The 57,167-nt window shown below is 68.4% G+C and carries 53 protein-coding genes, 1 tRNA gene and 2 pseudogenes (2 of these 56 cut by a window edge); 22 read left to right on the forward strand and 34 right to left on the reverse strand.

The genetic code is table 11. The features are described 5' to 3' along the window. From PGH47_RS15020 to PGH47_RS15045, 6 genes are all read left to right on the forward strand, one after another. Positions 1-567, forward strand: the 3' portion of a protein-coding gene (locus PGH47_RS15020; RefSeq protein ID WP_271663856.1) for a carbohydrate ABC transporter permease. It extends 324 nt beyond the left edge of the window; the window shows 567 of its 891 coding nt (coding positions 325-891); its start codon lies off the left edge, out of view; its stop codon occupies positions 565-567. A gap of 7 nt (positions 568-574) precedes the next feature. After that, complete coding sequence (locus PGH47_RS15025; protein WP_271663857.1) at positions 575-1,840, forward strand: 6-phospho-beta-glucosidase; 1,266 nt, start codon at positions 575-577, stop codon at positions 1,838-1,840. Beyond that, entirely contained in the window at positions 1,831-2,802 is a 972-nt protein-coding gene (locus PGH47_RS15030; RefSeq protein ID WP_271663858.1) for an N-acetylglucosamine kinase, read from the forward strand. Before PGH47_RS15025 ends, PGH47_RS15030 begins: the two co-directional genes overlap by 10 nt. Positions 2,803-3,146: 344 nt before the next feature. Beyond that, the gene (locus tag PGH47_RS15035; protein WP_443048493.1) at positions 3,147-4,628 is read left to right on the forward strand and encodes a hypothetical protein; all 1,482 of its coding nucleotides are present in this window, start codon (positions 3,147-3,149) and stop codon (positions 4,626-4,628) included. Between the two features lie 14 nt (positions 4,629-4,642). Next, positions 4,643-5,734, forward strand: a complete 1,092-nt coding sequence (locus PGH47_RS15040; protein ID WP_443048494.1) for a glutamate ABC transporter substrate-binding protein — start codon at positions 4,643-4,645, stop codon at positions 5,732-5,734. A 54-nt stretch (positions 5,735-5,788) separates the two neighbouring features. Next, positions 5,789-7,114 carry a hypothetical protein gene (locus tag PGH47_RS15045; protein WP_271663860.1) on the forward strand — a complete coding sequence of 442 codons (1,326 nt, stop codon included), beginning with the start codon at positions 5,789-5,791 and terminating at the stop codon, positions 7,112-7,114. Between the two features lie 39 nt (positions 7,115-7,153). Here the strand turns inward: PGH47_RS15045 and PGH47_RS43245 are convergent, their stop codons facing one another. Then, positions 7,154-7,462 (reverse strand): hypothetical protein, encoded by a 309-nt coding sequence (locus PGH47_RS43245; protein WP_443048495.1) that lies wholly within the window; start codon positions 7,460-7,462, stop codon positions 7,154-7,156. Between PGH47_RS43245 and PGH47_RS15050 the strand changes: the two genes are divergently transcribed. From PGH47_RS15050 to PGH47_RS15065, 4 genes are all read left to right on the forward strand, one after another. Continuing rightward, positions 7,434-9,659: a tetratricopeptide repeat protein gene (locus PGH47_RS15050; protein ID WP_443048496.1), complete on the forward strand. Its 2,226-nt coding sequence runs from the start codon at positions 7,434-7,436 to the stop codon at positions 9,657-9,659. The two genes, PGH47_RS43245 and PGH47_RS15050, sit on opposite strands and share 29 nt — an antisense overlap. A gap of 3 nt (positions 9,660-9,662) precedes the next feature. Beyond that, positions 9,663-11,141 carry a PP2C family serine/threonine-protein phosphatase gene (locus PGH47_RS15055; RefSeq protein WP_271663862.1) on the forward strand — a complete coding sequence of 493 codons (1,479 nt, stop codon included), beginning with the start codon at positions 9,663-9,665 and terminating at the stop codon, positions 11,139-11,141. Positions 11,142-11,237: 96 nt separating this feature from the next. After that, on the forward strand, positions 11,238-12,584 hold the full coding sequence (locus PGH47_RS15060) for a vWA domain-containing protein (protein ID WP_271663863.1): 1,347 nt from the start codon (positions 11,238-11,240) through the stop codon (positions 12,582-12,584). Positions 12,585-12,676: 92 nt separating this feature from the next. Next, positions 12,677-14,161 (forward strand): FHA domain-containing protein, encoded by a 1,485-nt coding sequence (locus PGH47_RS15065; protein ID WP_271663864.1) that lies wholly within the window; start codon positions 12,677-12,679, stop codon positions 14,159-14,161. Positions 14,162-14,229: 68 nt separating this feature from the next. On the opposite strand, the gene PGH47_RS15070 is transcribed toward PGH47_RS15065, so the two are convergent. Further along, entirely contained in the window at positions 14,230-15,216 is a 987-nt protein-coding gene (locus PGH47_RS15070) for a methyltransferase domain-containing protein (RefSeq protein ID WP_271663865.1), read from the reverse strand. A 180-nt stretch (positions 15,217-15,396) separates the two neighbouring features. Here PGH47_RS15070 and PGH47_RS15075 point away from each other — a divergent pair, with 180 nt between their 5' ends. Continuing rightward, positions 15,397-15,810 carry a globin gene (locus PGH47_RS15075; RefSeq protein ID WP_030959324.1) on the forward strand — a complete coding sequence of 138 codons (414 nt, stop codon included), beginning with the start codon at positions 15,397-15,399 and terminating at the stop codon, positions 15,808-15,810. Positions 15,811-16,032: 222 nt separating this feature from the next. Here the strand turns inward: PGH47_RS15075 and PGH47_RS15080 are convergent, their stop codons facing one another. From PGH47_RS15080 to PGH47_RS15095, 4 genes are all read right to left on the reverse strand, one after another. Next, positions 16,033-16,701 (reverse strand): hypothetical protein, encoded by a 669-nt coding sequence (locus tag PGH47_RS15080; RefSeq protein ID WP_271663866.1) that lies wholly within the window; start codon positions 16,699-16,701, stop codon positions 16,033-16,035. Next, positions 16,698-17,144: an acyl-CoA thioesterase gene (locus tag PGH47_RS15085; RefSeq protein ID WP_271663867.1), complete on the reverse strand. Its 447-nt coding sequence runs from the start codon at positions 17,142-17,144 to the stop codon at positions 16,698-16,700. Before PGH47_RS15085 ends, PGH47_RS15080 begins: the two co-directional genes overlap by 4 nt. A 6-nt stretch (positions 17,145-17,150) precedes the next feature. Beyond that, the gene (gene ettA, locus PGH47_RS15090; protein ID WP_269644595.1) at positions 17,151-18,815 is read right to left on the reverse strand and encodes an energy-dependent translational throttle protein EttA; all 1,665 of its coding nucleotides are present in this window, start codon (positions 18,813-18,815) and stop codon (positions 17,151-17,153) included. A gap of 205 nt (positions 18,816-19,020) precedes the next feature. Further along, the gene (locus tag PGH47_RS15095; protein WP_271663868.1) at positions 19,021-19,335 is read right to left on the reverse strand and encodes a hypothetical protein; all 315 of its coding nucleotides are present in this window, start codon (positions 19,333-19,335) and stop codon (positions 19,021-19,023) included. A 156-nt stretch (positions 19,336-19,491) separates the two neighbouring features. Between PGH47_RS15095 and PGH47_RS15100 the strand changes: the two genes are divergently transcribed. From PGH47_RS15100 to PGH47_RS15115, 4 genes and pseudogenes are all read left to right on the forward strand, one after another. Then, a complete protein-coding gene (locus PGH47_RS15100) occupies positions 19,492-20,070 on the forward strand; it encodes a hypothetical protein (protein WP_271663869.1) in 579 nt (192 codons plus the stop codon). 333 nt (positions 20,071-20,403) lie between these two features. After that, entirely contained in the window at positions 20,404-21,636 is a 1,233-nt protein-coding gene (locus PGH47_RS15105) for a CAP domain-containing protein (RefSeq protein ID WP_271663870.1), read from the forward strand. A gap of 614 nt (positions 21,637-22,250) precedes the next feature. Further along, positions 22,251-22,718, forward strand: a pseudogene (locus tag PGH47_RS15110) (tyrosine-type recombinase/integrase); the annotation flags it as partial. 1,098 nt (positions 22,719-23,816) lie between these two features. Further along, complete coding sequence (locus PGH47_RS15115) at positions 23,817-24,110, forward strand: hypothetical protein (RefSeq protein ID WP_126901540.1); 294 nt, start codon at positions 23,817-23,819, stop codon at positions 24,108-24,110. Between the two features lie 249 nt (positions 24,111-24,359). Here the strand turns inward: PGH47_RS15115 and PGH47_RS15120 are convergent, their stop codons facing one another. From PGH47_RS15120 to PGH47_RS15135, 4 genes are all read right to left on the reverse strand, one after another. Continuing rightward, positions 24,360-25,781 (reverse strand): Cys-Gln thioester bond-forming surface protein, encoded by a 1,422-nt coding sequence (locus PGH47_RS15120; protein ID WP_271663871.1) that lies wholly within the window; start codon positions 25,779-25,781, stop codon positions 24,360-24,362. 259 nt (positions 25,782-26,040) lie between these two features. Beyond that, positions 26,041-26,508, reverse strand: a complete 468-nt coding sequence (locus PGH47_RS15125; RefSeq protein ID WP_271663872.1) for a single-stranded DNA-binding protein — start codon at positions 26,506-26,508, stop codon at positions 26,041-26,043. Between the two features lie 270 nt (positions 26,509-26,778). Continuing rightward, positions 26,779-29,118 carry a GTPase gene (locus PGH47_RS15130; protein WP_271663873.1) on the reverse strand — a complete coding sequence of 780 codons (2,340 nt, stop codon included), beginning with the start codon at positions 29,116-29,118 and terminating at the stop codon, positions 26,779-26,781. Positions 29,119-29,121: 3 nt separating this feature from the next. Further along, entirely contained in the window at positions 29,122-30,729 is a 1,608-nt protein-coding gene (locus tag PGH47_RS15135; RefSeq protein WP_271663874.1) for a dynamin family protein, read from the reverse strand. A 321-nt stretch (positions 30,730-31,050) separates the two neighbouring features. Between PGH47_RS15135 and PGH47_RS15140 the strand changes: the two genes are divergently transcribed. Further along, positions 31,051-31,123, forward strand: a tRNA-Arg gene (locus PGH47_RS15140). A gap of 177 nt (positions 31,124-31,300) precedes the next feature. Here PGH47_RS15140 and PGH47_RS15145 read toward each other — a convergent pair. From PGH47_RS15145 to PGH47_RS15220, 15 genes are all read right to left on the reverse strand, one after another. Beyond that, a complete protein-coding gene (locus PGH47_RS15145; RefSeq protein WP_271663875.1) occupies positions 31,301-32,695 on the reverse strand; it encodes a tyrosine-type recombinase/integrase in 1,395 nt (464 codons plus the stop codon). Beyond that, positions 32,695-32,892, reverse strand: coding sequence for a helix-turn-helix transcriptional regulator (locus PGH47_RS15150; protein ID WP_126901546.1), 198 nt, complete (start codon positions 32,890-32,892; stop codon positions 32,695-32,697). The genes PGH47_RS15145 and PGH47_RS15150 overlap by 1 nt, the downstream gene beginning before the upstream one ends. Beyond that, entirely contained in the window at positions 32,889-34,268 is a 1,380-nt protein-coding gene (gene repSA / locus PGH47_RS15155; RefSeq protein WP_333938036.1) for a replication initiator protein RepSA, read from the reverse strand. The genes PGH47_RS15150 and repSA overlap by 4 nt, the downstream gene beginning before the upstream one ends. Beyond that, a complete protein-coding gene (locus PGH47_RS15160; protein ID WP_333938037.1) occupies positions 34,265-35,773 on the reverse strand; it encodes a DNA cytosine methyltransferase in 1,509 nt (502 codons plus the stop codon). The genes repSA and PGH47_RS15160 overlap by 4 nt, the downstream gene beginning before the upstream one ends. Beyond that, positions 35,773-36,009 carry a hypothetical protein gene (locus PGH47_RS15170; RefSeq protein WP_271663876.1) on the reverse strand — a complete coding sequence of 79 codons (237 nt, stop codon included), beginning with the start codon at positions 36,007-36,009 and terminating at the stop codon, positions 35,773-35,775. The genes PGH47_RS15160 and PGH47_RS15170 overlap by 1 nt, the downstream gene beginning before the upstream one ends. After that, complete coding sequence (locus PGH47_RS15175; protein ID WP_271663877.1) at positions 36,006-36,197, reverse strand: hypothetical protein; 192 nt, start codon at positions 36,195-36,197, stop codon at positions 36,006-36,008. Before PGH47_RS15175 ends, PGH47_RS15170 begins: the two co-directional genes overlap by 4 nt. Before the next feature lie 93 nt (positions 36,198-36,290). After that, positions 36,291-36,608, reverse strand: a complete 318-nt coding sequence (locus tag PGH47_RS15180; RefSeq protein ID WP_271663878.1) for a SpdD-like protein — start codon at positions 36,606-36,608, stop codon at positions 36,291-36,293. 24 nt (positions 36,609-36,632) lie between these two features. Next, positions 36,633-36,788: a hypothetical protein gene (locus tag PGH47_RS15185; RefSeq protein WP_250093016.1), complete on the reverse strand. Its 156-nt coding sequence runs from the start codon at positions 36,786-36,788 to the stop codon at positions 36,633-36,635. A gap of 5 nt (positions 36,789-36,793) precedes the next feature. After that, positions 36,794-37,003, reverse strand: a complete 210-nt coding sequence (locus PGH47_RS15190; RefSeq protein ID WP_271663879.1) for a mobile element transfer protein — start codon at positions 37,001-37,003, stop codon at positions 36,794-36,796. Between the two features lie 21 nt (positions 37,004-37,024). Continuing rightward, a complete protein-coding gene (locus PGH47_RS15195) occupies positions 37,025-37,687 on the reverse strand; it encodes a DUF2637 domain-containing protein (RefSeq protein WP_271663880.1) in 663 nt (220 codons plus the stop codon). A 73-nt stretch (positions 37,688-37,760) separates the two neighbouring features. Beyond that, positions 37,761-37,946 (reverse strand): hypothetical protein, encoded by a 186-nt coding sequence (locus PGH47_RS15200; RefSeq protein WP_271663881.1) that lies wholly within the window; start codon positions 37,944-37,946, stop codon positions 37,761-37,763. Positions 37,947-37,948: 2 nt separating this feature from the next. Next, positions 37,949-38,155, reverse strand: a complete 207-nt coding sequence (locus PGH47_RS15205) for a hypothetical protein (protein ID WP_271663882.1) — start codon at positions 38,153-38,155, stop codon at positions 37,949-37,951. Between the two features lie 13 nt (positions 38,156-38,168). Continuing rightward, entirely contained in the window at positions 38,169-38,357 is a 189-nt protein-coding gene (locus PGH47_RS15210) for a hypothetical protein (RefSeq protein WP_271663883.1), read from the reverse strand. Between the two features lie 77 nt (positions 38,358-38,434). Further along, positions 38,435-39,781 (reverse strand): FtsK/SpoIIIE domain-containing protein, encoded by a 1,347-nt coding sequence (locus PGH47_RS15215; RefSeq protein ID WP_271668064.1) that lies wholly within the window; start codon positions 39,779-39,781, stop codon positions 38,435-38,437. A gap of 14 nt (positions 39,782-39,795) precedes the next feature. Next, a complete protein-coding gene (locus tag PGH47_RS15220; protein ID WP_271663884.1) occupies positions 39,796-40,155 on the reverse strand; it encodes an SCO3933 family regulatory protein in 360 nt (119 codons plus the stop codon). Between the two features lie 191 nt (positions 40,156-40,346). On the opposite strand from PGH47_RS15220, the gene PGH47_RS15225 reads away from it, so the two are divergent. Together PGH47_RS15225 and PGH47_RS15230 are read left to right on the forward strand one after the other, a co-directional pair. Next, entirely contained in the window at positions 40,347-40,667 is a 321-nt protein-coding gene (locus PGH47_RS15225; RefSeq protein ID WP_271663885.1) for a putative quinol monooxygenase, read from the forward strand. Beyond that, on the forward strand, positions 40,664-41,902 hold the full coding sequence (locus tag PGH47_RS15230; protein WP_271663886.1) for a helix-turn-helix domain-containing protein: 1,239 nt from the start codon (positions 40,664-40,666) through the stop codon (positions 41,900-41,902). The genes PGH47_RS15225 and PGH47_RS15230 overlap by 4 nt, the downstream gene beginning before the upstream one ends. A gap of 259 nt (positions 41,903-42,161) precedes the next feature. Here the strand turns inward: PGH47_RS15230 and PGH47_RS15235 are convergent, their stop codons facing one another. Further along, the gene (locus PGH47_RS15235; RefSeq protein ID WP_271663887.1) at positions 42,162-42,680 is read right to left on the reverse strand and encodes a cupin domain-containing protein; all 519 of its coding nucleotides are present in this window, start codon (positions 42,678-42,680) and stop codon (positions 42,162-42,164) included. 1,051 nt (positions 42,681-43,731) lie between these two features. Between PGH47_RS15235 and PGH47_RS15240 the strand changes: the two genes are divergently transcribed. The 3 genes from PGH47_RS15240 to PGH47_RS15250 all read left to right on the forward strand — a co-directional run bounded on the left by PGH47_RS15240 (position 43,732) and on the right by PGH47_RS15250 (position 48,080). Further along, a complete protein-coding gene (locus PGH47_RS15240) occupies positions 43,732-44,037 on the forward strand; it encodes a hypothetical protein (protein ID WP_271663888.1) in 306 nt (101 codons plus the stop codon). Positions 44,038-44,615: 578 nt separating this feature from the next. Further along, complete coding sequence (locus tag PGH47_RS15245) at positions 44,616-47,255, forward strand: tetratricopeptide repeat protein (protein WP_271663889.1); 2,640 nt, start codon at positions 44,616-44,618, stop codon at positions 47,253-47,255. 483 nt (positions 47,256-47,738) lie between these two features. Further along, the gene (locus PGH47_RS15250; RefSeq protein WP_271663890.1) at positions 47,739-48,080 is read left to right on the forward strand and encodes a hypothetical protein; all 342 of its coding nucleotides are present in this window, start codon (positions 47,739-47,741) and stop codon (positions 48,078-48,080) included. Between the two features lie 6 nt (positions 48,081-48,086). Here the strand turns inward: PGH47_RS15250 and PGH47_RS15255 are convergent, their stop codons facing one another. The 3 genes and pseudogenes from PGH47_RS15255 to PGH47_RS43250 all read right to left on the reverse strand — a co-directional run. Beyond that, positions 48,087-51,392, reverse strand: a complete 3,306-nt coding sequence (locus PGH47_RS15255) for a type ISP restriction/modification enzyme (RefSeq protein ID WP_271663891.1) — start codon at positions 51,390-51,392, stop codon at positions 48,087-48,089. A gap of 233 nt (positions 51,393-51,625) precedes the next feature. Beyond that, positions 51,626-52,318, reverse strand: a complete 693-nt coding sequence (locus PGH47_RS15260; protein WP_271663892.1) for a hypothetical protein — start codon at positions 52,316-52,318, stop codon at positions 51,626-51,628. 39 nt (positions 52,319-52,357) lie between these two features. Beyond that, a pseudogene (locus PGH47_RS43250) lies at positions 52,358-52,597 on the reverse strand (competence protein CoiA family protein); the annotation flags it as partial. 609 nt (positions 52,598-53,206) lie between these two features. On the opposite strand from PGH47_RS43250, the gene PGH47_RS15265 reads away from it, so the two are divergent. Continuing rightward, a complete protein-coding gene (locus PGH47_RS15265) occupies positions 53,207-54,031 on the forward strand; it encodes a hypothetical protein (protein ID WP_271663893.1) in 825 nt (274 codons plus the stop codon). On the opposite strand, the gene metF is transcribed toward PGH47_RS15265, so the two are convergent. The 5 genes from metF to PGH47_RS15290 form a co-directional block, all read right to left on the reverse strand. Then, the gene (metF, locus tag PGH47_RS15270; protein WP_271663894.1) at positions 53,949-54,884 is read right to left on the reverse strand and encodes a methylenetetrahydrofolate reductase [NAD(P)H]; all 936 of its coding nucleotides are present in this window, start codon (positions 54,882-54,884) and stop codon (positions 53,949-53,951) included. The genes PGH47_RS15265 and metF overlap by 83 nt on opposite strands. A 97-nt stretch (positions 54,885-54,981) precedes the next feature. Next, a complete protein-coding gene (locus tag PGH47_RS15275; protein WP_107905463.1) occupies positions 54,982-55,332 on the reverse strand; it encodes a DoxX family protein in 351 nt (116 codons plus the stop codon). A 96-nt stretch (positions 55,333-55,428) separates the two neighbouring features. Then, complete coding sequence (locus PGH47_RS15280; RefSeq protein ID WP_107906211.1) at positions 55,429-56,034, reverse strand: NADPH-dependent FMN reductase; 606 nt, start codon at positions 56,032-56,034, stop codon at positions 55,429-55,431. A gap of 117 nt (positions 56,035-56,151) precedes the next feature. Further along, positions 56,152-57,069, reverse strand: a complete 918-nt coding sequence (locus PGH47_RS15285; RefSeq protein WP_271663895.1) for an aldo/keto reductase — start codon at positions 57,067-57,069, stop codon at positions 56,152-56,154. Between the two features lie 5 nt (positions 57,070-57,074). Continuing rightward, positions 57,075-57,167 carry the final stretch of an MFS transporter gene (locus PGH47_RS15290; protein WP_271663896.1) on the reverse strand. It continues 1,419 nt past the right edge of the window, so only the last 93 of its 1,512 coding nucleotides appear in the window; its start codon lies off the right edge, out of view; it ends in the stop codon at positions 57,075-57,077.

Raw genomic sequence — 57,167 nt, forward strand, 5'->3', positions numbered from 1 at the left:
CCGGTGGCCTACGCGCTCGCCAAGTTCCGCTTCCGCGGCCGCAACACAGCCCTCATGCTGGTCATCTCGATGATGATGCTGCCGCCCCAGGTGGTCATCATCCCGATGTACCTGTTCTGGGCGAAGCAGCTGGACCTGTCGGGAACCCTGTGGCCCCTGATCATCCCGATGGCGTTCGGGGACGCGTTCTCGATCTTCCTCCTGCGCCAGTTCCTGATGACGATCCCGAACGAGTACCTGGACGCGGCGAAGGTGGACGGCTGCGGCGAACTGCGCACGCTCCTTCGGGTGGTCCTCCCCATGGCGAAGCCGGGCATAGCCGCGGTGGCCCTCTTCCAGTTCTTCTACGCGTGGAACGACTACTTCGGGCCCCAGATCTACGCCTCCGAGAACCCCGGCGCCTGGACGCTCTCCTACGGCCTGGAGTCGTTCAAGGGCGCCCACCACACCGACTGGAACCTGACCATGGCCGCGACCGTGCTGGTCATGGCCCCCGTGATCCTCGTGTTCTTCTTCGCCCAGAAGGCGTTCGTAGAGGGCGTCACGCTCACCGGAGTAAAGGGTTGATGCACGCATGAAACTCACCGTGGTCGGCGGAGGTTCGACCTACACCCCCGAACTCATCGACGGCTTCGCCCGCCTCCGGGACACCCTCCCCATAGAGGAACTGGTCCTGATGGACCCGGCGCAGGACCGCCTGGAACTGGTCGGCGGCCTGGCCCGCCGCATCTTCACCCGCCAGGCCCACAACGGCACGATCACCACCACCACGGACCTGGACAAGGCGGTGGACGGCGCCGACGCGGTCCTCCTCCAGCTCCGTGTGGGCGGCCAGGCGGCCCGCGAGCAGGACGAGACCTGGCCGCTGGAATGCGGCTGCGTGGGCCAGGAGACAACCGGAGCCGGCGGCCTGGCGAAGGCCCTGCGCACGGTCCCGATCGTCCTCGACATCGCGGAGCGCGTCCGCCGCGCCAACCCCACCGCCTGGATCATCGACTTCACCAACCCGGTCGGCATCGTGACCCGGGCCCTGCTCCAGGAGGGCCACAAGGCGGTCGGCCTGTGCAACGTGGCGATCGGCTTCCAGCGCAAGTTCGCGGCGATGCTGGGCGTGTCCGCCTCCGACGTCCACCTCGACCACGTGGGCCTCAACCACCTCACCTGGGAGACCGGGGTGCGCCTGGGCGGCCCCGAGGGCGAGAACGTCCTGCCGAAGCTGCTCACCGACCACACCGAGGCGATCGCCGCGGACCTGCGCCTCCCCCGGGCCGTACTGGACCGCCTGGGCGTAGTCCCCTCCTACTACCTGCGTTACTACTACGCGCACGACGAGGTGGTCCGCGAGCTGCGCACCAAACCGTCCCGTGCCGCCGAAGTGGCCGAAATGGAAAGAAAGTTGCTGGCTCTCTACGCCGACCCGGCTCTCGACGAGAAGCCGGAGCTGCTCGCCAAGCGGGGCGGGGCGTACTACTCCGAGGCGGCGGTCGACCTGGCGGCGGCGCTGCTGAACGGTGCGGGCAGCCCGTACCAGGTGGTGAACGCCCACAACAACGGGACGCTGCCGTTCCTCCCCGACGACGCGGTGATCGAGGTGCAGGCGGCGGTCGGCAGACAGGGCGCGACCCCGCTCCCCGTCTCCCACGTCGACCCCCTGTACGCGGGTCTGATGGCCCAGGTGACGGCGTACGAGGACCTGGCCCTCGACGCGGCCCTGCACGGCGGCCGCACCCGCGTCTTCAAGGCGCTGCTGTCGCACCCCCTCGTCGGCCAGTACGAGTACGCGGAACGACTCACCGACGAACTCATCGCACACAACCGGGAGCACCTCGCGTGGGCATGACCGCACGTGTCCTCGCCGTCGACGCGGGCAACAGCAAGACCGACGTGGCGGTGGTGGCGGCCGACGGAAGCGTCCTCGCCACCGCCCGCTCGGGCGGCTTCCGGCCACCGGCCGTGGGCGTGGAGCAGGCGATGGACACACTCGCCGAGGCGGTGGACGAGGCATTCACCGCCGCGGGCGTGACCGCCGTCGACCACGTCTCGGCCTGCCTGGCGAACGCCGACTTCCCGGTGGAGGAAGAAACCCTGGCGACGGCGCTGCACGCACGCGGGTGGGGCACAACAGTGGAGGTACGCAACGACACCTTCGCGATCCTCCGCGCCGGGGTGACCGAACCCCGTGGCGTGGCCGTCGTGTGCGGCGCCGGCATCAACTGCGTGGGCATGCGCCCCGACGGCCGCACGGCCCGCTTCCCCGCACTGGGCCGTATCTCCGGTGACTGGGGCGGCGGCTGGGGCCTGGCGGAGGAGGCCATGTGGCACGCGGCCAGGGCGGAGGACGGCCGAGGCGCCCCCACGGACCTGGCACACACCCTCCCCTCCCACTTCGGCCTGCCCACCATGTACGCCCTGATCGAGTCCCTGCACCTGGAACGCATCGAGGACATCCGCCGCCACGAGCTGACACCGGTCCTCTTCGCGACGGCGGCATCCGGCGACCCGATCGCCCGCTCTGTGGTCGACCGCCTGGCCGACGAGGTGGTCGCGATGGCCACGGTCGCCCTGACCCGCCTGGACCTGCTGGAGGAGGAGACCCCGGTCCTGCTGGGCGGCGGAGTCCTGGCCGCCCGCCACCCCCAACTGATCGACACCATCCGAGACTTGCTGGCATCCCGGGCCCCCAAGGCAGTCCCGAACGTGGTCACGGCAAGCCCGGTACTGGGAGCGGCCCTGCTGGGCCTGGACGCCGTAGAAGCACCGCCGGAGGTACACACCCGCCTGCGCAGCCACTTCGAGCGGTAGCGACGGCGACTGCGGGTCCGTCGTGGCTGGTCGCGCAGTTCCCCGCGCCCCTGAAAGAGGGGCGTTGCAGCCCAGCCGCGTACGGCCCCGACCCACCCCCACCCGCAGGCGCTACCCACACCCCCACCCGCCGCAGGCAAAAGACGCACACCCCCCGAACCCGGATCCTGGAACCGAACAGATTCCCACGGCGTTTTCATGGGCAGGGGGTGGTGCGGGGCGTGTGTCGAGGTGCCGACGCGGCACCCACGCTGCGATCCGATCAAGATCCAGCGAAGGCCGGTGCGGATGTCAGTCCCGGCAGCGATACTTGCCGCGACGGATGACCACGGGGGAGGTCAGCAGTGACACAGACGCCGAACAGCAGCGCACCACCGGAAAACACCCCGGCACAGGGCGCACCCACCATGCCGTCCGTCCCCCCACAGTCACCCGACAACACCTCACACGCCCCCACATCCACAACACCCACAACACCCACAACACCCGCAGCACCCGCAGAACCCCGCCGCACAGCCTTCGCCGAGGGCTTCGACCAACTCCGCACCGCCGCCACCACCGAACCCGGCCGCCTCCGCATCATCGGCGCCTTCCTCGCCCTCCTCGTGGTCGCCTTCGGCTCCATCGCCGCCTGGCAGATGACAGAACGCGCGGCCGCAGCCGACGACGTCCTCAACCGCAGCCAGCCCCTCACCTCCGACGCGGCCGACATCTACCGCTCCCTGGCGGACGCCAACACCGCCGCGGCCAGCGGCTACCTCGCCGGCCTCCAGGAGAAGCCGGCCATGCGCGAGGGCTACGAGCGGGACATCCGCACGGCCGCCGCCAAGCTCGTCACCGCCGCCGCCAACTCCGAGTCGGGCTCCACCTCGGCGAACACGATCGCCGAACTCAGCAGACTCCTCCCGGAGTACAAGGGTCTCGTCGAGACGGCACGGGCCAACAACCGCCAGGGCTACCCCGTCGGCGGCGCCTACCTGCGCGCCGCGAACGAGATGATGCAGCAGCGGATGCTCCCGGCGGCCCAGAAGCTCCACGAGACGGAGAACGAACGCCTGCGCGCCGACTACGCGGACGCGAAGTCGTTCCCGTGGGCGGCCGCCGGACTCGGCGTCCTCGTCCTGGCCGCCCTCGTCTGGGCCCAGCGCCGCAACTACCGGCGCACCAACAGGGTCCTGAACCACGGCCTGGTCACCGCCACGGCCGCCGCCACGGTCGTCCTGCTGTGGCTCGCCGTGGGACAGGTCGTCGCGCGCGCCGGCCTCAACGACTCCTACGACCACGGCGTGCGCTCCCTGAACGTGCTGCACGAGGCCCGCATCGCCTCCCTCACCGCCCGCAGCGACGAGAACCTCACTCTCGTCCGCCGCGGCGCGGACACCAGGACGCTGGCAGACGACACGGTCGTCGACGCGTACGAGTGGGGCTACGACAAGGAGATCGACGACCTCGCCAAGGCGCTCACCCGGGCCGCGGACCTCGCCGACGACACGGCGGGCAAGAAGCCCGTGCAGGACGCGAACGGCTTCATGAAGATCTGGAAGGACCGCCACGACCTGGCCCGCGACGACAACGACTCGGGCAACTACCAGGCCGCCCGCGACCGTGTCATCGGCGCCGCGAAGGAGCCCACGAGCGTGTGCTTCGACAACGTCGACAAGGCCCTGGCGACGGCGCTCACCCACGAGCAGAACGAGTTCAGGCAGGCGGCGGGCGACGGCCGTGACTCGCTGACCGGCCTGCCGACCGGCGCCGCGGTCCTCGCGGTCCTGGGCGCGGCCGGCGCGGTCCTCGGCATCGGCCGCAGGCTGTCGGAGTACCGGTGAGAGGGGGCACGACGATGAACGCACGCGGCACGAGCAACGAGGGCGACACCCCGGTCCGCCTCCGGGGCGCGGCCCGCGCATGGCGCCGGCTGCGGGCCGGCGTGCGCGGCTGGGGCGGGGTGGGCGCGATGGCCGTCGTCTGCGCCCTGGCGCTGGCCTTCGCGCTGCTGCTGCCGCTGTCCCAGGAGGGCGACCCCGGGGACGCCTCCGGCGCGGGCCGGGGTCTCGCCCACGGCAGCCAGGTGCGGGCCGAGGAGTGCGAGAACCCCGAGGACCAGTCCCTGTCGCCGTCCGGCGGCGACGGCGGGACGCCGACGCTGGACGCGATCAAGGGCCGCAAGGACCGGCGTCTGATCGTCGGCGTCGACACCAACAGCTACCGCTGGGGCTACCTCGACCCGAACAACCCCTCCGGCGAGCTGGAGGGGTTCGACATCGACCTGGTCCACCGGATCGCCGAGGACATCCTCGGTGACCGTGACGACGTGCAGTTCAAGGCGATCCCGACCAGCCGCCGGATCGAGGCGATCCAGAAGGGCGAGGTCGACATGGTGGTGCGCACCATGACGATCAACTGCGACCGCATCGGACAAGTCGCCTTCTCCGCGCCGTACTTCGTCACCGGCCAGCAGGTCCTGGCTCCCAAGACCTCGACGATCACCGGGTTCGACAAGACCCTGGCCGGCCGCAAGGTGTGCTCGGCGGAGGGCTCCACCGCGTACGACAACCTCGAGGCGGGCAGGAAGAACGGCGACCTTCCGGCCTCCACCGACATCAGCACCACCGTCCCCAACCAGCTCGACTGCCTGGTGAAGTTGCAGCTCGGAGACGTCGACGCGGTCGTCACGGACGGCGCGCTCGCGGCGAGTCAGGCGGCGCAGGATCCGACCGTGGAACTCAAGGGCAGCCTGTTCACGGACGAGTACTACGGCGTGGCGATGAAACTGGGCTCCGACGATCTGGTACGCCAGGTCAACCGCACCCTGGAGAACTACGTCAAGGACGGTGGCTGGGAGGCGTCGTACGAGAAGTGGCTCCACCCGACCATGGATCAGGGCGACAAGAAGTCGGCGTCGGCGACCCCTCCCGAGGCCGACTACAAGTAGCCGGCCGTCAACTGACGGACGACTGACGGAACTCAACGCAGCGAGAGGTGATCGATGGGCGTCACGGACCCCGCCGGGCCGGTGATGGACCGGGACGAGGTGGACCGTGCGCTGGCGCGGCTCGGCGCGGAGCAAGAGGCGATCGAGACCTCGCTGCTCGCCCTTCAGGACCACGCGGGCCGCAGACTTCTCGAAGGCGCCGAACTGACGGGCGTCACCAGGGAACGCTGGACGGCCGCGGATGCGTCGATCACGCTGCTGTGGGCGTACTTCGACGCGTACACCGACGCGTTGCGCTCCGCCCGCGAGATCCGGTCACGTCGCCGCTGGTCCAGCCGGGACGACCTGGTGGAGCTGACGGAGCTGCTGCGGGGCGAGTCGGTGACCGTCGCGGGTTCGGCGACGGCGACCGCGGCCGCCCCGACGCTCCAGGGGTCCGCGAGCAAGCTCAGCGAGCAGTTCTCGCTGGTCACGCTGGTGGACCGGATGAACGAGCTGTACGCGACCTCGCTGGACATGGTGGTCGCGGCGGACGCGGTGTGGTCGGCGCTGCCGGCCCGTATCGATTTACTCGCCGCGGAGCTCCAGCGCACCCGTCGGCTCGCCCACTCCGTGGGGGTGCGCCCGGGCGAGCACCCGGCGGGGGACGACCTGGAGCGCATCACGCGCACACTGACCAATCTGCGCGCGCAGGTGGTGTCCGACCCGCTCGCGTACTGGATCCGGAAGCAGGGCAGTTCGGCGCCGGGCGGCGGCAGGCCGGACACCACGGTGTACGACCGCGAGGCGCGCGCGCTGGAGGACGTACGGCGTGAGATCGACGCTGTCCTGACGGTCCGTCAGGATGCCGAGCAGCGGCTGGTCAAGCTGCGGGACCTGCTCTCCCGCGCGGACCGTACGCTCGCCGAGGCCCGCACCGCGCGCGGCGAGGTGCTGGCGAAGATCGCCGCCACGGAGGTGCCGGTGGTCAGCGGCCCGCCGACCGTGCTCCAGGAGCAGCTGGCGACGGCCGCCGAGTACCGCAGATCGGCCCAGTGGCACCGCCTGTCCCCGCTCCTGGAGTCCCTGGAGCAGAAGGCGGAGGACGAACTGCTGCGCGCCCGCGAGTCGTTGACCGCGGTCACCGCGCCCCTGGCGGTCCGCGCCGAGCTGCGCGGCCGCCTCGACGCGTACAAGGCGAAGGTCGCCCGGCACGGCCTCGCGGAGGACCCGTTCCTCATCGAGCGATACGACGCGGCCCGCCGCATGCTGTGGAGCGCACCCTGCGACCTGCGGGTCGCCGAGCAGGCGGTGCTGCGCTACCAGCACGCGGCGGCCGACCTGCTCGGCGGCGGCCGGGTGCCGGGGCCGCGCGGGCCCGAGGATCGCGGGGGATCATGAGGGTGAGGGGGGAGTCGTGAGTCAGGCACAGCGCACCTGTCAGCGGCCGGACTGCGACGGGACGTACGAGGACGTGGGCGGCGGCGAGCTGTACTGCGACACCTGCGGTCTGGCCCCGGTCGTGTCGGCGTCCGGCATGGTCGGCTCGCCGCCCACCGGGATGACGGGCGGCAAGGGAGCACGCGGCTCGACGGGCAGCGCCAGCTCCCGCTCCACCGGCCGCGGGAGTTCCCGTACGTCGTCGCAGTCGTCGAAGTCCCGGCGCTCGGTGTCGGGACGGCTGTCGCGCTCGCTGTCGGGCCGTTCCACGGGCCGCTCGGTGTCGGTGCGCAGCTCGGGTTCGTCCACCGGCTCCAGCGGGCGCGGCCGGCTCGGCGTCGGTCTGGTCCAGGTCCCGGACGTGCCGCGGCCCGATCCGCGCGCGATGGTCCTTGAGAACCCGGAGGTGCCCGAGCGCAAGCGGTTCTGCTCGCGTTCGGACTGCGGCGCGCCGGTCGGCCGGGCCCGCGGTGAGCGGCCGGGCCGCACCGAGGGCTTCTGCACGAAGTGCGGGCACCCGTACTCCTTCGTCCCGAAGCTGAAGTCCGCCGACATCGTGCACGGCCAGTACGAGGTCGTGGGCTGCCTGGCGCACGGCGGCCTCGGCTGGGTGTATCTCGCCGTGGACCGCGCGGTCTCCGACCGCTGGGTGGTGCTCAAGGGACTGCTGGACACCGGCGACCAGGACGCGATGGCGGCGGCGATCTCCGAGCGGCGCTTCCTCGCGGAGATCGAGCACGCCAACATCGTGCGGATCTACAACTTCGTCGAGCACCTCGACCAGCGCACCGGCTCCCTCGACGGCTACATCGTCATGGAGTACGTCGGCGGCAAGTCCCTGAAGGAGATCGCGAACGCCCGTCGCACGGAGACGGGCCGGCGCGATCCGCTGCCCGTCGAGCAGGCGTGCGCGTACGGCATCGAGGCCCTGGAGGCGCTCGGCCATCTGCACAACCGCAACCTGCTGTACTGCGACTTCAAGGTCGACAACGCCATCCAGACCGAGGATCAGCTCAAGCTGATCGACATGGGCGCGGTGCGCAGGATGGACGACGACGAGTCGGCCATCTACGGCACGGTGGGCTACCAGGCGCCCGAGGTCGCGGACGTCGGCCCGTCGGTCGCCTCCGACCTGTACACGGTCGCGCGCACCCTGGCCGTGCTGTCCTTCGACTTCCAGGGCTACACGAACGTCTACGTCGACTCGCTGCCCGACCCCGACCACATCGAGGTCTTCCGCCAGTACGAGTCCTTCTACCGCCTCCTGGTCCGCGCGACCGACCCCGACCCGGCCCGCCGCTTCGCCTCCGCGCAGGAGATGACGGAGCAGCTGACGGGCGTGCTGCGCGAGGTCGTGTCCTTGCAGACCGGGCGGGCACGACCATCCCTTTCGACGCTGTTCGGTCCCGAAGTGCGGGTGACGGACACGGAGTTGTTCCCGAAGCTGGACGGCGAGGTCTCACGGCTCGGGGCACGCGTGGCGCCCGCCGCCAAGCAGCTCACGGCGGGCAACGGAGGGCCGGGCGGTGCGGCCGCCCAGGGCGCCGCCGGTGCCCCCGGCATCGTCAAGCCCGTCAGCGCCTCCGTCGCTGCGCTCGCCCTGCCGGTCCCGCGGGTCGACCCGTCCGATCCCAACGCCGGTTTCCTCGCGGGTCTGATGACGACCGCGGCGGCCGAGCTGCTGGGCGCCCTCGCCGCCGCGCCCGCGCCGTCGACCGAGACCCGGCTGCGGCAGGTGCGGGCCTGGCTGGAGAACGGCGACACCGGCACCGCGCACGAGACGCTGCTGAAGCTGGAGGACGAACGGCCCGACGACTGGCGGGTGGTCTGGTACCGCGGGGTGGCCGCGCTCGTCACCGGCGACCACGAGGGCGCCGCGCTCGCCTTCGACGCGATCTACGACGCCTTCCCCGGCGAGCCCGCCCCGAAGCTGGCCCTGGGCCTCTGTGCCGAGGTGCTGGGTCAGCTGGACAACGCCGCCGAGTACTACCGCCTGGTGTGGTCCACCGATCCCAGCTATGTCAGCGCCGCCTTCGGTCTGGCGCGCGTCCAGTTGGCGACCGGCGACCGCCGCAGCGCCGTGGCGACCCTGGAGTCGGTGCCGGAGAGCTCCATCCACTACACGGCCGCACGCGTGGCGGCCGTCCGCGCCCGGCTGCGTCAACGCACGGCGGTCGCCTCCGACGTACCGTTCCTGGACGACCTGACCGCCGCCGCGGGGCAGGTCGAGGCGCTCGACGCGTACGGCCTGGACCCGGCGCGCCGGGAGCAGTTGTCGACGGAAGTCCTCGGCTGCGCGCTGGACTGGATACTCTCCGGGGGCCAGGGTTCCGCCCCTGGCACCGCCGGAGGACGGACGCTGCTCGGCAGCGGCCTGGACGAGCGGGGACTGCGTTTCGGTCTGGAGCGTTCGTACCGCATGCTGGCCCGTCTCGCACGGGGCGGCGAGGAGAGGATCGACCTGGTGGAACGTGCCAACCGTTACCGCCCCCGGACGTGGGTGTAGTTGATGTCGCAGATGCCCCAGTTGTCCGCCTGCCCGAGCTGCGAATGGCCGCTTGAGTCGGGTGACCGTTTCTGCGGTGCGTGTGGATACGACCTGTCCGCCGTGCCCGTACGGCCGGACGACCACCCCACCATCGCCCTGAACGGCTCGGCGCCGCCCCCCGCCCCGGGTGCGCCCGGCGCGGAGTGGCCCGCGGCCGCCGCACCGGGAGGCCCCGCCGTCCCGGCGCCCGCGCATCTGCCGGACCCGACCGGCACGGAGCCCGGCGGCGCCGCACTGCCCCCGGGCACTCCCCCGCCCCCGCAGGCACCACCGCCGCCCGGACCTCCGCCACCGCTGGCGGGCGCTCCCGAGGTACCGCAGGGCCACCCCGGCATCCCGGCCCCTGGCGGCCCGGCCGGACCGCTGCCGCCTCAGGTGCCGGCCGGCGCTCCCGCCGCCCCGCCCGGCTCCCCCATGTCCCCGGCGTCCGGTGTGCGGTTCGACCGGCCGCCGGAGCCCGACGACTACCCCTTGCAGGCGCCCGACCCGCGGATCGCGGCCGACCTGCCGACCCCGCCGGAGGGCACCAAGGTGTGCGTGGCGTGCCGTGCCGGCCGTGTCGATCACGACGGCTACTGCGAGAACTGCGGGCACGCGCAGCCGCGCGAGCGCGACCACATGGAGCAGGACGCGGGCCCCGTGGCCGCCGTCAGCGACCGGGGGCTCCGCCACCACCGCAACGAGGACGCGTTCGCCGTCTGCTGCACCGCGCTGCCCGACGGCCGGCCCGCGGTCGTGGCGATCGTCTGCGACGGCGTGTCCTCGGCGACCCGCCCGGACGACGCCTCGATGGCCGCGTCCCGGGCGGCGAGCGAGTCACTCCTGGGCGCCCTGCCGCGCGGCACCCACCCGCAGCAGGCCATGCACGACGCGATCGTCGCCGCCTCGAACGCGGTCAACGCCCTGGCCGCCGAGCCCGCCACGGCCCGCGAGCAGGCCCCCCACCAGAACGCGCCCGCCTGCACGTTCGTCGGCTCCGTGGTCACGCCGGAGCTGCTGATCGTCGGCTGGGTCGGCGACAGCCGCGCCTACTGGGTCCCGGTGGACCGCAGCACTCCCCCGGCCCGGCTCACCGAAGACGACTCCTGGGCGGCGCAGATGGTCGCCGCGGGCCTGATGAACGAGGCCGAGGCGTACGCCGACGAGCGCGCCCACGCGATCACCGGCTGGCTCGGCGCGGACGCCTACGAACTGGAGCCGCACACCGCTTCCTTCAAGCCGGACCGGCCGGGTGTGGTGTTGGTGTGCACGGACGGTCTGTGGAACTACGCGGAGGCGGCCGAGGACATGGCCGAAGTCGTACCCCTCGACGCCGCCGCGCGCCCCCTGCACAGCGCCCAGGTGCTCGTCGGTCACGCGCTCGACGGTGGGGGCCACGACAACGTAACAGTGGCCGTCCTGCCGTTCCCGGCACCCCCGATGGGGGCAGGATCGGCCTGAGGCCCTGCTGCGGGGACGGCCTCATCGGACCGGAGGGGACCGGTCCGTCGACAGCCAGGGCCCCATCGCGGGGTTTTTAGGGGGATTTGAGAACGTATGGCCAATTTCTCGAAATCAAACGTGCCGCAGTTCTCGGTGGACGTGTACCAGAACGAGTACCTGCCGGAGGGCGGCCGGGACGTCAGCGCGATCGTCACGGTGACCGCGACCGGCGGCGGCACGGTCGGCAGCGCGGTCGCCGCGCCCCACCTCTACTCTCCGGGGCAGGGACCGTCCGCGGCCGTGGCGATCATGGTGGACTGCTCCGGCTCGATGGACTACCCGCCGACCAAGATGCGCAACGCCCGCGACGCCACGGCCGCCGCGATCGACACCCTGCGCGACGGCGTGCACTTCGCCGTGATCGGCGGCACGCACGTGGCCAAGGAGGTGTATCCGGGCGGCGGACGCCTCGCCGTGGCCGACGCCACCACCCGCGACCAGGCCAAGCAGGCGCTGCGCCGGCTCAGCGCGGGCGGCGGCACTGCGATCGGCACCTGGCTGCGGCTCGCCGACCGGCTGCTGTCCTCCGACGACGTCGCCATCCGGCACGGCATCCTGCTCACCGACGGCCGCAACGAACACGAGTCGCCCGAGGACCTCAAAGCGGCGCTCGACTCCTGCGCCGGACGCTTCACATGTGACGCCCGCGGCGTGGGTACGGACTGGGAAGTGAAAGAAGTCACAGGGATCGCCTCGGCGCTGCTCGGCAGCGCCGACATCGTCGCCGATCCGGCCGGCCTCGCCGCCGACTTCACACAGATGATGGAGACGGCGATGGGCAAGGAGGTCTCGGACGTCGCCCTGCGCCTGTGGACGCCGGTCGGCACGACCATCAAGTTCGTCAAGCAGGTCGCGCCCACGGTCGAGGAGTTGACCGACCGCCGCACCGAGGCCGGTCCGCGCGCCGGGGACTACCCCACCGGTTCCTGGGGCGACGAGTCCCGTGACTACCACGTCTGCGTCGAGGTCCCGGCCGCGGACCTCGGCCAGGAGATGCTCGCCGCCCGGGTCTCGCTCGTCGTGCCGCAAGCCGACGGGGGCGCGCACAACTTGGGCGCGCAGGGGCTGGTACGGGCCGTGTGGACCGACGACATGGTCGCCTCGACGTCGATCAACCCTCAGGTCGCCCACTACACCGGCCAGGCAGAACTGGCACAAGCCATTCAACAAGGTCTCGATCTTCGCAAAGCGGGCGATATGGATGGAGCAACGGCCAAACTGGGCCGCGCCGTTCAGCTCGCCAGCGCCTCCGGAAATGCGGATACGGCGAAACTCCTTGCGAAGGTGGTGGACGTGGTCGACGCCGCGGCGGGTACTGTGCGACTGAAGGCGAAGGTCGCGGAGGCCGACGAGATGACTCTCGAGACACGGTCCACAAAGACTGTTCGTGTAAAGAAGTGACCTAGCAGGACCCGGAAAAGATCGAGCCTGGCCCCTCGGGGTTGGAGAAATCCGGTCGAGAGCGACCGGAAAAGAGAGGGGGAAGCGCCGACATGCCGACCTGCCCGAACGGACACCAGTCGGGTTCCGACGACTGGTGCGAGGTCTGCGGTCACCGCATGGCCGGTGCCGTACCTCCGCCCCCTCCTCCCCCGCCCCCGCCCGGCGGCGGCTACGGCTTCCCGCCTCCCGGCGGCCCCGGTCCCAACCCCGGCGGCCCTGGACCCGGTGGCCCGAACATGGGTCAGCAGGGCGGCCCGCCGCCCATGCCCGGTGCCCGGGAGCCGGAGCTCTGCCCGCAGTGCCGTACGCCCCGTGAGGGCGGTGCGCCGTTCTGCGAGGAGTGCCGGTGGAACTTCCTGACGAACACGGCGACGTCGTACACGCCCGCGGCCCCGCGCCCGCCGGCGCCCGGCGGCCCCGGCCTGCCGTCCCACTTCCAGCAGCAGTCGGGTCCCCCGCCGTCGTTCGGCGGCGGTGACTCGTACGAGTACCAGGGCTCGCGCCCGTCGCAGGTGAACCGGCCGGCGGAACCGATCCCGCCGTTCGGCGCGGACCCGCACGCTCCGGGTGGCCCCGGCGGCCCGGGTCAGGGTCCCGGTGGACCGGGCGGTCCCGGTGGGCCCGGCGGCTTCGGCCCCGGCCCCGGTGCCCCCGGCGGTCCTGGCGCCACGAACCCCGGCCCACCGGGTGGCCCCGGTTTCCCCGGTCAGGGCCCTGGCGGTCCCGGAGCTCCGGGCGGCCCAGGTTTCGGCGGCCCCGGTGCACCGGGTGGTCCCGGCGGCCACGGCATGAACGCGCCCTCCGCCTTCGGCGGCGACCCCTCACGGCAGGGACCGCCTCCGCCTCCGCCCGGCCCCGGTGGTCCCGGTGGCGCTCCGCAGGCGTTCCAGCCGGCCGGCCCCGGCCCCTCCGCGCCGCCGGCCCAGCCGGGCTTCGGGCAGGACCCGAACCGTCCGCCGCAGGGCGGCCCGTCCTTCGGCGGCGGTGACGACGACTGGGTGATCTCCCCGCCGTCGTCCGGCCCCGGCGGCCCGGGTGCCCCCGGCGCTCCCCCGCAGGGCGGCTACGGCTATCCGCAGCCCGGCGCGAACCAGGCCCCTCCGCCCGGGCCCGGCTACCAGCAGCAGCCGGCGACCTGGCTGGCGACCATCGGTCCGGACCGTGAGTACTTCATGGCGATGATGCACCGCTCCGGCCCCGAGGCCGCCGGCCTGAACCTGCCCGCGTACTCGCCCGAGCAGCAGCGCACGCTCACCGGCAACCAGGTCACCATCGGCCGCCGCCGCCACTCCACCGGCGACACCCCCGACATCGACCTGTCGGTGCCGCCGGAGGACCCGGGTGTCTCGCACCAGCACGCCGTCCTGGTCCAGCAGCCGGACGGCACCTGGGCTGTCGTCGACCAGAACTCGACGAACGGCACGACGGTGAACGGCTCCGAGGAGCCCATCCAGCCCTTCGTACCGGTACCGCTCCAGGACGGCGACCGGGTGCACGTGGGTGCCTGGACGACGATCACGATCCGGCGCGGCTAGCAGTCGGCACCCGGGAGGGGTCGGCCGTACGGCGGTGAAAGCCCGTACGGCCGGCCCCTCCCGGCGTCTCAGCCGGGCAGGGGCCAGGCGTACGGGCCCTCGGGGTCGTCCAGCCACGCCCACTCGTGTTCGCCGCGCACGGTGATGCCGTACCGCTCCCGCTGGGGTTGTCCCTCGTGCTCCCACAGCCTGTACGCCTCCTGCGGGTCGAGGCTGCCGCGGGTGAGGGCGAGCAGGAAGCGGAACAGTTCGTGCTCCCTGGCCCGGCGCGGCAGCCCCGCCACCGGCGGGAGCTCGGGTTCGCTCCGGCTGCCGCCGCGCAGCGGTACGAAGTAGGCGGGGGTGTGCAGAAAGCGTCCCTCGGCGTGCTCCGGGTCCTGGACGGCGAGGGTGACCAGGCCGGTGGCAAGCGGGGTGAGAATCCGTGCGTCGGGACGGCACTGGGCGAGCCAGGCGCGCGGGATCGAGGGCAGGGCGCAGGTCGCGACGATGCGGTCGAAGGGGGCGCGCGCCGGGACGCCACGTGCGCCGTCGCCGGTGACGACGGCGGGGCGGTACCCGGCGGCGGCCAGATGCCGTCGCGCCGACTCGGTGATCTCCGGTTCCAGGTCGACGGTGGTGACGAGGTCGTCGTCGCCGAGCCGGCGGGTGAGCAGGGCTGCGTTGTAGCCGGTGCCCGCGCCGATCTCCAGGACCCGGTGGCCGTCCGCCACCTCCAGCGCGACCAGCATCATCGCCATCAGGGACGGCTGGCTGCTGGAGGAGAGCAGCTCGCCGTCGCGCAGTCTGGTGGCCAGCGGGGTGTCGGCGTAGGCACCGCGCACCCAGCGCTCGCGGGCGGCGGGATCGGGGCTCTGGCCCCAGCGCCGCTCGTAGCCGCCGGCGACGCCGACGTAGTAGTACGGCACGAACAGATGCCGTGGCACGGCGCCGAAGACCTCCCGCCACCCGGGGTCGCCGACCCATGCCCCGCTCGCGTCGATCTCACGCACCAGTGCGGCCCGCGCCGAGGTGGCGAGGTCGTCGAGGTCCCTGTCGAGGGCGTGCGCGCTCATACGTCCACTGTCCTGCGGGAGACGGTGCGGGGCGAGCGGCTGACCGGACGATCCGGAACGAGCCGTTCGGCCGGGCATGGCGGCCGTGAGCAGCCAGTGAGTGGCCGCGAGCAGTCACGACCGCTGCTTCCCGGTCGGCTGGTCCTAAGCCTTGAGTCCTCGGTCGCCGCGTCTGAGACCATGGACGACGTGAAAGAGATTCGGCGCGGCACGCTTCAGGAGCAGACCTTCTACGAGCAGGTCGGCGGGGAGGAGACCTTCCGTCGCCTCGTCCACCGCTTCTACGAGGGTGTGGCCGAGGACCCACTGCTGCGGCCCATGTACCCCGAGGAGGACCTGGGTCCGGCCGAGGAGCGCCTGACCTTCTTCCTCATCCAGTACTGGGGCGGCCCGACGACGTACAGCGAGAACCGCGGCCACCCCCGTCTGCGGATGCGCCACGCCCCCTTCACCGTCGACCGTGCGGCGCACGACGCCTGGCTGAAGCACATGCGGGTCGCCGTCGACGAGCTCGGCCTCTCCGAGGAGCACGAGCGGACACTGTGGAACTACCTGACGTACGCGGCGGCGTCCATGGTGAACACGGCGGGCTGAGCCTGCCGCGATTTCCGATCCCGACCAGGACCAGGACCAGGACCAGGACTCGGACTCGGACCCGGACTGGGACCCGGACCCGGCCCCGGACTCGGACCCGGCGCCAAAATCGGGCATTGATCACTTACCGTGACCAAACAGTAATACGGTGCGGCGGCCGTGCCCAGCCGGCCGGCCTGGACGTGGCGAGCGGACTGCCGGCGGCTTCCGCGACCGCGGGTGTCAGCGGACGCTGACGTCGAGCGCGCCGAGCCCTGCTCGCCGTACGGCGATCGACCCGTACGGCGTGCGCAGCCGTAGCCACGCACCGGACGAGAGCAGCGCGAGCTCTCCGGTGGCGCGCAGGAATCCGAGCGACTGTGCCGCGTGCACGGCCCGCACCGGAAGATGGGTGTCCCCGACGGTCCGGGACCAGATCTCCCGCCCGATCCGGTCGAGTTCGGCGCGGGTACGCCGCTCCTCCGCCAACTCCTGTGTGCGCGACCGGAATTCCGCGACACCCGAGCCGATCATCGCCCGCAGGGCGTCGGGCGCGGGCAGCCCCGGCACCGGCCGCCATCCGCCGCGCGGCGGGAGCACCCCGGCCCACGGCGGCCCGGTCACGGCGTCCGGTACGACGGCGGTGGCCGCCGACTCGTCGACGGACTCCAGGAGCTCACCCGCGGACACGGTCACGTCCAGCGTGACGTCGAGTCCGTTCTCGTACGGCTTCGCCAGACGTACGGCGCGGATCGCCAGCACCTCGAAAGAGGGCGGGCGGCCGAAGACGGCGAGCGCGGTGCCGGCCGCCTGGAGGCGGACGGCGGCGCCGCGGTCGTAGTGGAGCAGCCGGGAGAGGAAGGCCGCGAGATCCGCCGCCTCCCCCTCGTCGGCGAGGTGGAGCACCGTCATGCGGCGACGGCCTCCTCCTCTTCGGTCCCGCCGGCTTTGCCGGCCTCGCCGGGCTCGTCGTCCATGTACTCGCGGAGGAACTCCTTCTCCTCCGCGGTGATCCGGCGCGGCCGCTCCGCCTCGAAGTCGAACGGCACGACCACCGTCGAGGCCCGGACGTAGACGACGTCGTCGTCCTTCACCTCACAGGTGATGGTGAAGGACGCGGCCCTGATCTCGGTGATCCACAGCTCTATGTCCACCGGGTGGTGCCGGTGGACGAGCTGCCGCTTGTAGTCGATCTCGTGGCGCGCCACCACCGACCCCTGCCGGAAGTCCTTCTCCGGACGGAACAGGAAGTCGATACGGGCTTCCTCCAGGTAGCGGACGAAGACCGCGTTGTTGACGTGCCCGTACGCGTCCATGTCGGACCAGCGCAGGGGGCAGCGGTAGATGTGGCGCAAGATCGATCAGCCCCGGGTCAGCTTCTTGTAGGTGGCACGGTGCGGACGGGCGGCGTCCGGGCCGAGACGCTCGATCTTGTTCTTCTCGTACGACTCGAAGTTGCCCTCGAACCAGAACCACTTGGAGTCACCCTCGTAGGCGAGGATGTGCGTGGCGACCCGGTCGAGGAACCACCGGTCGTGGGAGACGACCACGGCAGCGCCCGGGAACTCGAGCAGCGCGTTCTCCAGGGAGGACAGGGTCTCGACGTCGAGGTCGTTCGTCGGCTCGTCGAGGAGCAGCAGGTTGCCGCCCTGCTTGAGGGTGAGCGCCAGGTTGAGGCGGTTGCGCTCACCACCGGAGAGGACACCGGCCGGCTTCTGCTGGTCGGGTCCCTTGAAGCCGAAGGCGGAGACGTAGGCCCGCGAGGGCATCTCGACCTGACCGACGTTGATGTAGTCGAGCTCGTCGCTGACGACGGCCCACAGCGTCTTCTTCGGGTCGATGTTCTCGCGGCTCTGGTCGACGTACGAGATCTTGACGGTCTCGCCGACCTTGATGGCGCCGGAGTCCGGGGTCTCCAGACCCTGGATCATCTTGAAGAGGGTGGTCTTGCCGGCGCCGTTGGGGCCGATGACGCCCACGATGCCGTTGCGCGGGAGCGTGAAGCTGAGGTCGTCGATGAGGACCTTGTCGCCGAAGCCCTTGGTGAGGTTGGAGACCTCGACGACGATGCTGCCGAGCCGCGGGCCCGGCGGGATCTGGATCTCCTCGAAGTCCAGCTTCCGCATCTTGTCGGCCTCGGCCGCCATCTCCTCGTAGCGGGCGAGACGGGCCTTGGACTTGGCCTGACGCCCCTTGGCGTTGGACCGCACCCACTCCAGCTCTTCCTTGAGGCGCTTGGCGCGCTTGGCGTCCTTCTGCCCCTCGACCTTGAGACGGGTCTGCTTGGTCTCGAGGTACTTGGAGTAGTTGCCCTCGTAGCCGTGCAGGCGGCCGCGGTCGACCTCGCAGATCCAGCCGGCGACGTTGTCGAGGAAGTACCGGTCGTGGGTCACGGCCACGATGGTGCCCTCGTACTTGGCGAGGTGCTGCTCCAGCCAGTTCACCGACTCGGCGTCGAGGTGGTTGGTGGGCTCGTCGAGGAGCAGCAGGTCGGGGGCCTCCAGCAGCAGCTTGCACAGCGCGACGCGGCGCTTCTCACCGCCGGAGAGGTTGACGACGGGCCAGTCGCCGGGGGGGCAGCCGAGCGCGTCCATCGCCTGCTCGAGCTGCGCGTCGAGGTCCCAGGCGTTGGAGTGGTCGAGGTCCTCCTGGAGCTTGCCCATCTCCTCGAGCAGCGCGTCGGAGTAGTCGGTGGCCATCAGCTCGGCGATCTCGTTGAACCGGTCGAGCTTGCCCTTGACCTCGGAGACGCCCTCCTGGACGTTCTCCAGGACGGTCTTGTCCTCGTTGAGCTTGGGCTCCTGCATCAGGATGCCGACGGTGTATCCGGGCGACAGGAAGGCGTCACCGTTCGACGGCTGCTCCAGCCCCGCCATGATCTTCAGAATGGTCGACTTACCGGCACCGTTCGGGCCGACCACACCGATCTTCGCGCCGGGCAGGAAGTTCAGCGAGACGTCGTCAAGGATGACCTTGTCGCCGATTGCCTTGCGCGTCTTGCGCATGGTGTAGATGTACTCAGCCAAGAGAAACCGTCCGGCAGCTTGAAATCAGGCAGTGGGCAGATACACCCCATCTTGCCCGACCGCTACCCCTGGGGGGAAACGCGTATAGCTGGTCGGCCCTGACCTGGGGTTTCCCTCTTGGCGGCTCTGGCTCGACTGTCAACGTCGGTGGCTGCCGGTCGGCCTCGGGCACCCTTGCACGGCCCAGGGACGGCCCAAGAAATGATCACTCGGCAGACGTCCGCCACTCATCCAGCCTGACCCTCACCTGATGGTTGTGGCTGTGCCAGAAGACTTCGCCCTCCACGGAGGCCCCCAGAGCGGGTAGATCCATCCCTAGCGGCATGGCCGAGATCTCGGCCAGCGCCACGACGACGGGCACACCTTCTATACGTATGAAGACGCCGAAGGGCTGTCGGCCGATGACCTCTCCAGTTATGTGGGTCCCCACTGGCAGAGCTGCGACGGTCGCCGCCCAGCTCCCGATAACTGTGTCTGCGTCCGGCAGGTCCGGGCCCGTGGGCCATGCGTACTCATCCATCAACAGATCATGACGCAGTCGGCGACAGGGGCTTGGAAGGCGCTTGGCCTACCCACCAAAGATCGGCCACTGACCCAGGAACCTGCCCCTTCAGATGGAGGCTCGTCACCCCTGAGCACCCCGCCCACGTGTCCTTCAGCAGGACACCGGAGGCGGGTGTCGAACGCTCGGTCTACCGGCGACCGTGAACCGGCTTCGGGCCATGTCGAATGCGCCTCGACGGCAGCGATGCACACCCAGCGCGAGCACGCCGACTACCTGCTCGGTCGGCGCGCGCACTACATCGTGATCATGAAGGGGAATCAGAAGAAGCTCCGTAAGCAGCTCAAGTCCCTGCCCTGGAAGCAGACTCCGCTGCAGTCACGCACCCGCGACGCCGGCCACGGCCGGGGCGAGATCAGCTTGATCCGTGACCACTGGAAGATCGAGGCCCTGCACCACGTCAGAGACGTGACGTTCGCCGAGGACGCCTCCCAACTACGGACCGGCACCGCACCTCGCGCCATGGACACTTGGCGCAACCTCGCCATCGGCGCTCTCCGCCTCGCAAGGAGCACCAACATCGCCGCCAGCCTGCGGCGCAACGCCCGCGACACCAACAGGCCGCTCGCTCTCCTCGGCTCACATGATCACGAAACGGACGGCACATCACTTCGCCGAAGCCCTGCCCCAAACCCAATTCAGATACAGGTTCCTTGTCCAAGGTGCGAGCAGATTTCCGCGGTGAGATCCTGATAAACAGAGCCTATCGGGGTCAAGGCTCAAAGTGTCGCCCGGGGCGGCACCACCTGCGGAGGGTCAACCTCTGGGATTTTCCCGTCTCCCGTTTCAGCTGGTCATGAAGCCAAAGCCCTGGTGCCCGCGAAGCGATGAGGCGCCATTGAAGTGAGAACCGGCAGTACTTGTTCAGCTCCCACCAGCACTACAACCCCGGGGTAAATACGTTGGGCTGCGGCCCATTTGTCAATCATCGATCGCCCTTTACGGCCGCACAGAAGGTTGCGAATCATGCCTCTCTCTGCCCCCTTCCCAGTCGCATTCAACCCTTGGGACCGCTTCGTTGTGACGATGGGCAACCGCATCATCGTCACCACCAACGACGGCGCTGTTTGGGGCCATGATGTCACCGGCAACACCATCGGACCGGCCTTCGCGTTTGGCGGATCCAAGGCGGCATTCAACCCTTGGGACCGCTTCGTCGTGACGATGGGCAACCGCATCATCGTCACCACCAACGACGGCGCTGTTTGGGGCCATGATGTCACCGGCAACACCATCGGACCGGCCTTCGCGTTTGGCGGATCCAAGGCGGCATTCAACCCTTGGGACCGCTTCGTCGTGACGATGGGCAACCGCATCATCGTCACCACCAACGACGGCGCTGTTTGGGGCCATGATGTCACCGGCAACACCATCGGACCGGCCTTCGCGTTTGGCGGATCCAAGGCGGCATTCAACCCTTGGGACCGCTTCGTCGTGACGATGGGCAACCGCATCATCGTCACCACCAACGACGGCGCTGTTTGGGGCCATGATGTCACCGGCAACACCATCGGACCGGCCTTCGCGTTTGGCGGATCCAAGGCGGCATTCAACCCTTGGGACCGCTTCGTCGTGACGATGGGCAACCGCATCATCGTCACCACGCAAACCGGTAGAGTTTTCGGACATGACGTCAACGGCAGAACCGTCGGGCCGCCCTTTCCTATGAACTTCGTTTCCGTCTGCCAGGCAGCTGAAGAGCCGTACGCGATCTACGCTGATACCGTTCCCCAGTCTCAGGCGGATGTTGGAAATATCGCGCACGCGCTCCTCTACCTCGTGAACCGAGAGCGCATTGAGCGCAATCTGGAACCGCTGTGCTACAACTCCCAACTTGCTATCGAGGCACGGGGCCACTCCGACAACTGGGCCAGCGATCCAAGTCGAGGCTGCCCTCCCCACAATCCCCCACTCGTCTGCTCTCACTACGATTCGCGTCCTGGTCGCATGTGGCCGGAAGACCGCATCGTCAGATCGGGCTACGGGCCACACCCCAGTTGGGGGCCCGAGAACACGTACAACGGTGGCGGAGTGAGTGACGGTCGCGATGTCGTGCCTGCCGGATGGAACTGGGCCACTGCTAAGGCCGCGGTCCACTGGTGGATGAACCACCACCCCGAGAACAACTATGAAAAGAACGGTCACCGCAAGACCATTCTCAACACGACGTTCAAGGTCGCCGGTCCCGGAATTGGCCGCTACATCGATGGGTTCGGCAACCATGCTGCGACCTTCACCATGATGTTCGGAGACCTCTGAAGCGACTCGCCCTGGGGTGGAGGCTCATTGCGCGCGGTCTTGCCGACGTTCGCACGACCGCGTACAGAAGCCGTTCCAGCAGGCCCGACACATCTGCATGAACCAGCTGTCTCCAGTTCGCAGCCGTGTGCTCCCGATCGCTGGTGTCCGTGGCTTGTTGGTGTCACCAATCAAGGCGGTCTTGACATCCGACCAGAAGAGCGGCTGCTGGTGTCCCCGTGCTTGCAGCCAATCAGCCATCTCTCGGCAGCTACTCACATATGCGTGGGCAGCCTCCGGGCTGAGATTGAGAGGCATTCGGTGTGCAGCCCGGTTGCGGACCATGCTGAGTTCCAAGATCGAGATCTTGATGTTCTGCGGAAGGTTCAGGCGGTCAAGCAGCCGAGTGATGGGCAGGGGGCCACGCTCGGACGTCCCAAGCTCAAGCTCCTCCAGCCGTCGGAGCTCAGCTTCTACGTGCCGCCATGCCGCAACAGCAGCTGACTCCGGCTGTGCCCTTGCGTAGGACAGGAGCAGATCTTCGGGATCTACTCTCTCCCTGCGGATTCGCACGTTGGCGGCTTCCGTGTGCTCCTCACTGGAGCCTTGCCCAAGGAGCATTTCGCCCCGGGAGAGCTCTCGCCGAACACATGGAGCGCTTCCCGCCCGTCGAAGTGACCTTGCCCTGGCTGACCCCGACCGGCCCCAAGGTGACGCACCGCCTCGTCTTCACGAGTGGCATCGGCGCAGCCATCTGGAGCCAAGGGTTCAACGACCAGGTGTGGAAGCCCGCGTTGGCATCGGCCGGCATCATCCCGGCCCCCGAGAAGGGCGAGCGGTACGCGGCGGCCCGCGAACACGGCATGCACGCCCTACGCCACTCCTACGCCTCGGTCCTTCTGGACGCGGGCGAGAAAATCAAGGCCCTGAGCCTCTACCTAGGACACAGCGACCCCGGTTTCACGCTCCGCGTGTACACGCATCTCATGCCGTCCAGCGAGACCCGGACCCGAAACGCCATCACCGCGGTGTACCAGACTGCCGGTCACTCTCACGACAGCCCAGCAACGCACGACGGCACAGAGACAGCCCAAGCCGCCTGAATTGGCCGCTCATCGACAGGAGACCTGCTGGTGAGGGGCCATTTTGCCCCACTCGCTGCACCAGTAGATACGGGCAGGCAATGGCGCCAGGGCGCAAAAGGACCTTAAACGCCGCTGCACTGCGGGCAGGATGCCGCTGACGTAGTCCTGTCAGTCAGGGGGGCATATGGGAAGCGCACTCATCGGGTTAGCCGCTGCACTGGTTGGCGTTACAGGCACGCTTGCTGCTTCCGTCCTGTCGCAACGGCTCCTGGCCCGCGTCCAATCGGATCAGTTTGAGCGTCAGCAGCAGGCAATCGAAGCTCAGTGGCACCGTGAGCAGCAAGTAGCTGAGTTGGACCGCCGACGCGGCGGCTGCATGCAAGTCAACGCCTCTTTCCGGCGCTACCGAACCCAGCTCATGAACTTCCTATGGACTGTGCACAAAGGAGCTGTCACCCCGGATGAGCGCGAGTTGGTCGAGGAGGCCCGACGCGACCACCACTCCGTCTTCGCTGAAGCTCAGCTGGTCGCGTCCACAGCGGTTCTAGCCGAGCTTGATGAGATGACGACCGCGCTGTCTGAGGTCTACCGGAGGACGATGTGCTTGGAAGAAGGGAATCCGGACCCGGATGGGTCATTCGACGAGATACGGACAGACCTCGTTCGGCTTTGGGAGCGATGGGAGAGGATGCGCGCTGTGATGCGCGCCGACCTCGGCCTCGGAAGCGTTAGAGCGAGCCACCCTCAATCGGCCCCTGAAGTGTCCGCTCCCCCATCCGACGGCCAGGGGCGGCCGAGGCTGCCTGACACGGCCCCTCATCGGCGGGAAACCTGCTGGTGAGGGGCCTTTTCATGCCCTCTCGCGGTAAGTAACACCCCATCTTGCCCGACGTCCAGCCCGCGACGGAAACCCGTATACCGGAACGCCCCTCACCTGGGGTTTCTCCGACGGTGCCGTGACTTGCCCGTCACTGTCGGTCGTGAACGCCCCGCGTGGCAACGGCGTGACTCTCGGCGCGTCGTCCGGATATGCCGGGATTCTTCACATTAACCTCTCGTAACTGTACGGAGTCGATCCGTTACGGATCGCACCCACCTCACTCCATCGGAGATGACATGCACAAGCTTCAGAAGGCTGCCGTCGTGGTCGTCGCCCTTGGCAGCGTCGGCCTGCTGGGCACCGGCACTGCGACCGCCCAGGGCATGGACGGGCACGGCGGCAAGGGCGGGGACAAGGTCAGCGTGCTGCAGAGCTCCAACTGCAAGTCGCACGACCTGAACCTCGACGTCCTCGGCCAGGTCGGCATCCTCAACGGCGCCCTGGGCAACGCTCTCAACGGCGAGGGCAACACGGGCGCGCAGGACACCCACCTGGGCTCGACGATGGGCTGCGACAACAGCGCCTTCTGAGTCACCGCCTCGGTACGGGGCTCCTGACCACGCCTCATGCCGTGCCGAACTCGGCACGGGGCGTGGGCGGGTGCGGTCCGGTGCACCAGGCGCGACCTACCGGTGGAGTACGGGCCACGTCAGTCGGCCCATGGGTTGTCCCGCCGACAGCAGCGCACCGACGCCCAGGCGTCCCGGAAAAGCGGCCAGGGGCCTGATCCGAGCAACGGATCAGGCCCCTGGCCGCATGTGTGGCTTCCCCGGCCGGACTCAGTCCTGGGCCGACGCCTCCCTCTTGCGCACGATGACCAGTGCCGCACCGCCGAGCACGACGAAGCCGATCGCGACGCCCGCGATCAGGGGGGTCATGGAGGAGCCGCCGGTCGCGGCGAGGTTGGTGTCGTCGGACGCCGAGCCGACCGTCGCGGGGCTCGGCTCGTCGAGGGTCTGGGTGACGGTGCCGGCCGCGTCGGCCTCGCCCGCCTGCGTCATGCAGTCCAGCACGCCGGTGAACCGCTTCTCGAAGCCCGGCCCCTCGATGGTGAAGTCGTACGCCTGGTCCTCCTGGAGGGGGACCGTCACCGTGCGGGACTCGCCCGCGGCGATGCTGTACTCGATGCCGAGCAGCTCGAAGGTGAACGGTGCGTCGCCCTCGTTGGCGGCGGTGATGTCGACGCCGCCCTTGTCGCAGTTCTCCGCCGCGGACAGGGCCGGTATCGCGCCGGTCTCCGCCCAGGTCGCGCTCGCCGTCGCCGAGACGGTCGACTCGCTGGAGCCGGCCAGGATCTGGGTCTGGCTGCGGCTCTCGGCGGCGAAGGCACGCCCCACCGGCACAGTCGTAGAGGCCTGCACGGTCAGTTCCGCCTGGCCGTCCGCGGCGTCCTCGGGGACGTCGAAGAACACCTGGGCGCCGTTCGCCGCGGTGGTGACGACCTTGCCGTCCTTGTCGACGATCCGCACCCCGCTGGTGGCGGCGTCGGCGGGCGGGGTCAGCGTCACGCCGTCCGCGTCGGTGCGCACCGTCACAGGGCCGAGCCGCTCACCGGCGTGCCCGGAGACCGCCGGCGGCTCCAGCGTCAGCGACGCCTCGGGCTCGGCGACGCCGCGCGCGCTCTTCTCCAGGTAGTCGGCGAGCTTCTCGGCCTGCGGGTCGACGGCGTCGACCTCGACCCCGTCCGAGTAGCGCCAGATGGCCACCTGGGTGCCGGCCGCCGCGTCCTGCTCGGTGAGACCGCCCTTGAAGCCCGCCTTGGCGGCGAGTGCCGCGAGGTCGTTCACCTGCGGGTAGGAGTTCTGCAGGATCCAGCGGATCTTGCCCGCGTCCTCGTTGGCGCCGAGCGAAGTGCCGCTCCACGGTGTCTCGTGGTACTTGGCGTCGCGCTGGGTGGGGTTGTGGATGTCGACGCAGTACGTCTGGAGCATGCCGCCGCCGTCGACGGACATCTCGAACAGACCGGCCGAGATCTCCTGGTCACCGGAGTCGGTGTGGACGACCGCGCCGCCGTACGTCTTCAGGCCGCCTATGGTGGCGGTCGCCCCGCCCTGGCTCGGCGCCGTCGTGTCGGCAGCGGGCGCGGCCGCGGCGGTGCCGGCCAGCACCGTGACGGCGGCGAGCCCGGACGCCAGGGTCGCGGCGGCCAGACGCGCCGCCCCTCGCCCGCGCGCCGACAGCGCTGAGAACGCAGCAAACACAGAATTCCCCTTCGAGCAGGACCCGTTGGCGTGGGGGAAGGTCCCACCAGCAGACTCTTAAGCCCCGAGAGCTATGCCCGGCATCCTAAATACGTGGCGCACCACGCTTCCCGGGGATCCCGCCGCCGGGCCGATCCGACTCGGAATCGTTATCGCCAAGATCCCTTGCGAGCAGGGCTTATCGACAAATCCACCGGGTCCGTTCGGCGCGCATTCATCGATAAGCCGCAGTTCGGTCAGGCCTCTGCAGTGACTGACGTCACGTCACTACCGCTGGTTCCACGCCCTGTTGGGATTCGGAGTCGCCCGGGGCCGGCGTCTCCCAGTCCGGCTCGGGTTGCGGCGGTCCCGCGGCGATCGCCGCATCCGGCCTCGACCCACGTCGGAAGGCCGAGGTGCCGCGCGCCAGATCGTGGCCGATCGCCAGCGCGTCGATGTCCGCCGAGGTCCAGCTCTGCCCCTCGCGCACGTCCGAGCGCACCTTCAGCCTGCCCTGCACCACCACCGGGTCGCCTACGTTCAGCGAGGCGGCGGTGTTCGTGGCGAGCTGGCGATTGGCCCACACCGTGAAGAAGTTGGTGTGGCCGTCGGTCCACTCGTTCTTCCCGCGGTCCAGGTAGCGCGAGGTCACCGCCAGCCGGAAGCGGGCGGACGGTCCCGTCGCCAGCTCCCGGTACACCGGCTGCGTCGCCACGTTCCCCACCGCGCAGACGATCGTCTCGTTCATCGCATACCCCTCCCTCACCCGGCCGCTCGCGCCGGGCGGATACGCCGACGGGCCCGTCCCGTACGGCTGCGTCCGACCCGACGGCGGCGCACCCGGACGTACCGGGTGTGCCGCCGTCACCGCGGTCGACCGCTTCCGTCACGATCGCCGCGAAGCCAGACTGCCTCCGTCGGGCCGAGCCCGCAGAGCCCTGTGGATCACCGCCGGACTGTCGATATCTCCGTCACCCACACGGGTGGCCGCACCCACCCACGCCCGGCGGTGCCCCGCTCACCTGCCGGTGGACCCCACCCCCATGACCCGCCCGTACTGCTCCCGGACCTCCCGGTACCGCAGCAGCTCCGCCGCCACCGGATCCAGCACCCGGGCCCGCCCGCACCCGGCCGCCGCCTCCCTGAGCCGTCGTTCCGCGTCGGTGCCGTACCGTCGCGCCGGCCCTCTTGCCGCCATCCGGCAGCCCCACTCGACGAACGGGCCGCCGACGATGCCGGCCACCATCAGCAGCACCGGCACGCCCAGGTTGGGCTCCATGACGCCGACGATCTGCGCCACCAGCCACAGCCCGCCGACGATCTGAAGGATCGTCATCGACGCCTGCACCAGGACGGCCGCCGGCCACCAGCCCGGACGCGGTGGCCGCCCAGGCGGCAGTCCCGCCCGCGCGGCCAGGTCGTCCAGCGCCTCGGGCAGCCCCTGGGCACCCCGTACGGCCGCTTCTCGCACCGCCTGCGCCCACGGCGTGGGCAGCCCGGCGGACGCCCGGTCGGCGACCGTGCGCACCGCCTGTTCGACGCGCTGGCGCGCGGTGGCCTCCTCGTCCGTCTGCGTCCGCAGGGACAGCCGTCCCGTCGGCGGTTCGCTCCGGTCCTGGTACCACCGGTACAGCCGCAGCCAGGGCGTCCCGCACGCGCGGTTGGCGTTGCGCAGCCACGCCCGCTCGGCTGCCTCGCCCGCGGCGGTCGCGCCGATCGCGTCCGCGAGCCGGGCCGAGAACTCGTCCCGGGCCTCCTCGCTGAGCCCGGTCCGGCGCCGCGCGGCGTACACGGGCCGAAGTCCCAGCCCGGCGGAGTCCACGTCGGCGGAGATCCGGCGCGCCGCGGCCCCGCGTTCGGTCACGAACTCGCCGAGCGCCTCCCGCAGGTCGCCGACGCCGTCGCCGGTGAGCGCGGACAGCGCGAGCACGACGGCGCCCGGTTCGCCGTGCTCGCCCAGCGCGATGCCGTCCTCGTCGAGGAGCCGCCGCAGGTCGTCGAGGACCTGGTCGGTGGCCTCCCCGGGGAGCCGGTCGGTCTGGTTGAGGACGACGAACATGATCTCGGCGTGCCCGGCCATGGGCCGCAGATAGCGCTCGTGCAGCACGGCGTCGGCGTACTTCTCCGGGTCGACGACCCAGATCACCGCGTCGACGAGCGCCAGGACGCGGTCGACCTGCTCGCGGTGCTGTACGGCCGCCGAGTCGTGGTCGGGCAGATCGACCAGGACGAGCCCGCGAAGCTGCCCGTCCGAGGCCGCGTTCTGCGCGGGGCGGCGCCGCAGACGGGGCGGGATGCCGAGCCGGTCGATGAGGCCGGCCGCGCCGTCGCTCCAGCTGCACGCGAGCGGCGAGGAGGTCGTCGGCCGCCGTACGCCCGTCTCCGAGATGGTCACCCCGGCGAGCGCGTTGAACAGCTGCGACTTGCCGCTGCCCGTGGCGCCCGCGATGGCGACGACGGTGTGCTGCCCGGAGAGCCTGCGCCGCGCGGCGGCCTCGTCGAGCACGCGGCCCGCCTCGGCGAGGGTCTTGCCGTCGAGCCGGGTGCGTGAGAGCCCGACCAGTTCGCGCAGCGCGTCGAGCCGCGACCGCAGCGCCCCGTCGTAGGCGAGCGGCGTCACGGACTGCTGCGGCCCCGAGGAGGCCCGCGCCTCCACGACGGGGGGCTGCTCCACGGGGGCGGCCTCGTTGACCCGCCGGGCGATCAGGCCGTCGTCCCAGGGGGTCGAGGCCTCCGCGCCGGTGGACGGGTCCGTGCGGGGTGAGGAGTCCGTACGGGACGGGGAGTCCGTACGGGGTGAGGGGTCCGTACGGGGTGAGGGGTCCGTACGGCGGGTGGGTTCCGTACGACGGGTGGGTTCCGTACGGGAAGCCGGTTGCTCCCTGCGGCGGGTGGCGCCGCCCTCCCCGCGGGCCTCCTTGCGGGCGCCCGGGTCGGTGACGCTCCCCCGCGCGGGGGTGTCGCCGTCGGCCTTGGGGTTGTCGGGCTTGCGGCCGCCGGGCTCGGGCACGGCCGGGCGTGCGGCGGCGTCGGCTTCGCTCTTCCGGCCGTCACCCGAGTCGGGGACGTCCTCACGCGCGGGCGAGTCGTCGGCCTCCACGCGTGCGTGGACGTCGTTCGGCCTTCCCTCCCGCTTCGCCGGCCTTCTCCAGAGCCTGCGTCTGTCCTGCTCGTCGGCGGCCACGGAGCCCTCGCTCTCGGCCGGCTGCTCCGCCTCCGCGCGGGGGGCCCGCACGGGGAGGAGGTTGTCGGCGGCGCCTTCCATGGGGGTGTCGTTCACGCGCTCGTCGTCCTTGGTGAGGCCGTCCTCCTGCTGATCGGCGTGTTCCGTGTGGTCATGGTCAGTGACGGCGGTCACCGGTCACCTCTCCTTCTGCAGTACGGACAGCGCAGCGATGAGTTCGGCCTGGGGGTCCGGGTGGACCTCCAGGGAGTCGAGCGGGGCGAGCCGTCGCTCGCGCTCGTTGTGCATGACCCGGTCCAGATGCTCGGTGAGCAGCCGCCCGGCGCGGTCGCGCAGCCGCAGCGCCCCGTGCGCCCCGATCCGCTCGGCGAGCCCCTCCCCCGCGGACCGCGCCCGCCGGCTGCCCAGCAGGGCGGTGGCGACGAGGGCGGTCACCACCTCGGAGTCCGGGGCGACGCTGCGGTCGAGGTAGCTCACCTCGTCCTCGGCGTACTCCTCGAGCTCGCGGCGCCAGCGCCGTACCGCCATGCCGATGCGGTGCTCGACGCTCGTCGGCTTGGGGTCACGGTCTGTCAGCTCGGGAGCTGCGGCTGCCGGTTCTCGCTGCCAGGCGTCGTCCACGCGCTCGTCGGCGGCGGTGACCGCGCACAGCAGCAGCGTGCTCAGGCTCTCCACCAGCGAGTCGAGGAGTTCGCCCGCGGTGCAGTCGAGCGGGAAGGCCCGCCAGCGCTTGAGGGCGTCCCCGGCGAGCACGGCGCCGGCCTGGAGGCGGCCACGCACGCGTGCGTACTCGCTGTCGTAGGCGCTGTCCACGGCCGCGGTGAGCCGCAGGGCCGCCGAGTACTGGGCGGCGGCCGCGCTGGCGAGCTCGGGCATGCGGGACTTGAGGGAGTCCAGGAGGCCGTAGGCGGTGCGGGCCATGACGTGATCGCGTGCCGCGGGGTCCTGGGCCTGGTGGACGAGCCAGGTGCGCAGCCCCGCCACCGCGGTGGCCGGCAGCAGCCCGCCGCCCCAGGCGGACTCCGGCAGCTCGGGCACGGTGAAACGGGGCACCTCGCCGAGGCCGGCCTTGGTGAGGAGGGCGCCGTACTGGCGCGAGACCTCGGAGACGACCTGGTGGGGCACCCGGTCGAGGACGGTCACGAGGGTGGCGTCGTACTCCTTGGCGGTGCGCAGCAGATGCCAGGGGACGGCGTCGGCGTAGCGGGCCGCCGTGGTGACCATCACCCAGATGTCGGCGGCGCAGATCAGTTCGGCGGCGAGGGCACGGTTGTCGGCGATGAGGGAGTCGATGTCGGGCGCGTCGAGGAGGGCGAGGCCGGCCGGCAGCGTATCGGCGGTCTCGATCCGCAGCACGCGTTCGCTGTCCTCGCCGGGCAGCATCAGCTCCTCGGCCGGGTCGGGTTCGGGCACCCACACGCGTGTGAGGTCGGGCAGTACGCGCATCCCGCTGAACCAGTGATGGTCCTCGGGATGACAGACCAGCACCGGGTTCCGCGTCGTCGGGCGCAGCACGCCCGCCTCGGTCACGCGCCTGCCCACCAGGGAGTTGACGAGCGTCGACTTGCCGGCGCCGGTGGAACCGCCCACCACGGCCAGCAAGGGTGCTTCGGGCTCCTTCAGGCGGGGCACCAAGTAGTCGTCGAGCTGTGCGAGCAGTTCGTCGCGGTTGGCACGCGCGCGTGGCGCTCCCACGAGGGGCAGCGGGAAGCGTGCGGCCGCGACACGGTCGCGCAGGGCGGAAAGTGCGTCGAGCAGCTGAGGCCGTACGTCCAAGGTCACCACATGCGAAGAATGCCCAATTTTAGGGGAATTCTGAAGCATATGAGCATGTCTGCGCGCCGATAGGACACAAGGGACGGAAGGGGCGACTGGGACACAGGCACAGTCCAGGCATAACGAGTGCACAACACCCGGTGCGCGAGAGGCCAAAAGCGGTGCACGATTCGTACCTGCCTGCGATTATCAGGACCGCTTCACCGAACCTCCACATCGAGCCACGGAGGCGAAGCAACAGGGACACGGATGCGGGAGCCCTATCCTTGTCCCCGGCAACGTCACGGTTCGGCCCACACCCGGGCACCACGAACGAGGCCACCACAACCGGCCCCCGTAGCTCAGTGGATAGAGCAGGCGCCTTCTAAGCGCTTGGCCGCAGGTTCGAGTCCTGCCGGGGGCGCCCAGTCTCCGCCCTCCTTCGGGAGGGCGTTTTTGCTGTTCAGAGCGGGTATCGCGCAACATGACGAAGCCCCAGACGCTCCCCTAGCGATCAAGGGAAGAATCCGGGGCTGTCCGGCTGTCACCGGGTTTCTGCGGGTCGCCGTGTCGAATACGTGTCGACGTTCTTGGGCGAAGATCAACCAGCGTCGGGCAGCTCGGGGAGGTCTCCGGCGGCCTCAAGGCGCTTCTTCAGGTCCGAGAGTTGCCCGTCGACGCACCGGGCGTAGGTGGCGAGGAGCACCGGCACGCTGTTCCCAGCCCACTCCGCTACCTGCGCGGGCGGAATCCCATCGTTGAGCCACTTGGTGAGGCGAGTGTGCCGGATGTCGTAGACACGCTTCCCGGTCGGCGAATCGAAAACGTGCGGCGCCAGGACCGCCAGCCGAGCGCTGCGCCATGCCCGACGGATAACGGAGCCCGCGAGGATGCCGCCGTTCTCGCCCTGGAACAGAAGATCACCCGGCTTGAGCTCTTCGTCCTCGATGTGCTGCCGCAGGATGCGCGTCAGGGCGGGATGCCCCGGCACCGTTCGCGTGTCCCCTTCGGCGCGGCCCTTTAGGTCACGCTGCTCGTGGATCTCGCCCGTATCGGTCCACTGCTTCCCGACTTCCGGAGTCGCGGTGTGGATCATCAGTTCACACCAGTGGTCATCGGCGTCGATGTCGGGCAGGCTCACGTCCCGCACGCGCATGGCTACGGCCTCTTCGGGGCGTGGTCCGCAGTAGTACAGCGTGGCGAAGAAGGCATGCAGTCGCTTGCCGCCGCGGGACCGTCGACGGATCCAGTCAAGGAGCACCGCCGCCTGGTCGGAGTTCATCAAGCTGCGCTTGTCCACGGCATTGGTCGTCTTGGTGGCGGTCGTCGCCTCCTTGCCCTTCGGAAGGGGGTTGGTCCGCAGGATCCGCCGCCTGATGGCGTACCTCATGACGACGTTGAGGATGCGGCGATGCCGCTTGCGAGACCAGGCCGCCGCCTGCTTGCCGTCGAGCCGGGTGTCGATGGCCTGTAGGACATCATCGACCTTCTCGAGGTCCTCCCAGGCCGAGACGGGAAGGGAGTTCCGCTCAACCCATCTGAGGATGGTCACCACGTCCCGCGGTGCTTCCGATCGGCGGTTGGCGTTGAACGCCCACTCACGCAGGGCTGTCCGCACGGCCACGGGATTGAACTGGCTGGGCTGTGCGCGGAGCAGTGCGAGAGTGGTTGCCGTGAGCGTCTTGGCGGTGTTCTTTCGGCTGTTGCCGCCAAGTTGAGACCACCGGGCATCCACGTATTGAACGGCGAACTTGTACCAACTCATTGCCGCCGACTTGGAGCGATGAGACACCGGCAGCCCGGTCACGATGACGAACGCTTCGCCCTTGCCGGTGGCTTGGATCAGTTCAGAGCGGAAGCCCTCAGCGAGCGCAATCGTGTCGAACGGCTCGCGCCAGCGCTTCCCAGCGACCACCCAGCGCACCGTGTACGTGGTCTTCCGAGCACCCTTGTACGTGAGGATCTTGTAGACCTTGACGTCGTACGTCGTCTCCATCAGGCGACGTCCTCCCGGTCATCGAGCCAGTTGTCGAGGTCGGTCCGCCGGATCCTCAGGTCACCGTTCGGGAGCTTGATGCAGCGGGGTGCGCGTCGCTTGGCACGCCAGTCGTAGAACGTCGAACGCGAGACGCTCAGTTCGTCGCAGACCTCAGCAAGGGTGAGCATGGTCCGTGATCGGACGGCGGTCGTCATGTTGTGCTCCCTTCGCCGACCAGGGCGTCGTGGGCGGTTTCGCGGTTGAGTTGGAGGCCGCGGGCGATGGAAGCGGCGAGGGTGGATTCGCCGGGTGTGTGGCCGTGGCCGGCGTACTGCCAGGAGGCGAGGACGAGCACGGTGTCCGGCTCGTGGCCGTCGAGGCCGAGGGCATCGCGTTCCTGGGCGGCGCGGTAGTCGGCGCGGATCTGCCGTAAGACGCTGAGGGTGGTGGAGTAGCAGCGGGATTTGGAGCTGAAGTGACCGCGGAAGCCGAGCATGTGTGCCCAGGCCCGTAGCCGACGGTCTGGGTAGGCCGCGTCGAGGTCGAAGCATGCTTCGATGAGGCGGCGGGGGTGTTCGGGCAGGCTGAGGAGGGTGATGGCTTCGCGGTTGCCGATGCGTCGGTCCACGGTGCCGGTGTTCTCGGCTGCTTTGGTGGCGTACTTGGCGACGTAGGAGGCCACGGCCTGTTCGGTGATCTCGGAGTCGTCGCCGAACGCTTTGATGGGGCGGATGTCGAGCTGTCGGCCCCAGCGCAGCTCCCAGCCGTGGGGGAAGCCAGCAGCTTCGCGCGCGGGGACTTTGGCGGTGACGTAGGGGTGTGCCACGGTGTCATGAATGGCGCGGGTGAGTAGTTCCGTGTTCGCCCATGAGGGTGGTGCGGTGTCAGGGCCGTCGGGTCCGTCGATGCGGATCACGGCGTGGAAGTGGACGGCGCCGCGCTTTTGGAACTCGGCGACCTTGCCGTACGACAGGCGGGCGACGTCTTTGAACGCCTTTTGTGTGATGCCGACTTGGGCGGCGATCTCGCGGCGCAGCCGGTTGACGAAGCGGTGCCACAGGTCGCCGGCGTGGTTGTTGAACAGCACTGCCCCGGCGTAGTCGTACGAGTCGGGATGGAGCGGCGTACCGAGTGCCGGATCGTCGTCGCGGTGGGCGCTACCGCAGCGGCAGGTGCCGTGCGTGGGCCGGTTGTGGACGGGGCCGAAGGACGGGGCGGTGAGGGTGGCGAAGACACGGGGCCGGTTGCGGATCGTGGCGGGGATCTCGTGTCGGGTGTCGCCGACGAGCCCGGCGCGAATGAGGTGGTAGGTGTCGCCGGCGTAGGTCCAGGCGCAGGCCGGGCAGCGGGAGGCGCGGCGGTTGCCGCAGGCTATGCGCAGTCGGCCGCCCGGTTCGGTGTCGGTGTTGTAGCTCCGCAGCGTCTCGCCGGTGGCCTTGTCTTTGGTGATGGACCAGCCGGTGAGGTGGATCGGGTCGGAGCAGCCGCCTGTGCGGCGGATCTGGTCTTGCCAGCGATCGAAGCGGGGGGAGCCGGCCACCCGCAGCATGTCGCCGAGGGTGGCCGGGTCCGTCAGGAGATCAGGTGTCACAGGACCTCCAGGAGGGCGGAGGCGATCCACTGGGCCACGTTCGCGGGCACGGCGTTGCCGGCCTGTTTGGTCTGTTCGCCGCCGTGGCCGAGGACGGTGTAGTCGTCGGTGAAGCGCTGGGCGCGCAGGTGCTCGCGCGGAGAGAGCATGCGGAAGTAGCAGTCCTCCACATCGATACCATCCGGGGTGGCGTCCGCGTCGAGGACGAGCCCGGCGGATTCGCGGGTGGCGATTGTGTGCAGCGGCGTTGCGGTCGTGGTCGGTCCGCCCTTGCGGTAGGGGATCACGAGGCCGTGATGGTTGCCCCCGGCAGTGATCGAGGCGAGCGGATCAGCGATCGCGCGCGTGGTGGAGCCGCCGCCACGGTGCTCGGTGATGAACGGCGCGGGCAACAGGAGGGCTTCGCTGTCACGGGTGGTCCTGGTCCGCGCGGGCACGGTCACCGGGGACGCGTCGGTGTTCCAGCTCCCGCCGGCCGGAACGAGCAACGGCGGCACCGCCAGGCCGTCACCGATGCGGACCGTGCGGGTGGGCAGCGGCGCGGCGAGTGCGGGGAAGGCCCGTCCGTCGCCGGTGTCCGAATGGTTGACCGTGACGACGGAGGGGACGCGGTGCTTGGCCAGACCCAGCTTGATCTTGCGGAGGGTGGAGGCGGCGAGCGGACCGCGGCCATGCGCGGCGCGGTCGCCGATGCGGATGCCGGGGTCGGTCCAGTTGATCGCGGCAGCTGCGGGGCGGACGTATGGTTCGACGACCTGATGGCGGCACGCCGGGTTGGGGCACCGGTAGTCGTACTGCTGACGGTACTTGCCGATCTTGCGGCCGTTGCGCCAGGACTGCACCGCCAGCACGTCCGTCTCGCAGCCTGTGCACCAGGCGGCGGGCCTCACGTCGAGGTTCGGGGCGCACATGTCGGTGCGGGTGAAGACGATGAAGATGCGGTCCCGCCACTGCGGGGCGTGAGCGTTGTCGTCGTCGCCGACGTGAGCGGCCGACACGGAAACGATCTGATGCCTGAAGCCGAGGATCTCCATGCCCTGCAGCCACCAGGAGAACAGCGGCCAGGCGGTCGCGAAGCGGGGCACGTTCTCACAGACCACGGCGTCGAAGTTGTGCACCTCGGCAGCGCGCAGGATGTCGTACGCGGTCGCCCTCGTGCGCTCCCAAGCCGCATCGGGCATAGGCCCCTCTTCGAACAGGTCCAACTGGCCAGGATCCACGGCCCGCTTGGGTCGGCTCACGCCATCTGCCGGACTGCCCTCCGTGCAGATCGGAGAGCCGACCAGGACCCGAGCCTTGGGCAGGCGCCGCATGTCGTAGTGATCAAGGTCCACACAGAGGTGTTCGGCCTCGGGGAAATTCGCGGCGTGGGTCTCGACCGCACGGGCCCAGTGGTTGGCACCGAGCACCACGTCAAAGCCGGCGCGGCGGAATCCGTCGGAATCGCCACCTGCCCCGCAGAACAGGTGAATGGAGGTCGGTCGGGAGGTGGCGGATCGGCGCATCACCGGATCACCGCCGAGCCCACGGCGGGGGCCATGGTGTCCAGGACATGCGCGGCCTCAACGAGGGCGACGGCCAAAGCGCGGACCGCCTTGGAGGTGCCAGGCGCGGCCATCAGCGCGATGTCCACCGGACCGCCGCTGATACGGACACACACGAAGGGGCTCTGATCACCGAAGACGGTGACCCGCGATTCGGTGTCCGGCTCGATATGCGCGGAGACGGTCAGCGAGTTCATGCCGCGACCTCCCACTCGGACGTGTGCAGCCGACGCACGATCCGGGTTCCGGTGCCGTGGCAGGCCGGGCAATGGGCGGTGATGGTGCGCAGGTGGCCGTGGCGGTCGCGTCCGCCGAGGGTGACCTTGGCGGAGGCGAAGCCGTCGCAGTCCGGGCAGATGCGTGCGTTCGGGGCGTTCTTCGGCATGATGGGCCTTGCCTTTCGGGTCCGGTGGATCGGGAAGGTGGAAGGCGCCCGGAGCGGCGGAAGTTTGGCGACCGAGGCCGCTCCGGGGGCCGGTCAGCGTCGCTTCGCGTCGGAGGCGAGCAGGGAGCGCAGGACGACGGCGCACACGGCGACCGAGGCGCCGGTGATGGCGACCGCGAGGAGCATGGAGACCAGGACGGCGCCGACGACGAGGACCACGACGGTGCCGCCGCCGACGAGGGCAAGCGCGGTGCCGGGGGTGAGCTGGACCACCGGACGGGACGGCGCCGGCGCCACCGGGACAGGCGGTGGGGTCTGGGCGGCCGGAATAACGGCGGTCGGCTCGACCACGGCAGGCGGGGCGGTGTGGCCGGTCGGGGTGGGCATGGTTGGAATCTTGGGGCGAAGCATGGGTGAACTCCTCTCCAGGGCTGGTTACTTGACGAACGGGTCGATGGTCGGGGCGAGCAGGCTGCCGGCGAGGATGTAGCCGCCGATCAGCAGGACGAGCACGAGCCACAGCGGCGGGCGGACAAGCTTGACGCCGACCACGGCCAGGCAGGCGATGAAGAACCACAGCGGCACGGACACGGGTGTTACCTCCCTCGGTTCTCGTACTTGCTCTTGATCCGGCAGTGGTGGCCCTTGGCCGCGATGCACACGGCGCCGTAGCTGGAGTACTCGGCCGACCAACCGCACTGATCGGCGGTGCAGGAGGCGACGAAGCCCTTCTCGCCGTCCCGCGTGAGGGCACGGCCGATCTCGACGGGGCCGTAGCGCACGAGGCGCTGGAAGAGGAAGCCCATGTCCTTCAAGTCCTTTCAGAATCAGGCGAGTTGGGCGGCGATAGCGTCCGCCATGGCGGGCGGGACGTTGAGGCGAGCGCGCAGGGTGTCGAGGTCGATCGGCGAGCCGGTGCGCGCCCGGTGGTCATCGGCGAGCCGGCGAGCATGCGCCACGAGCGCCGGCGGGGCCTCAATAGCCGGAGCCGCGGGGGCTTCGGGCAGGGCCGGGGTCGGTTCCGCGGCCGGGAGCGTCTCGGGTTCGGCAGCCGGCTCGGGGGCGCGCGTCACCGTGGCCGGTTCAGGAGCGTCCGGGGCATGGTCGTGGTCGGCGGGTGCCGGGCGGAGTGTGGGGGCGTGGGCGAGCAGGGTGCCGCCGAGGAAGGCGAGCGCGGGCCAGCCGGCGACGCCGAGGCGGAGCAGGGCGGGCGGGTGTTCCATGTCGAGGAAGCCGGCGGTGGCGACGTTCGCGCCGAGCGAGGCGACCAAGGCGACCAGGAACCAGCACCAGGCCAGCCGGGAAGGGCCGTCCGAGCGCAGCCGGCGCCATGCGGCCACGAGCAGCAGGTCGACGGAGACCGGATAGGCCCAGGCTTTCCAGCCGGTCTGTCCGGCGGCTTGGGCAAGGTCGTGCAGGTGGGCGAAGGACAGCGCACCGGCGATCACAGCCTGAATAAGGACGGCGTCCGGGCGGATCGAGCGAGTCATGTCGTCACCTCCCTTGCGGGGTTGGGCCGGGGCGGGGCGGGGATCGAGTCCGGCCGCCCAGCCCCGGCGGGGTTCAGTCGGCGGTTTCGCCGGAGCCGAGGCAGGCCAGGCACAGGCCTGTCTGTTGGCCGACGGGGCGGCGCTTGCGGCCGACGTGGACGGTGCGGGAGACCTCTCCGGTGCCGTTGCACGGCTTGCACTTCTCCGGCTGTGGCACGGTGGCCTTGCTGCGGGCGTTCGGCTTCCTCGCGGTGGGCACGGTCACCACCCCTGGCCGGGGCACTCGGGGCCCTCGTTCGGGTCATAGCCGGGCGGGAAGGTCCCGGGCGGCGGCTCGGGCAGCGACGCTGCCAGGCACGGGCCCACGGCATCCACGAAGTCCTGGTCGGCTTCGAAGGTGTCGGCGTAGAGGGCGAGTTGGCCGAGTAGGACGACGGTGCGAGCGAAGTCCTCGCAGTTGGGGCACATGGTCGGCGTCCTCCTACTTCGGGTAGCGGTGGGGGTAGCCGGAGCCCTGCTCAGCACGGTCACTGGTGTGCTGGGCATGCAAGGCGCCACCGACGACCTTCGAAAAGTCGTCCGCGCCCTGGCAGCTCTCGTACTTGCGGATGTCGTTGCTGAACTTCGAGAGGCGAGACCGGTCATCGGCGAAGCTCTCGCGGTTGCTCATGACGCCTCCTGTTTCGGGCATGGGACGGTTAGGGACCTGGCGTGAGACGGTCACGCCGACCGGGATGGGCAGGGGGGTCAGGCGGCTTCGGCGAACGGTTCGACCGTCGCGGGCGCCTTGACCGGGTCGAGGTCGAGCACGGGCCGGAAGCGGGCCAGCTCCGGGATGTCCGGGGTGAGGCCGGCGTGCCTGTTGCAGGCGGTCACGGCTTCCCGCATCGACGTGTGCGGGGCCCGGATGCGGGTCCAGTCGCCGTTGGAGTGGCCGACCACAGCCATGCCGGGCCGGTCGTTACGGATCTGCGTGGCAGCGAACACCGCGTGCGGGGACACGTCGCCGAACGCCATCTTCGCGGACGACTCGTCGTTGACCCGATGCGCCATACGACCCGTGAGCTGAGCGCGCAGCATGGTGATGCCGTCACCGAGTTCGGAGCCGAAGCGCTGACCGTAGATGTCCAGGAAGATACCGGCGGCGCGGCCGAGCTGGGCCAGGCGGACCAGGGCGACGATGATGCGCTCACGCCGCTTCTTCTCCGCCGTGGTGGTGAACAGGGCGAGTTCGGCGATCTCGTCGATGGTGAGCACCACCGGCACCGGCCGCAGGTACTCGGGCAGGCCCCAGATGTTCGCGGTGATCTCCGCATCCGGGGTGTCGGCGCTGATCCGCTGTTCCCGACGGATCACCTGATACGTCGCCTCCATGCGCGCCACCAGCGCTTCCAACAGATCGGCCGCATCATCCGGGTTGTCCGCGAGCGCCGAGAACCGGCGGGCCAGCGGAGAGAGTTCCACGCCGTTCTTGCAGTCGATGCCCACCAGCGCGACACGCTGTGCGGCGAGTTCCTTGATGACCCGGCGTTGCGTGACGGACTTGCCGGAACCGACCGCGCCGAGGGTGACTGAGTGCGGCACCTCCCTGTAGTCGCGGTAATGCACCGAGCCGTCCTCACACAGAGCGACCGGGATACGCAACTCACCCCGCTCGGTGCGCGCCGGCATCTGCACCCGCTTAAGCACGTCGTAACCGGTCGTCGCGATCTCGACCACTCCCGGCTTGATCTCGCGGGAGGTGACCTGGTGGACGCCGAAGGCATGCCGCAGCCGGTCGACGGCCGCCGAGTAGTCGAAGGTGTCCTGTCCCGGCATCATCCGGATCCGCAGCCGCAGGCCAGTCCGCGTCGGCTTGATCCACATGAGGCGAGGGACGCGCTGGCGCGGCGTCTGCCACTTGAAGAGCCGGGCCAGCCACAGCCGGAACCGGGAGGCGGGCACCGTCAGGTCACAGGCATCCATGACCGACGCATAGCGGATACGGACCTTAGCCGTGGCGTAGACGACACCAAAGGTCATCCAGAACCAGGCGGGGAAGCGCCACCGAAGCAGCAGCGCCAACCCGGCAATATCCAGGACGACGGCGATCATTAACCACTTCACGGTCAGGCCGCCTTCAGGTTGTTCGCGCCGCCGGCGTCCACGGCGGTGACCGCGACCGCGCGGAAGCTGATGCCGTGCCGCTTCTGGCCGTTGAACTCGTTCTCCCACGGCCGCGCCACCAGACCGGTCAACGCCACCTGGGTACCCATCGCGAGCTCACCGGAGATGGCCGACTCGCCCACGGTGACCTTGACGACCTCGGCGTTGCCGTTCATCACGAACAGCACGTCCAGCGTCACCAGGAACTCGCCGGTCTGCCGGTCCGCAGCCCGCTCCTGGGTCTTCTGGTTCACGTACTTCGGCTGAGGCGGCTGAGCCACCATCAAAGTCGCGCCGGCGGTGTCCACGGGGATCTGCTGCATGATGGAACTCCCTTTTGGGATGAGCCCCGGGCTGCGTTGTGATCTTGGCGGATGGCACGCAGTCCGGGGCGGCTTGTTGTTGCGACACCACCGAAGCTACTCGCAGAAAAACTGCGGGTCAACAGAAAAACTGCGACTAGTAGGAGAACTCCGAGTCTGCGAGACTGAGTGCGACAAGGAAAGGTGGAGAAATGAACACCTATGGGCTTTTTGTTCGCTTCACGTTGCGCGATGGAGCAGGCGAGGCGTTCGACGCATTGATCAGAGAGACCACCGCGGGAATCCGGGCGCACGAGCCCGGCACGCTGGTCTATGCATGCCACGAGGTCGAGGGCGCGCCCAACGAGCGGATCTTCTTCGAGCTGTACGCCGATCGCGCAGCCTTCGAGGAGCACGAGCGTCAGCCTCACACGCGTCACTTCCTGGCCGAGCGCTCCAAGTACGTCAAGAAGACCGAGGTTGACCGCCTTCAGCCGTATGCCGGCAAGTACCCCGCCGGAGCTGAGAAGTGACAGGTTCAGACACCAAGACTGCCGGCCAGAGAGTTAAGGAGCTGCGTCGCGCCGCGGGCATGTCCCAAAGCGACCTCGCTGCCGCAATGGGCCGCTCCGAGAGCTGGGTGTCGCAGGTCGAAAGGGGCGTACAGCCCGTTGAGCGCCTGTCGGTCCTTCAGGCTCTCGCCGACGCACTCAACGTGCCTGTGCGCGATCTACGGCCGGAAGCCGCCGGCACCGTAGAGGAAGCCGAGCCAGAGGATCAGACGAAGAGCAACGACCTCGACGGACTACGGGTAGCCCTTACCGGTCACCCCGCGCTTGGCAGCCTCTTCCAGGAGTCCCCGACCGAACCGACTCCCTCGATTGCCGACTTCCGTCAGCAAGTCGACGAGGCATGGACTCTGGTGCACGCATCGCGCTATGCGGCGCTGAGCGATCACATCGCCAAGCTACTCCCGAGCATCGAGACCGCAGTACGCCACGCGCCGGCAGGCGACCGCATGGAACTTCATGCCCTACGCGCCAAGGCGTACCAAGTGGCCGCGGCGAGCTTCACCCGGCAAGACCAGGCAGACGCAGCATGGGTCGCGGCCGACCGAGCACTACAGGCGGCCGAACTCGCAGGACAGCCGTTGGAAGTCGTCGCGAGTCTGTTCCGAATGGCCCACGCCTTCATGCGGCAGCAGCATATGGACCAGGCCGAGCAGGCAGCGCAATCAGCTGCGGCCGTCATGGGCCCAAGGACAGAGGCCCCGGCTTGCCCGCCGGAAGAGCTGTCGCTGTTCGGCGCCATGAACCTCGTCCTTGCGGTGATCAATGCGAGAGAGGGCAACCGAGGGCGGACCCATGAGCACATCGAACGAGCGCGCGGAGTTGCGGCGCGGTTGGGCGAGGACCGCAACGACTTCGACACGGAGTTCGGGCCGACGAACGTCGAGATCCACGCCGTAAGCACGGCAGTGGAATTGGGGGACGCGGGGCTTGCCCTGGAGGTAGCCAAGCACGTTGACGCATCGGGTCTTTCGCCCGAACGGCAGTCACGTTTCCTGCTTGACGTGGCGCGGGCACACGCGCAGCGGCGACACGTCGGCGAGGCCACAGCCGCACTCATGGAGGCCGAGACCCTGGCGCCCGAACAGATCCACGATCACCACTTGGCCCGCGAGGTCATCCGGGACTTGATCCAACTCTCAGACCCTCGTGTCCCCGAGTCGCTGCGCAACTTGGCCGAGCGAAGCGCCGTGATCTAGTGCTGTGACCGCAAAGGTTCGCCGGGTTGGTGGTCGTGGCGTTGAATTTGCGGTGACCGTCGATCCGACCTCTGGAGCCACGGGTGGCTGAGCCTGTTCGTGTGCACAGACTGACCGACCAGGTGGGGCAGAAGCTGCAGCAGATCGTGCGCCGCGGCAGTAGGCAACTGTGGGTCAGATAGTCGGCTTTGGCGAAGCCCGCGTTCCGCGTAGTTCAGCGGCCTGGGGCGGTGTTCTGGCTGGTCAGCGGGTTGTGAGTTTACGCTCCCGGCGGCGGCGTCAGCCCGAACCGCGCGATGACGTCCGGCAGCCACTCCGGCTGGCCGAATTCGAGCCCGTACTTGGCCACGAGTGCCGGGATCGCGTCCGCGGACGGCGGCGGGCCGTCGGCGAGCATCTCGGCCATCTCGCGGAAGCAGTTCTCGAAACCGGCCGGGCTAATGATCTCGATCATGCGGGCAGGGACTGAACCGGCGTTCCACATGGCGTGCAGCTCGCCGCGCGGCTTGGTGATGTAGCCGCCCTGGCCCAGCACGGCTTCGCGGTCGCCAGAGCGGAAGCCGATCTCGCCTTCGGTGACGATCGAGTACTCGTCCTCGCGGGTGTGCAGGTGCGGCGGCACCATCGCGCCGACCGGGAACGGGTGCTCGACGACCGACAAGGCGCCGTTGGTATCGGCACCCCAGAGCTTGAAGACCACCCCTATGGAACCGAGGAAGCCCTCGGCGCCCTCGCCGGGGCGGACGACCGTGAGCGGAGGGACCAGTTCCTCGGTCATGGCGATCACTCCTCTGATCGACTTCGAGAAACACTGGTGTCTTGCTAAGAGTGTCCACCCCGGACTTCCTGGGTCGCATCTTGGCGACCTAGACGATGTACGCCTCGTCGGCCTCGGCCCTCCCCATGCGCCCAATCCAGGCGCACAGCCAAACCGAGGCAAGCGGTGTCAAGCATCAGGTGAGGCCACAGCGTCAAGCATCAACCGAGACAAGACATACGCCACGTGCGGCGACGCGGACAGAGTTTCCCTACTTCATCAAGGCTCGCTGCGCTCGCTCATGCGCCGCCCCTGGTCCACTTTTCAGCCGTCGCCGACATCGGCCAACGGCGCTCATCAATCATCGCCAACCCGACCGCCTCGCACTCCGCCCAAGCGCATCAATGGCCGCTCACGGCCCGCATGCCACCACCACGATCCGACCTCAGAGGAGGAAAGACGCAACAGCAGCCGGACCTCAACGCCCCGGCGTCCAAGACCACCACGCACCCCTTTCCACCCGGTTGCCTACACCAGTAGGTCGGATCAAACCGAGGGCCGCGCAAGCGCGGCGGCGCCGGCCGGTCGCCGCCGTGCCGCCTCCATGTCTTCGCCACCGGCCGCACGTCGCCGCCCGTCCGTCGCCACACGCAGCGGCCACATTCCAACACGGGCACGGGGGCAGATGTGATCCCCAACGATGCAGGTCAAAGACGCTTTGTGTCGCCGAAAGAGGCCGGATCGTGGTGGTCGCATGCGGACCGACGCTGCCAGATGCGCGGGCGTTCATGCGGCCCGCTGATCCCGCACCAGGTCACCGGCCGGACGGCGGACGCAGCCATGAGAAGGGGAGAACCCCGTCGTGGCTGGGGCGGTCGGCTCCACGACTTTAGCCAGCCACTTTGGCGCGAGCCTCGAAGATCATGGCCCCAACGTCGTGCTTTACCGGGCAGGTCCACAGACTGCCCGACTCGCCGGAAGCTTACGGGGCCATGATCACTCGCGCCAAAGCAGCTCCCGGCCAAAGTCGTTCCGCCGACCTCACGGGTAATCGCCTTGTATCGTCCTGGACGTGAACGACAAGGCTCTCAGGGCTATATCACAGTGGTTGTGGACCCTCTCAGTACTGCTCTTTGTGCTTGCGCTCTCCAGCTATCTTCAACCGCAGGCTGCAGAAGCCATGGGGTCCGCCGCCGAGGATGAACCAGTAGCGGTAAGCGCTGCTGTCGCGATCATCAGCGCTGTCACAGGGTTGGTGACTGCCGTTGCTGGCCTGATCACAGCCTTGGTGGCCTTGCGCGCCACACGGACCACCACCGAAGGCACGTCTAGCAACTCCGCGAGCGCCGAACCCTCCGTCAGCAACGACGGCGCTTGAACGCGATCTCCAACTAGGGCCAATTCCGTGCCAGAACAGGCGGGGACTCACGAGGAACTCCGGTGCCCCTAAGCACCCAGCAGCAGAGCCGCCCAGGACGGCAAGGCCGCAGGTCAGCCCTGCCCCCAACCAGCCTCGCTCGGAAAGCGGTGGCGGCTGGCAAGGCTGGTGGTTGTACAGCAGCGAAGTACACCAACCATCGCAACCAACCCCGACCATCACTGGCCCTGATCGACCGTCTGGCGTGCCTGACAGACCTCAGCAACCACCGCGCCCATAATTCGCATTTAGGGATCAAGCGACTTACACTGACGAATAAAGATGGAGCGGTCCTGCTGCCCGCCTGACCCTCAGGGCATGGTCGGCTCGAACACCTCGCACTTGAGGCAAGACCCGATAATCAAACTCCCATTCGACGAACACGGCCCGCCCCTTCAGCCACGATGCAAAGTGGCGACGCGTGTCACACAACGAGCGTCTGTTACGTATGATTGCTCAGTGAGTCACAGGCCCACTAGCGCGGCGAGTTGTTGGTGGGTTCTGATTGTTTTGGCCGAGTTCTTCATGCTGGGGGGCATATGACGACCTTCGACTCCAAAATCCTCGATCGGATGTGGCAGCGCGTCGAGCAGAGCAAGCTCGATTCAGATATTGCATACTTCCATGATCTCATGCTGCTGGGCGAACTCGCTGTAAAACTCATGACTGTGGCCACTTTGGCCTGCGTTGAGAGTGATCGTGATCGGCAGCGCTATAAAATTGAATACCAACTCTCTCGAGCAGACGGGATCGGCGAGTGGGGTCGCGCTTTCAGTGAGGTTCTCGTGGGGCCTGCTAGTGCCTTTATTGCCACTGATGCGCGCCCGTTCGTACGCGAGTTTACGGAGAACTTCCCCCACGGGTCAGATTCATGGCAACGTACCGCAATTGACGCACTGAGCGCTGCGACGAAATCTATCGACGGCACCCTAGAGGAAGCTCCACGGAAGTCCAGCATTCAATGGTGGGCGACAGCGTTTGCCGCACTGCGCAATAGAACGAGGGGACATGGCGCAATCACTGGAGTGAAGTGCTCCGCAGCCGCGCCACTCCTAGAAAAGTCGATAACAGCACTCCTAATGGGCTGCTCAATATTTTCTACACCATGGATATATCTCCATCGGAATATTTCTGGAAAATATCGAGTTTCCCTGATTGCCGGAAATGCGGAGAGGTATTCACATCTTAAGAGCGAAAGAGACCACGCGTATCAGGACGGCGTCTACATTGGGATAGCTGACCATCTGCTGGCCGTTCCGCTAATTTCGAGCGACGTCGACGTCCAAGATATATTCGTCGCTAATGGTGGATACAAGCCGAAATCGACTCAGGTCCTCACCGCAAGCTATGAGCTGCTCTCCTATATTTCGGACACTCGGCATCGGCAAAGCGCAGAAGCTTACCAAACGCCACCCGAGTCGCTTCCCCCCAGCGAAACCGAGGGCAATCCGAATCTCGATGTCGAGGGAAACTCGTTTGCCAATATTCCCCCGGGCCTGCCAGATTACATCAGACGACCTGACATAGAAGATGAAGTAATCGCCCTCCTTAAAGAAGTTGACCGCTATCCAATTGTTACTCTCGTCGGACGGGGCGGGATCGGCAAAACTTCGCTCGCACTTGAGGTTCTCCATAAACTAGCCGAGGCCGGCGACTACTTCGCCATTCTTTGGTTTAGCTCTCGCGATATTGACCTGCTACCTACCGGACCCAAACCGGTTCGTCCCGCAGTCCTCTCGAAAGAAGACATTGCAAGGCAATTCGCCGCGTTGATGCACCCCAGCTCATTCAAGGAGAAGGGGTTCAAAGCAGCCGAGTATCTCGCCCAAAGCCTCTCTGAGCGCGATCCGAATCGACGTCTTTTGCTAGTTTTCGACAACTTCGAGACGGCTGCACATCCAATTGAGCTTTACCAGTTCATCGATTCTTACGTGCGGAGCCCTAACAAGGTTCTCATAACAACACGCATGCGGGATTTCAAAGCAGACTTCCCAGTGGAGATCCGCGGACTCAAGCGCATCGAATTTGAAGACCTCGTGATGAACACTGCCCGTAAACTGGGAATCGAAGGCATTCTAAATCATACCTACATTGAGTCGCTTTACGACGAAACAGACGGGCACCCATACTTTGCCAAAATACTTCTAGGTGATGCCCAGCGAGAAGGCAAGGCCGTACCCGTTAAGCACCTTTTCCTAAACAAAGAGGACTCACTCAGAGCTCTGTTTGAACGGTCTTACGGGCTCTTGACTCCGGCTGCGCAGCGCGTATTTCTGACCCTCAGTAACTGGCGGTCGCTTGTTCCACGAATGGCCCTCGAAGCAGCGCTGCTCAGGCCGCAGAATGACACAATCGATGTAAGCGATGCTCTGAGTCAGCTTGAGCGCTACTCGATGATTGAAGTTGTCACGGATCAGCAAGGAGATGAGTTTCTACGCACGCCTGTCACCGCTAGCGTCTTCGGTCAGAGCAAACTCAAGCTTAGTCCCTTTAGGGCTGCAGTCCTCGCTGATACAGCCCTCATCCAGCAATTCGGCCCAATGCAAGTCATCGATGTTACCCGGGGCATGGCTCCTCGTGTCGAGCGAATGATTAAAGTCATCGACGCACTCCGGTTGCGCACCGAAAGCTATGAGACTCAGATGCGGGCTCTGGAGTACGTTGCTGATCAGTATCCTGACGCTTGGATGAGAATTGCAGAGTTCTACATGGAGAGCCCAAAGGAAGAGGACTGGGTAAGAGCCAGAACGTCAATTGAACGATTCTTGGAGAAAGATAGCGAAAGCGTTAGAGCGCTTCGAAAGCTGATCGGGATCAATCGGCGCTTGTCGGATGTTGCCGGTGAACTGAATGCACGCACCCTCCTGGCCGAGATTCCGGGGGTGGAGTATTCGGAGATCGCTAACGCGGCTAGCTGTTTTGCTCATGCGCAAAGCAATCAACTGATCCAGATGGACCCTGAAGCCCGCCATCTCGCCGTCATGAATCTTATCAGCTTGATGGACGATCGAATTGACGAGGCCACCCCTTCTGAACTCGGGTTCCTAGCATGGCTTTTCATTTACGCGAAGGATGCGATGCGTGCGAGCGAAATCGTGAGAAAGGGATTGGAACGCGATCCGTCGAACCCACACCTCGCCAAGCTGAGTCGCACGCTGAAGGATCAGGGAGAGAGTTAGCTAAGGAGAAACACGCGTACGGACAGAGGGCCAAGCCGCGGGAGCGTCTCAGTCGCACACCGTGGGTGTCCAACTTCGTGACACCGTCGACCGGCAGCACGGACACCTTCGCGTATCTGCGAACCATCACAACAGGTGAGATGCGCAGCGGGCCAAGGCCAAGCGTCGACTCCCAGTCGCTTCGGCACCTGATCAAGAACAGCCCGGCTCCAACTGATCACGCAGAGCGCCTGCGGTCCAGGGCATGCCCTCTTCACGGCAAAAAGGGGCTCGAGAGCTGGTGGGTAGCCGTTGGTGGGGGCGACGCCTTCACGGACAGGCGATGCGCACAGAGCCCCGGGCAGGCTGGGGATATAGATCTATTTCAGGTGGAAGTTGTGTCGAACTCGGCCCTGATGCACGGGACTGCCCCTCTGTGCTGCTAGACATGCAACCGTGCACTCAGCTCTCTCCCCTTCGCAGCTTCAACTTCTGCAACACCTCATGCTCGCCGAAGTCTCACACCCCGATACCGATCCCATGGCGGTGGCGGTGCGAGACCTCGAAGAAGCGAGCATCGCGGACGACGTGCGAACTCTCAGCTGGATGGGGCTGCTGGAGGTCAAGGGTGAGCGTCTGGCCATCACGCCGCACGGGAGGGCAGTGCACTTCGAAGCCGAATGCGCCGTGCTTTCGGCGCGACTGGTCGAGGTGAGCCTCTTCGCGGACGACCTCCAGCGACGCACACCCTCACTCGATGCAGAACTGCACGCACTCCGCCAGCTCGCCAACGGTGCATGGAGCGTGACGGAGGCAGTGGCATACGTAGAGCGCCGGGGCCACTGACCGCGCCTATGCCTCCTCCTCACCGGCCTCGATGGGGAGTTCGACTCGGCGGTGGGGTTTGCGGGCCTTGTCGGGGACCGGCAGGATGCCGACCCCCTCAAGGTCGACTGCCGTAATCGTGGGAGCCGCAAGGATACGGTCCAGCAGGTCCTGCTGTCTGGGGGCGAGGTCAACAAGCCGACGCAGCACGGAGAGCAGTTCGATCAGGTCCCGCGACCAGTTGGCCGGCCAGGACTCGACATGCAGGTCGTCCAAGGGGCTGGTCTTGCGGCTGTTGGGGTTGGCCTTTCGGTAGCCGAACCACTTCTTGATGATCTGCATGCCGCCGACGTCGTAGTTCCATACGTCGGCGGGGACAGGGCTGACGTGCCCGCCGCCCAAGTGCAGGGTGCCGGTCATTTCGGCATACCGAATTTCGGCGGGGACTTCCGTTCCTATGTACTGGTCGTAGCGGAGCCGGCGCGCATCTCCTAGCGGAAAGAGGACGTCTCCGGCCGGTCGGCCATCCTCCGGATCGGCATAGCGCTCCCCGTACGTCGAGGCCCACAAGAGGTGTTTGCCCAGTTGTACCGCCTCACACCACAGGGCGGGATCGCGGGTGAGCGGCAGCCGCACGCCAGGGGTGAGGAGCGCCTCGGTAAACCGCTTGGTGAATCCGGCGTGCCCGGCTACAGCGGCCGCGTATGCAGCCAGATCGTGCACCGTGACGTGGTCGAGGCCAAGTTCGGCGGCGAGGTAGGCGAGGAGACGCGGGTGCACGTTGGGGGTGCCGTCCGGGTGGAGGATCGGCATGATCTTGCCACCGCGGCCGTTGAAATGGTGGGTGTCGGGGAGCAGGGACGTGGCGACGATCGCCGGACCGGTTTCGATCTCGTGCGAGGACTGCTGGTTCAGGAAGAGCTGATCCGGCTGCATGGCTTCCCACAACTCAGGGCGGGGGCGGTCGACGACACGGCTGTCGGAGATCAGCCACTGCCGGTCGAAGCTGCGCATGGCGATGGGTACCAGGTCAGGCGTCAGGTCTGTTTCGTCCGCAAGTGACCGGAGGTGCTCAGGCTGTCCGTACAACGGAGCCCTGCTGTCGTGCAGTGAACGGTCTCCTGTCTCCTTGAGTAGTTCCGCCTTCTTGACCGGGTCGTCCTCATGGATCAGCCGCGCCCATCGCTTCTCAAGCACCTGCTTGCTGGGGCCGTTCACCCAGGAGCGGTTGGCCTTGATGCCCGGGTTTCCCCAACGGAAAAGATCGTCGAGAGCGGGGTAGTCTTCCCACCCCGTCTCGGTGGTCGGACGGAAGGGGCGGGTGGCATCCGAGTGCGTGTCCTGCCAGCCGTCGTCGTCGAGTCGGATCTCTTTGAGCTGGCGGTACTTGGCGCCTCGCTTGCCGTGCACGGCGCGGTAGTGGATACGGGCGGGCCGCTCAGGATCCGTGTCTTTGCTGCGGACGAAGATGCAGATGGCCAGTGGCTGAGCGACACCCGGGAAGATCCGGCTGGCCACATCCGGGCGGTGCCCTTCCGGAGACAGGTCAATGATCCAGCCCTCGTCACAGGTGCGCCGCAGATAGTCCCGCATGCCGCGCCCGCCGGGCCCGGTGGTGAAGCCGGAGGGCGTAATGAAGGAGACGACTCCCTGCTGGTCCTGCGGATGGGCGTCGAAGACCTTCCACGTGGCCCAGCGCCAGAAGTAGACGTAGAGGTTCTTCAGCACATGCTCATAGCGGCCGTTGCCAGGCCACTTGAATGCCTCGATGGGAGCCACGCCCTGTGCGGGTGTGCCCTTCTCGACCCAGCCGCCGCGGCCCTTGGCCTTGTCGTCGTAGGGCGGGTTACCGATCGCGACTGTGACCGGCGTGCTGGCCTTCACCCGGTTCGCCCGCTTACGGGACTCTGAGATCACCCCGTACGTCGAGGCAAGGGTTTCCTCAGCCAGATACGGGTCGTCCAACGTATCGCTGACAAACAGCTTCATTCCATCCGGCGGTGCGACCGCTTGATGCCGCTTAAGCAGATCAGAAGTCCGCAGCTCTGCGACGGCGAAGGGTCCCATCTGCAGCTCGAAACCGATCAGGCGCTTCGCCAGATCGCCTATCGCATCTGGCGCTGCTCCGGGGCCGATGTTCTCCGCCGCCCAGGCGGCGACATGCTCGATAACCGCGTGAAGGTAAGTGCCCGTCCCCATTGCCGGGTCGACGATGCGCACGCTCTCGTCCGCGTATCCGTCCAAGCGGCTCAAGCGGGTACGCAGCACGTCCTCGGTGAGGCGAACCATCTCCTCGACCACCTCGCGCGGGGTGTAATACGAGCCGCTCTTCTGCCGCAGCTTCTCGTCGTACACCTCCAGGAACGACTCGTACAGGTGCAGATATGCATCCCGCCGGCCCTTACGAATCGCTGCCCAGTCAACTGCGTCGATCACCTGAATGAGCAGATCGAGGCTGACCTCGAAGCTCACCGTGATGTTGTCGGTGAGGAGCTGAAGGGCCTTGCCCATCAGGGCATGTCCGGCATCCAGCCGCCGACCAACCTCATGCAGCCCCACCCCCTTCAAGGAGATGTCCTCGGTTCGTGCCAGCAACAGCGCGAAAGTCACTGCCTGGGCGTAGCCGTCGGCGAAGGTGGCATCATCGGCCGTCGGAAAGAGCAGCTTGCGCCAGTCGTTCTTCAGTCCTGTGAACCGCAACTCCTCGGGTCGCGCGCCCTCCGCTGCATACCTTCCCTCGAACTCCAGTTGCTCCAGGACCGCCGCGCGCAGGAGGCGGCACAGCGGCGCAGTGCGCCGGACCAGGGCGGAAGCTTGACGGATTGGCTCGGGAACCCAGTGCAGGAAGGTCCTGAGGAGACTACTGAACGCTGCAGGCTCACGGGCGGTTAACGAGCGTCCCGCGCTGGCCAAATCGCCCTCGAAGACGACCGGAGTGCCGATCTGCTCCCCGGTGCGGAAGAGCCGCCATTCTGTGCCGTTTGTGTAGAGCACGTTCGGCAGGTCGCGCAGTCGCTCCCACTGCCTCTTGTTACGCCCCGTGAACTTCTCCGGATCAACCGGATGACCAGGGCGCTTGACTTCGATGTAGCCGACGATGTCGCCGTGAACCTCAACCGCATAGTCGGGGCGCACACCTACATCGCGCAGAGGCGTTTCAGAGTGCCATAGAACGCCGTCCATGGCATCGTGACTGCCCACGGTCTCTAGGAGCTTCTGCAGCGGCGGACGGATGGACGCCTCGGGGTCGCCCGGTCCGTTCACCATGTCCTTGCACGACGCACCGAAGGTCGATATGGCCTCAGAGAGCCAGTCGAACTGCTCCTGCGTCACTCCCGCACCCCCACGCGCTGTCGATCACGGCTTGAGAGTATGTCAGGTTCGCAAGAAGGGCGAGACGAAGTCTCCTCGTCACTAGCGGAGTTGAGGGATGAGCTGTCTGGCAGGGCGTCGCGGACTATCTGTGGACGGGCCCAGCTCAGCAGGTCACAGACGTTGCTCTGACCAGCAACGTTTAGTGTGACCGAAGCGCCCTCCGGAGCCGTGTTCACGTCGCCCGGCGGTCGCTACGGCAACAACGCTACGACGCGGGTGCCCTCCGGAGCCGAGCGGAGCAGGGTCTGTCGAGCGGTGTCGCTGGCAACGAAGATGACCATCCGCGTCAGGAGCTTCCAGTCAACCTTGGAGGGGTCAGGATGAATGACTCCGTATGGCCGCCCGTCGACGCAGACTGGCACTCCACATGCCCAGTTCCAGGCGACCCAGTGGGGCCTAAATGATGGTTCCTTTTCTGTCTCCGCACGTATCCATTCGACAACCGCGGAGTGCAGGGCCTGCCATGTGCCTTCTGGGAGGTTCTCCTGCCACTCTTTAACTAAAATGCGGTTGGCCTCGGGCGACTTGCGGGCGCGCCACTCCAAGTTCTCCCGGGCCTGTCGTTGCCGCCCCTCTCGTTCATCTTCGCCAAATCGTGCCGCGACGGCGAGGTGATGAGGCGAGCTCCACACTTCCGACCAGGAACAGCCGCTCATATGGATCTGCTCCGTAGGTCGGTGAACCACCACGCCCCCCTCAACAACCTGTCTCACGAACGTCGAGAGTTTGATTTCTAGGTGGTGCCAGAAGCCATGCTTCCTCAGAGGGCACTGCCAGGGCTTCTCGTGCACATAACACTCTTCGATCTCAAAGAAGGCAGGTCCTGCAGTGACTTGCCAGTCCGGATCATCCGTAGGCGGAGCAGTGACCACTATCGAGGGCACGGCACCATGCCAAGGCAGCAGGCGCGTGGACACCCAGCAAACGCCAACGCCGTCGGCAGCAAGGTGTTGGGTGCGCTCATGGATCTCCTGGAGTGTGATCGCGGATAGCTGCACCTCCCATGCCATCTGGACAGCGCCATCCGGGGAGGACGACAACACATCGGCACGCCAATGACCACCTGGACCGCGCACCTCTAACTCTGCTTGGTGTCCCGCCGCGCGAATGGCAGTGGTCAGCTCCAGCTTCAGCAGGTGATGCTCTAAGGACTCCCCCGCCATTACGCAGTTGGGCCCGCTTGGGTCGTGTGCGAAGTATCGCGTTCGCCGAGGTGAGACTTTGGCATGTACGCGGTGTCCACACTCGGGACAAGTCAGATCAACACGTGGCCGCACTCGATGCACTGCTTCCCAAGACCACCCACACCCAAGATCCGTCAGAGTCGCATCCAGCAAGCCCCGCACCGCATGCCGCGCAGTTAACGACAAGTCGTCACCCCCTGCTTCGCCCACTCGATGGGCAGTGAACTACTCACAGCTTGTCCGCTCTCGATTGCGAAGCCAACCGCAGAGAGGATGGGTCGAGCAGTCACGTGCGAGTACATCGGGGAGCACCGAGCATCGGCACCCTTCGACGCGATGCCGCCGCCTGCCTGGCCCACTACCTTGCCGGCCTGGTCGTCCGCCAACGAAGCCCGTGTCGAATACGTGTCGAAGTTGGCCACTTGGGCGTCACCATTAGCGGCATGCGTGCAGGTCAGGAGGCCAGGACAAGAGCAGTGACCATGGCCCTTCTAAGCGCTTGGCCGCAGGTTCGAGTCCTGCCGGGGGCGCCCAGTCTCCGCCCTCCTTCGGGAGGGCGTTTTTGCTGTTCAGGGGGAGGTCCGGGCGGTGGGGCGGAGCCTGGTGTGGCTGTTGGTCGGGGTCGTCGCGCTCGGGGTCGGGATCGCCTCGGCCCTCCAGGTTCGCGGGGCGCTTGAGCGGGAGCGGGAGTATCGGGTGGCGTCCAAGTGCGCGTCCGTCCCCGTCACTGCCTCCGCCTGCCTCTGGGAACAGGAATTCACCGTCCGCAGCGCCGATACGAACCGGCGGGAACGGAAGAAGTCACCGGAAGCCCTGCTGGTGCTGCCCTCGGGCAAGACCTGGGACGTGACGTTTCGGCAGACCGGTCCGGTGCTCTCCGGGATGGAGCCGGACGACGAGGTCGTCGGAGTGATCTGGCACGGGCGGGTCGTGGAGGTACGGGACGCCGACGGGCGACGGCAGCAGACCTCCGCCGGCCCGGTGGGGTGGCCCGCGGACCGGCTGGGCGGCGCGCTCGCCTGCGTCCCCGGCGGGCTGGCCGCCGTCGCGGGCGGGCTGTGGGCCCTTCTCGCGCGGGGCAACCGGCGTCACGCCGCTGCGGCGACCGTGGTGCGGTGGCACGGTGTCGCCATCGGCGCGGCGGCCCTGCTGACGCTCTGGGCGCAGTCGGGCAACGACTGGCCGATGTGGGCGCTGCCGGCGATCTGGGGCCCGATCACGCTGATCCTCCTCGCCTGCATGACGGGCTTCGTGATCGCCGCCCTGCGCGGCGGACTGGAGGACGACGAGCCGGCCGGCCCGCAGGGGCCGACACCGCCGCCCCCTCCCCCTACGCCGCCGCCCGCACAGCCCTCCCCCTCAGACCCAGGTTCCGATGGATCTCGTACGTCGCCGGTGAGCGGTTCAGGGTGATGTAGTGCAGGCCCGGGGCGCCCTCGGCCAGCAGGCGGGTGGCCATGTGGGTCGCGTGGGCCACGCCGATGCGGTGGCCCTCGGCCGGGTCGTCGCGGGCGTCGTCCAGGCGTTGCGCCAGGTCGGCCGGGAAGGACGCGTTGCTGAGCTGGGCGAAGCGGCGGATCTGGCGTACGTCGGTGGCCGGCATGATCTCCGGGATGATCGGCGTCGTGCAGCCGGCCGCCGTCACCCGGTCCCGCAGGCGCAGGTAGTCCTCGGCGTCGAAGAACATCTGCGTGATCGCGTAGTCCGCGCCGGCCCGGCACTTGGCGACGAAGTGCCCGATGTCGCTCTCCCAGTCCGGTGAGCGCGGGTGTCGTTCGGGGAATGCCGCCACCCCGATGCTGAAGTCGCTGATGTCCTTTACCAGGGCGACGAGTTCATGGGCGTGGGTGAAGCCCTCGGGGTGCGGGATCCAGGGGCCGTTCGGGTCGCCGGGCGGGTCTCCGCGCAGGACGAGGACGTCCCGTACCCCGGCGTCGGCGTACTGGCCGATGATGTGGCGCAGTTCGGCCACGCTGTGGTCCACGGCCGTCAGATGGGCGACCGGCCGCAGCGTGGTGTGGGTCGCGAGCCGCCGTGTCACCTCGACCGTGCGGTCCTTCGAGGAGCCTCCCGCCCCGTAGGTGACCGACACGAAGGTGGGTGACAGCGGCTCGATCCGGCGTACGGCGTCCCACAGGCCGCGGGTGCCGGACTCGGTCTTCGGGGCGAAGAACTCGAAGGAGAACGTGGGCGTGCCGGCCGCGAGGTCGCGGGCGAGCACCTCGCGCAGGGTCGTCGTCGTGCTGCTGCGCAGGGTCGTCGTCATGCTGCTCCCTGGTGGACGCTGGGCGCGGGCAAGGGCGATCGGCCCGTACGGGGCGTCCGTACGGGCCGAGGGGCGGGCGCGCGTGCGGCGCGCGCCGTCACAGCGTGGCGAGGCCCAGTACCAGCGGGGCGGCCGACACCAGCACCAGCACGAAGGGCACCGGAACGCCCTTGACGTCCTTCACCCGCAGGTGGGAGATGACCGCGCCGATGAAGAAGAGCACCACGCCGATGGCGGCGGCGATGCCCAGCGGCCGGTAGAAGATGCCGATCAGCAGGCCCGCGGCACCGGCGAACTTCAGCAGCGCCAGCATCGTGTACCAGCTGCTCGGCACGCCGAGCCGGGTCAGCGTCTCCACGATGTCCTTGTCCTTGACCAGCATGCTGCGGCCGGAGAACACCAGCAGGAACGACACGATCACGGCGAGCACTATGTATGCGATGTACATGACTTCTCCGGGGAGTGGGAGGGGTGAGCGGAGGGGACGGGCGGGGGGAATGGGAGGGGGCGGGGGCCGGACCGGCCTGCCCCCGCCCTCGCCGCGTCAGGCCTCGGGGTTGTACGGGGACTTGGCGCGGGCCTCGTGCAGCGCGTTGCCCCACCAGGCGAGCTCGTCGAGCATCACCTTCAGGGCGCCGTTGGTGCCCTCGGCGTCACGCGGGGCGCCGTCCTCGCCGAACGCCTCCCAGTAGAACGGGAAGGCCAGCCCGTCGCGGATGGTGACGGCGTGCATCTCGGCGAAGACCTGGCGCAGCTGCTCGACGGCGCGCAGGCCGCCGCTCTGGGCGCCGTAGGAGACGAAGCCGACCGGCTTGGCCTGCCACTCGGTGAAGTGCCAGTCGATAAGGGCCTTCAGGGAGGCCGGGAAGCTGTGGTTGTACTCGGGGGTGACCACGACGAACGCGTCGGCCGCCGCCAGCTTCGCGGAGAGCGGGAGCATCTCGGCCGGGCGCACCTCCTCGGTCGCCATGGCGGGCGGCGTCGCCGGCAGGGAGAGCGGCAGCTCGGTCTCGGAGAGGTCGATGACCTCGACGTCGAAAGCGCTGTGCTCCTTGGCCAGGCCGGCGAACCAGTGCGTCACGACCTCGCCGAACCGGCCCTCACGGACCGAGCCGAGGATGACGGCGAGCTTCAGGGTGTTCGTGGACATGCTGAGGTGCTCCTTCATCAAGTGCTTCACATAAGAGGTGAGAAGGGATGAGAGGGGGGTGACCGGGTGGTGGCGGCGGCTTCCGCTCCCGCCGGGAACTCACGCTCCGCCGGGAACTCACGCTCCCGCCGGGGACACCGCGTCGAGCCGGGCCAGTTCGGTGTCGGTGAGAGCGATGCCCGCGGCGGCGACGTTCTCCTGAAGGTGGTCCAGGCGCCGGGTGCCGGGGATCGGGGTGACGGGGATCCCCCAGACCCGGGCCCTGTGGTGGACCCAGGCCAGGGCGATCTGACCGGGACGTACACCGTGCCCGGCGGCGATGTCGCGCAGGACGCCCGGCAGGTCCTCGCGGCCCGGGAAGGTCCGGGCGAGCTGTGCCGAGCGGTCGTCCCGGGCGCTGAGCAGTCCGCGTCCGTTCGGTGAGAACGGCACGACGCCGACGCCGAGTTCGACGCAGTCCGCCACCATCGCCTCGATCCGCCGGGCGCCCAGCGACCACTCCGACTGCACGGCGGAGACGGGGTGCACGGCGTGGGCGCGGCGCAGTTCCGCGCCGCTGACCTCGCTGAGCCCGATGTGGCGCACCTTGCCCTCGGCGACCAGGCCGGCCATGGCGCCGATGGTCTCCTCCAGCGGCACGTTCACATGCGGACGGGCGAGGTAGTACAGGTCGATGACGTCGGTGCCGAGCCGCTTCAGGCTGGCCTCGCAGGACGCCCGTACGAAGGGGGCGTCGCCGCGCATCGACCAGCTGTCGCCGGGGCCGAAGACGACGCCGAAGCGGGTGCACAGCACCACCTCGTCGCGCCGGTGGCGCACGGCCCGGCCGACCATCTCCTCGTTGCGGCCGCGGCCGTACATGTCGGAGGTGTCGATCATCGTGGCGCCGAGGTCGAGCGCGCGGTTGATGACGGTGGCGGCCGCGGACGGGCCGGTCGCCGTGGCCGGTTCGGTCATCCGCATGCAGCCGAGTCCCTGGACCGGGGCGACGAGGCCGGTGGCGCCCATCGGCGCGGTCGGAATTGTCGTACGCATCCCGCTCACCCCTTGTCCGTGCCGGCGGCGGTGCCGGCTACGAGGCGGTTGACGACCAGGCCGGACAGCGCGCACAGGCCGGCCACCGTCCACAGCAC

This window comes from Streptomyces sp. HUAS 31, from assembly GCF_028198125.1.
In the GTDB taxonomy this organism is placed as follows: Bacteria; Actinomycetota; Actinomycetes; order Streptomycetales; family Streptomycetaceae; genus Streptomyces; species Streptomyces chartreusis.

Excerpts from the sequence above, each read along its gene's own strand:
- PGH47_RS15025 (WP_271663857.1), top strand. The coding sequence starts at position 575 with ATGAAACTCACCGTGGTCGGCGGAGGTTCGACCTACACCCCCGAACTC.
- PGH47_RS15040 (WP_443048494.1), top strand. The coding sequence starts at position 4,643 with ATGAACGCACGCGGCACGAGCAACGAGGGCGACACCCCGGTCCGCCTC.
- PGH47_RS15045 (WP_271663860.1), top strand. The coding sequence starts at position 5,789 with ATGGGCGTCACGGACCCCGCCGGGCCGGTGATGGACCGGGACGAGGTG.
- PGH47_RS15055 (WP_271663862.1), top strand. The coding sequence starts at position 9,663 with ATGTCGCAGATGCCCCAGTTGTCCGCCTGCCCGAGCTGCGAATGGCCG.
- PGH47_RS15060 (WP_271663863.1), top strand. The coding sequence starts at position 11,238 with ATGGCCAATTTCTCGAAATCAAACGTGCCGCAGTTCTCGGTGGACGTG.
- PGH47_RS15065 (WP_271663864.1), top strand. The coding sequence starts at position 12,677 with ATGCCGACCTGCCCGAACGGACACCAGTCGGGTTCCGACGACTGGTGC.
- PGH47_RS15070 (WP_271663865.1), bottom strand. The coding sequence starts at position 15,216 with ATGAGCGCGCACGCCCTCGACAGGGACCTCGACGACCTCGCCACCTCG.
- PGH47_RS15075 (WP_030959324.1), top strand. The coding sequence starts at position 15,397 with ATGGACGACGTGAAAGAGATTCGGCGCGGCACGCTTCAGGAGCAGACC.
- PGH47_RS15080 (WP_271663866.1), bottom strand. The coding sequence starts at position 16,701 with ATGACGGTGCTCCACCTCGCCGACGAGGGGGAGGCGGCGGATCTCGCG.
- PGH47_RS15095 (WP_271663868.1), bottom strand. The coding sequence starts at position 19,335 with ATGGATGAGTACGCATGGCCCACGGGCCCGGACCTGCCGGACGCAGAC.
- PGH47_RS15105 (WP_271663870.1), top strand. The coding sequence starts at position 20,404 with ATGGGCAACCGCATCATCGTCACCACCAACGACGGCGCTGTTTGGGGC.
- PGH47_RS15115 (WP_126901540.1), top strand. The coding sequence starts at position 23,817 with ATGCACAAGCTTCAGAAGGCTGCCGTCGTGGTCGTCGCCCTTGGCAGC.
- PGH47_RS15125 (WP_271663872.1), bottom strand. The coding sequence starts at position 26,508 with ATGAACGAGACGATCGTCTGCGCGGTGGGGAACGTGGCGACGCAGCCG.
- PGH47_RS15145 (WP_271663875.1), bottom strand. The coding sequence starts at position 32,695 with ATGGAGACGACGTACGACGTCAAGGTCTACAAGATCCTCACGTACAAG.
- PGH47_RS15150 (WP_126901546.1), bottom strand. The coding sequence starts at position 32,892 with ATGACGACCGCCGTCCGATCACGGACCATGCTCACCCTTGCTGAGGTC.
- PGH47_RS15160 (WP_333938037.1), bottom strand. The coding sequence starts at position 35,773 with ATGCGCCGATCCGCCACCTCCCGACCGACCTCCATTCACCTGTTCTGC.
- PGH47_RS15170 (WP_271663876.1), bottom strand. The coding sequence starts at position 36,009 with ATGAACTCGCTGACCGTCTCCGCGCATATCGAGCCGGACACCGAATCG.
- PGH47_RS15175 (WP_271663877.1), bottom strand. The coding sequence starts at position 36,197 with ATGCCGAAGAACGCCCCGAACGCACGCATCTGCCCGGACTGCGACGGC.
- PGH47_RS15180 (WP_271663878.1), bottom strand. The coding sequence starts at position 36,608 with ATGCTTCGCCCCAAGATTCCAACCATGCCCACCCCGACCGGCCACACC.
- PGH47_RS15190 (WP_271663879.1), bottom strand. The coding sequence starts at position 37,003 with ATGGGCTTCCTCTTCCAGCGCCTCGTGCGCTACGGCCCCGTCGAGATC.
- PGH47_RS15195 (WP_271663880.1), bottom strand. The coding sequence starts at position 37,687 with ATGACTCGCTCGATCCGCCCGGACGCCGTCCTTATTCAGGCTGTGATC.
- PGH47_RS15205 (WP_271663882.1), bottom strand. The coding sequence starts at position 38,155 with ATGTGCCCCAACTGCGAGGACTTCGCTCGCACCGTCGTCCTACTCGGC.
- PGH47_RS15210 (WP_271663883.1), bottom strand. The coding sequence starts at position 38,357 with ATGAGCAACCGCGAGAGCTTCGCCGATGACCGGTCTCGCCTCTCGAAG.
- PGH47_RS15215 (WP_271668064.1), bottom strand. The coding sequence starts at position 39,781 with ATGATCGCCGTCGTCCTGGATATTGCCGGGTTGGCGCTGCTGCTTCGG.
- PGH47_RS15220 (WP_271663884.1), bottom strand. The coding sequence starts at position 40,155 with ATGCAGCAGATCCCCGTGGACACCGCCGGCGCGACTTTGATGGTGGCT.
- PGH47_RS15225 (WP_271663885.1), top strand. The coding sequence starts at position 40,347 with ATGAACACCTATGGGCTTTTTGTTCGCTTCACGTTGCGCGATGGAGCA.
- PGH47_RS15235 (WP_271663887.1), bottom strand. The coding sequence starts at position 42,680 with ATGACCGAGGAACTGGTCCCTCCGCTCACGGTCGTCCGCCCCGGCGAG.
- PGH47_RS15245 (WP_271663889.1), top strand. The coding sequence starts at position 44,616 with ATGACGACCTTCGACTCCAAAATCCTCGATCGGATGTGGCAGCGCGTC.
- PGH47_RS15250 (WP_271663890.1), top strand. The coding sequence starts at position 47,739 with ATGCTCGCCGAAGTCTCACACCCCGATACCGATCCCATGGCGGTGGCG.
- metF (WP_271663894.1), bottom strand. The coding sequence starts at position 54,884 with ATGACGACGACCCTGCGCAGCAGCACGACGACGACCCTGCGCGAGGTG.
- PGH47_RS15275 (WP_107905463.1), bottom strand. The coding sequence starts at position 55,332 with ATGTACATCGCATACATAGTGCTCGCCGTGATCGTGTCGTTCCTGCTG.
- PGH47_RS15280 (WP_107906211.1), bottom strand. The coding sequence starts at position 56,034 with ATGTCCACGAACACCCTGAAGCTCGCCGTCATCCTCGGCTCGGTCCGT.
- PGH47_RS15285 (WP_271663895.1), bottom strand. The coding sequence starts at position 57,069 with ATGCGTACGACAATTCCGACCGCGCCGATGGGCGCCACCGGCCTCGTC.